Source organism: Micromonospora lupini, from assembly GCF_026342015.1.
Lineage (GTDB): Bacteria > Actinomycetota > Actinomycetes > Mycobacteriales > Micromonosporaceae > Micromonospora > Micromonospora lupini_B.
This window is the reverse complement of sequence record NZ_JAPENL010000003.1, coordinates 850,645-906,182: the sequence shown is the minus strand read 5'-3', so window position 1 is coordinate 906,182 and position 55,538 is coordinate 850,645. Positions and strand designations below refer to the sequence as shown.

54 protein-coding genes (1 of these 54 running past the window's edge) are annotated in these 55,538 nt (G+C 72.9%); 31 read left to right on the top strand and 23 right to left on the bottom strand.

Annotated features, from left to right (window positions below; all coding sequences use genetic code 11):
- Window positions 1-18: 18 nt before the first annotated feature.
- Window positions 19-1,365: a trypsin-like peptidase domain-containing protein gene (locus tag OOJ91_RS32175; RefSeq protein ID WP_439117148.1), complete on the top strand. Its 1,347-nt coding sequence runs from the start codon at window positions 19-21 to the stop codon at window positions 1,363-1,365.
- A 232-nt stretch (window positions 1,366-1,597) separates the two neighbouring features.
- The gene (locus OOJ91_RS32170; RefSeq protein WP_266251566.1) at window positions 1,598-2,545 is read left to right on the top strand and encodes a hypothetical protein; all 948 of its coding nucleotides are present in this window, start codon (window positions 1,598-1,600) and stop codon (window positions 2,543-2,545) included.
- 208 nt (window positions 2,546-2,753) lie between these two features.
- Here the strand turns inward: OOJ91_RS32170 and OOJ91_RS32165 are convergent, their stop codons facing one another.
- Complete coding sequence (locus tag OOJ91_RS32165; RefSeq protein WP_266250991.1) at window positions 2,754-3,326, bottom strand: DUF3000 domain-containing protein; 573 nt, start codon at window positions 3,324-3,326, stop codon at window positions 2,754-2,756.
- Between the two features lie 149 nt (window positions 3,327-3,475).
- Between OOJ91_RS32165 and hemE the strand changes: the two genes are divergently transcribed.
- The 3 genes from hemE to hemQ are packed head-to-tail and all read left to right on the top strand — an operon-like array spanning window position 3,476 to window position 6,688.
- Complete coding sequence (gene hemE, locus OOJ91_RS32160) at window positions 3,476-4,573, top strand: uroporphyrinogen decarboxylase (protein ID WP_266250989.1); 1,098 nt, start codon at window positions 3,476-3,478, stop codon at window positions 4,571-4,573.
- Between the two features lie 7 nt (window positions 4,574-4,580).
- Window positions 4,581-5,990 carry a protoporphyrinogen oxidase gene (gene hemG / locus OOJ91_RS32155; protein ID WP_266250988.1) on the top strand — a complete coding sequence of 470 codons (1,410 nt, stop codon included), beginning with the start codon at window positions 4,581-4,583 and terminating at the stop codon, window positions 5,988-5,990.
- Window positions 5,987-6,688: a hydrogen peroxide-dependent heme synthase gene (hemQ, locus tag OOJ91_RS32150; protein ID WP_266250986.1), complete on the top strand. Its 702-nt coding sequence runs from the start codon at window positions 5,987-5,989 to the stop codon at window positions 6,686-6,688. Before hemG ends, hemQ begins: the two co-directional genes overlap by 4 nt.
- A gap of 51 nt (window positions 6,689-6,739) precedes the next feature.
- On the opposite strand, the gene OOJ91_RS32145 is transcribed toward hemQ, so the two are convergent.
- From OOJ91_RS32145 to OOJ91_RS32135, 3 genes are all read right to left on the bottom strand, one after another.
- On the bottom strand, window positions 6,740-7,873 hold the full coding sequence (locus tag OOJ91_RS32145) for a lytic polysaccharide monooxygenase auxiliary activity family 9 protein (protein ID WP_266250985.1): 1,134 nt from the start codon (window positions 7,871-7,873) through the stop codon (window positions 6,740-6,742).
- Between the two features lie 118 nt (window positions 7,874-7,991).
- The gene (locus tag OOJ91_RS32140; protein ID WP_266250984.1) at window positions 7,992-8,471 is read right to left on the bottom strand and encodes a GNAT family N-acetyltransferase; all 480 of its coding nucleotides are present in this window, start codon (window positions 8,469-8,471) and stop codon (window positions 7,992-7,994) included.
- A 103-nt stretch (window positions 8,472-8,574) separates the two neighbouring features.
- Window positions 8,575-8,835: a hypothetical protein gene (locus OOJ91_RS32135; protein WP_007456992.1), complete on the bottom strand. Its 261-nt coding sequence runs from the start codon at window positions 8,833-8,835 to the stop codon at window positions 8,575-8,577.
- 155 nt (window positions 8,836-8,990) lie between these two features.
- On the opposite strand from OOJ91_RS32135, the gene OOJ91_RS32130 reads away from it, so the two are divergent.
- From OOJ91_RS32130 to OOJ91_RS32120, 3 genes are all read left to right on the top strand, one after another.
- On the top strand, window positions 8,991-9,266 hold the full coding sequence (locus OOJ91_RS32130; protein ID WP_266250983.1) for an isoamylase early set domain-containing protein: 276 nt from the start codon (window positions 8,991-8,993) through the stop codon (window positions 9,264-9,266).
- A gap of 109 nt (window positions 9,267-9,375) precedes the next feature.
- The gene (locus OOJ91_RS32125) at window positions 9,376-10,128 is read left to right on the top strand and encodes a lytic polysaccharide monooxygenase (RefSeq protein WP_266250980.1); all 753 of its coding nucleotides are present in this window, start codon (window positions 9,376-9,378) and stop codon (window positions 10,126-10,128) included.
- Between the two features lie 63 nt (window positions 10,129-10,191).
- Window positions 10,192-10,803, top strand: a complete 612-nt coding sequence (locus tag OOJ91_RS32120) for a DUF305 domain-containing protein (RefSeq protein ID WP_266250978.1) — start codon at window positions 10,192-10,194, stop codon at window positions 10,801-10,803.
- Here OOJ91_RS32120 and msrB read toward each other — a convergent pair.
- Complete coding sequence (msrB, locus tag OOJ91_RS32115) at window positions 10,769-11,173, bottom strand: peptide-methionine (R)-S-oxide reductase MsrB (protein WP_234588985.1); 405 nt, start codon at window positions 11,171-11,173, stop codon at window positions 10,769-10,771. The two genes, OOJ91_RS32120 and msrB, sit on opposite strands and share 35 nt — an antisense overlap.
- A 47-nt stretch (window positions 11,174-11,220) precedes the next feature.
- Between msrB and ligD the strand changes: the two genes are divergently transcribed.
- Window positions 11,221-12,258 carry a non-homologous end-joining DNA ligase gene (gene ligD / locus OOJ91_RS32110; RefSeq protein ID WP_266250977.1) on the top strand — a complete coding sequence of 346 codons (1,038 nt, stop codon included), beginning with the start codon at window positions 11,221-11,223 and terminating at the stop codon, window positions 12,256-12,258.
- 9 nt (window positions 12,259-12,267) lie between these two features.
- Here ligD and OOJ91_RS32105 read toward each other — a convergent pair whose 3' ends face one another.
- Window positions 12,268-12,615, bottom strand: coding sequence for a hypothetical protein (locus OOJ91_RS32105; protein WP_266250976.1), 348 nt, complete (start codon window positions 12,613-12,615; stop codon window positions 12,268-12,270).
- 294 nt (window positions 12,616-12,909) lie between these two features.
- On the opposite strand from OOJ91_RS32105, the gene OOJ91_RS32100 reads away from it, so the two are divergent.
- The 10 genes from OOJ91_RS32100 to OOJ91_RS32060 all read left to right on the top strand — a co-directional run bounded on the left by OOJ91_RS32100 (window position 12,910) and on the right by OOJ91_RS32060 (window position 24,330).
- Window positions 12,910-14,160, top strand: coding sequence for an HNH endonuclease signature motif containing protein (locus OOJ91_RS32100; RefSeq protein ID WP_266250975.1), 1,251 nt, complete (start codon window positions 12,910-12,912; stop codon window positions 14,158-14,160).
- A 45-nt stretch (window positions 14,161-14,205) separates the two neighbouring features.
- Window positions 14,206-14,427, top strand: a complete 222-nt coding sequence (locus OOJ91_RS34650; protein ID WP_439117160.1) for a DUF7677 family protein — start codon at window positions 14,206-14,208, stop codon at window positions 14,425-14,427.
- 89 nt (window positions 14,428-14,516) lie between these two features.
- On the top strand, window positions 14,517-15,503 hold the full coding sequence (locus OOJ91_RS32095; RefSeq protein ID WP_266250974.1) for a hypothetical protein: 987 nt from the start codon (window positions 14,517-14,519) through the stop codon (window positions 15,501-15,503).
- A 233-nt stretch (window positions 15,504-15,736) separates the two neighbouring features.
- Window positions 15,737-16,216, top strand: a complete 480-nt coding sequence (locus OOJ91_RS32090) for a DUF2975 domain-containing protein (protein ID WP_266250973.1) — start codon at window positions 15,737-15,739, stop codon at window positions 16,214-16,216.
- On the top strand, window positions 16,216-16,431 hold the full coding sequence (locus tag OOJ91_RS32085) for a helix-turn-helix domain-containing protein (protein WP_007457017.1): 216 nt from the start codon (window positions 16,216-16,218) through the stop codon (window positions 16,429-16,431). Before OOJ91_RS32090 ends, OOJ91_RS32085 begins: the two co-directional genes overlap by 1 nt.
- Entirely contained in the window at window positions 16,428-16,583 is a 156-nt protein-coding gene (locus OOJ91_RS32080; protein ID WP_266250972.1) for a hypothetical protein, read from the top strand. The genes OOJ91_RS32085 and OOJ91_RS32080 overlap by 4 nt, the downstream gene beginning before the upstream one ends.
- Window positions 16,584-16,693: 110 nt before the next feature.
- Window positions 16,694-19,894, top strand: a complete 3,201-nt coding sequence (locus tag OOJ91_RS32075) for an FtsX-like permease family protein (RefSeq protein WP_266250971.1) — start codon at window positions 16,694-16,696, stop codon at window positions 19,892-19,894.
- Window positions 19,891-22,596, top strand: a complete 2,706-nt coding sequence (locus tag OOJ91_RS32070; RefSeq protein WP_266250970.1) for an FtsX-like permease family protein — start codon at window positions 19,891-19,893, stop codon at window positions 22,594-22,596. The genes OOJ91_RS32075 and OOJ91_RS32070 overlap by 4 nt, the downstream gene beginning before the upstream one ends.
- A 1-nt stretch (window position 22,597) precedes the next feature.
- Complete coding sequence (locus OOJ91_RS32065; RefSeq protein WP_266250969.1) at window positions 22,598-23,593, top strand: ABC transporter ATP-binding protein; 996 nt, start codon at window positions 22,598-22,600, stop codon at window positions 23,591-23,593.
- An 11-nt stretch (window positions 23,594-23,604) separates the two neighbouring features.
- Window positions 23,605-24,330 (top strand): ABC transporter ATP-binding protein, encoded by a 726-nt coding sequence (locus tag OOJ91_RS32060; protein WP_266251537.1) that lies wholly within the window; start codon window positions 23,605-23,607, stop codon window positions 24,328-24,330.
- A 576-nt stretch (window positions 24,331-24,906) separates the two neighbouring features.
- Here OOJ91_RS32060 and OOJ91_RS32055 read toward each other — a convergent pair.
- From OOJ91_RS32055 to OOJ91_RS32045, 3 genes are read right to left on the bottom strand one after another with little or no spacing between them, the layout of a single operon-like run.
- On the bottom strand, window positions 24,907-25,359 hold the full coding sequence (locus OOJ91_RS32055) for a GNAT family N-acetyltransferase (protein ID WP_266250968.1): 453 nt from the start codon (window positions 25,357-25,359) through the stop codon (window positions 24,907-24,909).
- Window positions 25,360-25,381: 22 nt separating this feature from the next.
- Window positions 25,382-26,953, bottom strand: coding sequence for an alpha/beta hydrolase (locus OOJ91_RS32050; RefSeq protein ID WP_266251535.1), 1,572 nt, complete (start codon window positions 26,951-26,953; stop codon window positions 25,382-25,384).
- Window positions 26,954-27,011: 58 nt separating this feature from the next.
- Window positions 27,012-28,127, bottom strand: coding sequence for an ATP-dependent DNA ligase (locus OOJ91_RS32045; RefSeq protein ID WP_266250967.1), 1,116 nt, complete (start codon window positions 28,125-28,127; stop codon window positions 27,012-27,014).
- A 135-nt stretch (window positions 28,128-28,262) separates the two neighbouring features.
- On the opposite strand from OOJ91_RS32045, the gene OOJ91_RS32040 reads away from it, so the two are divergent.
- Both OOJ91_RS32040 and OOJ91_RS32035 read left to right on the top strand, forming a co-directional pair.
- Window positions 28,263-28,475 (top strand): hypothetical protein, encoded by a 213-nt coding sequence (locus OOJ91_RS32040; protein ID WP_039905709.1) that lies wholly within the window; start codon window positions 28,263-28,265, stop codon window positions 28,473-28,475.
- A gap of 142 nt (window positions 28,476-28,617) precedes the next feature.
- Window positions 28,618-29,040, top strand: a complete 423-nt coding sequence (locus OOJ91_RS32035) for an SRPBCC family protein (RefSeq protein ID WP_266251532.1) — start codon at window positions 28,618-28,620, stop codon at window positions 29,038-29,040.
- On the opposite strand, the gene OOJ91_RS32030 is transcribed toward OOJ91_RS32035, so the two are convergent.
- On the bottom strand, window positions 29,015-29,509 hold the full coding sequence (locus OOJ91_RS32030) for a GNAT family N-acetyltransferase (RefSeq protein ID WP_266250966.1): 495 nt from the start codon (window positions 29,507-29,509) through the stop codon (window positions 29,015-29,017). The genes OOJ91_RS32035 and OOJ91_RS32030 overlap by 26 nt on opposite strands.
- A 96-nt stretch (window positions 29,510-29,605) precedes the next feature.
- Between OOJ91_RS32030 and OOJ91_RS32025 the strand changes: the two genes are divergently transcribed.
- The gene (locus tag OOJ91_RS32025) at window positions 29,606-30,109 is read left to right on the top strand and encodes a DUF1990 family protein (RefSeq protein ID WP_266250965.1); all 504 of its coding nucleotides are present in this window, start codon (window positions 29,606-29,608) and stop codon (window positions 30,107-30,109) included.
- 13 nt (window positions 30,110-30,122) lie between these two features.
- On the opposite strand, the gene OOJ91_RS32020 is transcribed toward OOJ91_RS32025, so the two are convergent.
- The 10 genes from OOJ91_RS32020 to OOJ91_RS31975 form a co-directional block, all read right to left on the bottom strand.
- On the bottom strand, window positions 30,123-31,043 hold the full coding sequence (locus OOJ91_RS32020) for a DNA-3-methyladenine glycosylase family protein (RefSeq protein WP_266250964.1): 921 nt from the start codon (window positions 31,041-31,043) through the stop codon (window positions 30,123-30,125).
- Window positions 31,044-31,159: 116 nt separating this feature from the next.
- Window positions 31,160-31,810 carry a COG4315 family predicted lipoprotein gene (locus OOJ91_RS32015; protein ID WP_266250963.1) on the bottom strand — a complete coding sequence of 217 codons (651 nt, stop codon included), beginning with the start codon at window positions 31,808-31,810 and terminating at the stop codon, window positions 31,160-31,162.
- A 204-nt stretch (window positions 31,811-32,014) separates the two neighbouring features.
- Window positions 32,015-32,797 carry an anti-sigma factor family protein gene (locus tag OOJ91_RS32010; protein WP_266250962.1) on the bottom strand — a complete coding sequence of 261 codons (783 nt, stop codon included), beginning with the start codon at window positions 32,795-32,797 and terminating at the stop codon, window positions 32,015-32,017.
- The gene (locus OOJ91_RS32005; RefSeq protein ID WP_266250961.1) at window positions 32,794-33,486 is read right to left on the bottom strand and encodes a sigma-70 family RNA polymerase sigma factor; all 693 of its coding nucleotides are present in this window, start codon (window positions 33,484-33,486) and stop codon (window positions 32,794-32,796) included. The genes OOJ91_RS32010 and OOJ91_RS32005 overlap by 4 nt, the downstream gene beginning before the upstream one ends.
- Window positions 33,487-33,646: 160 nt before the next feature.
- Window positions 33,647-34,504 (bottom strand): spermidine synthase, encoded by an 858-nt coding sequence (locus tag OOJ91_RS32000; RefSeq protein ID WP_266250960.1) that lies wholly within the window; start codon window positions 34,502-34,504, stop codon window positions 33,647-33,649.
- A gap of 16 nt (window positions 34,505-34,520) precedes the next feature.
- On the bottom strand, window positions 34,521-35,480 hold the full coding sequence (locus tag OOJ91_RS31995; protein ID WP_266250958.1) for a hypothetical protein: 960 nt from the start codon (window positions 35,478-35,480) through the stop codon (window positions 34,521-34,523).
- 55 nt (window positions 35,481-35,535) lie between these two features.
- Window positions 35,536-38,010 (bottom strand): AAA family ATPase, encoded by a 2,475-nt coding sequence (locus OOJ91_RS31990; protein ID WP_266250957.1) that lies wholly within the window; start codon window positions 38,008-38,010, stop codon window positions 35,536-35,538.
- Entirely contained in the window at window positions 38,010-39,158 is a 1,149-nt protein-coding gene (locus tag OOJ91_RS31985) for an exonuclease SbcCD subunit D (RefSeq protein ID WP_266250955.1), read from the bottom strand. Before OOJ91_RS31985 ends, OOJ91_RS31990 begins: the two co-directional genes overlap by 1 nt.
- A gap of 14 nt (window positions 39,159-39,172) precedes the next feature.
- Window positions 39,173-40,933: an ATP-binding protein gene (locus tag OOJ91_RS31980; protein ID WP_007457045.1), complete on the bottom strand. Its 1,761-nt coding sequence runs from the start codon at window positions 40,931-40,933 to the stop codon at window positions 39,173-39,175.
- Between the two features lie 148 nt (window positions 40,934-41,081).
- Window positions 41,082-41,828: a pyrimidine reductase family protein gene (locus OOJ91_RS31975; protein WP_266250953.1), complete on the bottom strand. Its 747-nt coding sequence runs from the start codon at window positions 41,826-41,828 to the stop codon at window positions 41,082-41,084.
- Window positions 41,829-41,978: 150 nt separating this feature from the next.
- On the opposite strand from OOJ91_RS31975, the gene OOJ91_RS31970 reads away from it, so the two are divergent.
- The 6 genes from OOJ91_RS31970 to OOJ91_RS31945 all read left to right on the top strand — a co-directional run bounded on the left by OOJ91_RS31970 (window position 41,979) and on the right by OOJ91_RS31945 (window position 48,675).
- Window positions 41,979-42,524, top strand: coding sequence for a plasmid pRiA4b ORF-3 family protein (locus tag OOJ91_RS31970; RefSeq protein WP_266250951.1), 546 nt, complete (start codon window positions 41,979-41,981; stop codon window positions 42,522-42,524).
- A 266-nt stretch (window positions 42,525-42,790) separates the two neighbouring features.
- The gene (locus tag OOJ91_RS31965) at window positions 42,791-44,101 is read left to right on the top strand and encodes an ABC transporter substrate-binding protein (protein ID WP_266250949.1); all 1,311 of its coding nucleotides are present in this window, start codon (window positions 42,791-42,793) and stop codon (window positions 44,099-44,101) included.
- A gap of 112 nt (window positions 44,102-44,213) precedes the next feature.
- Window positions 44,214-45,200 (top strand): carbohydrate ABC transporter permease, encoded by a 987-nt coding sequence (locus tag OOJ91_RS31960; RefSeq protein WP_266250947.1) that lies wholly within the window; start codon window positions 44,214-44,216, stop codon window positions 45,198-45,200.
- A gap of 13 nt (window positions 45,201-45,213) precedes the next feature.
- Window positions 45,214-46,116 carry a carbohydrate ABC transporter permease gene (locus OOJ91_RS31955; protein ID WP_435818544.1) on the top strand — a complete coding sequence of 301 codons (903 nt, stop codon included), beginning with the start codon at window positions 45,214-45,216 and terminating at the stop codon, window positions 46,114-46,116.
- A complete protein-coding gene (locus OOJ91_RS31950; protein WP_266250945.1) occupies window positions 46,113-47,546 on the top strand; it encodes a GH1 family beta-glucosidase in 1,434 nt (477 codons plus the stop codon). The genes OOJ91_RS31955 and OOJ91_RS31950 overlap by 4 nt, the downstream gene beginning before the upstream one ends.
- Window positions 47,547-47,628: 82 nt before the next feature.
- On the top strand, window positions 47,629-48,675 hold the full coding sequence (locus tag OOJ91_RS31945; protein WP_266250943.1) for a LacI family DNA-binding transcriptional regulator: 1,047 nt from the start codon (window positions 47,629-47,631) through the stop codon (window positions 48,673-48,675).
- Window positions 48,676-48,713: 38 nt separating this feature from the next.
- On the opposite strand, the gene OOJ91_RS31940 is transcribed toward OOJ91_RS31945, so the two are convergent.
- Both OOJ91_RS31940 and OOJ91_RS31935 read right to left on the bottom strand, forming a co-directional pair.
- Complete coding sequence (locus OOJ91_RS31940; RefSeq protein WP_266250940.1) at window positions 48,714-49,922, bottom strand: acyl-CoA dehydrogenase family protein; 1,209 nt, start codon at window positions 49,920-49,922, stop codon at window positions 48,714-48,716.
- Window positions 49,922-51,001 (bottom strand): phosphotransferase family protein, encoded by a 1,080-nt coding sequence (locus OOJ91_RS31935; protein ID WP_266250939.1) that lies wholly within the window; start codon window positions 50,999-51,001, stop codon window positions 49,922-49,924. The genes OOJ91_RS31940 and OOJ91_RS31935 overlap by 1 nt, the downstream gene beginning before the upstream one ends.
- A 150-nt stretch (window positions 51,002-51,151) precedes the next feature.
- On the opposite strand from OOJ91_RS31935, the gene OOJ91_RS31930 reads away from it, so the two are divergent.
- A complete protein-coding gene (locus OOJ91_RS31930) occupies window positions 51,152-51,853 on the top strand; it encodes an amino acid-binding protein (protein ID WP_266250937.1) in 702 nt (233 codons plus the stop codon).
- A gap of 97 nt (window positions 51,854-51,950) precedes the next feature.
- Window positions 51,951-53,006 carry a GNAT family N-acetyltransferase gene (locus OOJ91_RS31925; protein WP_266250935.1) on the top strand — a complete coding sequence of 352 codons (1,056 nt, stop codon included), beginning with the start codon at window positions 51,951-51,953 and terminating at the stop codon, window positions 53,004-53,006.
- 80 nt (window positions 53,007-53,086) lie between these two features.
- Here the strand turns inward: OOJ91_RS31925 and OOJ91_RS31920 are convergent, their stop codons facing one another.
- Window positions 53,087-54,652 (bottom strand): aldehyde dehydrogenase family protein, encoded by a 1,566-nt coding sequence (locus OOJ91_RS31920; protein ID WP_266250933.1) that lies wholly within the window; start codon window positions 54,650-54,652, stop codon window positions 53,087-53,089.
- Between the two features lie 437 nt (window positions 54,653-55,089).
- Between OOJ91_RS31920 and OOJ91_RS31915 the strand changes: the two genes are divergently transcribed.
- Window positions 55,090-55,538, top strand: partial view of a glycoside hydrolase family 9 protein gene (locus OOJ91_RS31915; RefSeq protein ID WP_266250932.1) — the start only. It continues 2,446 nt past the right edge of the window; only the first 449 of its 2,895 coding nucleotides appear in the window; it begins with the start codon at window positions 55,090-55,092; the stop codon falls past the right edge of the window.

Sequence of the window (55,538 nt, the reverse complement as noted above, 5' to 3'; positions counted from 1 at the left end):
ACCACGGGGAAAGGCAAGATGATCATGACGGCTGGCTTCGGTGCGGGCGACGCACGGCCAACGGGCGCCGAGCCTGACGACGGGAGCGGGCGGGCCGCCGAACGACCGGGCCCTCTGCCACCGCGCATCGAACCGCACCCGGAGGTCGGCGCCACCTGGCCCGGCGCACCGAGCCCCGGCGTCGAGCCCACCGCAGCAGTCCCGGCACCCCGTACCGGCTGGGTGGCCCCGCCGAACGCCGGGCAGTGGGGCGCGGCGCCCCAGGGGTCCGTGCCCACCGGCCCGCAGGGCACGGCCGCCGCGCCGGGAATGGCCGCCGCACACGGCACCACCGCGGAACCGGGCATGGCCGCCGCGTACGGCACCACCGCCGCGCACGGCACGGCCGCGCCGTACGCGCCGGGTCCGGCGCCGTACGGCGCCGGACCGTACAACCCGGGCACTCCCACGGCCTACGGCGCCGGCGGCTACCCGCCGGCCGGTGACCTGGCCAGCGCGCCGCCGTTCGCCACCGCGGGTCACCCCGGCCAGCCGGGTCACCCCGGCCAGCCCGGCTGGCCGGGTGTCACCCCACCCGCGCGAACCGCCCGACGCCGGTGGCCGAGGGCGCTCGCCACGCTGCTCGTCGTCGCTCTTGCCGCCGTTGCCGGACTGCAGGCGTACCAGATCAACCGGCTCGGCGACCGGCTCGCCGCCACCGACCGTCGGCTGGCCCAGGCCCAGGACAGCGACGGCAAACGCCTCGACGGCCTCGAACAGCGCACCGACGCGCTGGAGAAGCAGGCCGGGGCCGCGTTCAACCCCGAGGCGGTGGCCAGCGCCGTGCTGCCAAGCGTCTTCCGCGTGCGGGCCGGTCAGTTCACCGGCACCGCGTTCGCGGTGGGCAAGCCGGCGGCCGGTGGCGGCACCAACCTGTTCACCAACTTCCACGTGGTCGAGTCGGTCTGGGAGAGCGGCGGCCGGCAGGTCTTCCTGGAGCGCACGGACCAGCGCTTCCCCGCCACCATCGTCAAGGTCGACAAGGCCAACGACGTGGCGCACCTGCGGGCGACAGGCAAGTTCACAGGCCTGGTCACCGCGCCCACCGCCGTGAAGTCCGGGCAGCAGATCATCGTCGTCGGTGCTCCGCTCGGCCTGGAGGACAGCGTCACGACGGGTGTGGTGAGCGCGTTGCGCGCCGCACAGGGCGGCTCCGGACCGGCCATCCAGTTCGACGCCCCGATCAACCCCGGCAACTCCGGCGGCCCGGTGATCAACGGCAGCAAGCAGGTGGTCGGCATCGCCACCGCCAAGGCTCGTGACGCCGAGGGCATCGGGCTCGCCATCCCGATCAAGGTCGCCTGCGACGGCTTCAAGATCTGCTGACCCACGGCCTTCCCGGCCGCTCGCGCCACCCACGGCCTTCCCGGCCGTCCTCGCGCCACCGACGGCCTTCCCGGCCGCTCGCGCCACCGACGGCCGCCCCGGCCGCTCGCGCCACCGACGGCCGCCCCGGCCGTCCCCGACCCGTCCGGGTCCTCGGCCCCGGACGACCCCCGCCGCTGCATCCGGTCCGTCGCGCCTACCGGCGGAGGACCTGCTCACCTGGAGGAAGAACATGTCCCAGCCACCGACCGGGCCGGAGGGTCTCCCGCCCGCCACCCCGACGCCGCCGGCCGGCTCGCCCGACCCCGACGCGACGGTGCAGCACGCGGCCGGCGCCGACCCGACCGTGCAGCACGCGGCCGGCGCCGACCCGACCGTGCAGAACGCCGCCGGCGCCGACCCGACCGTGCGGTACCCGGCCGGGCAGCCCGCGCCGCAGCAGTACGTTCCGGGCCAGCCCACGCCGCAGCAGCAGTACGCGCCGGGCCACGCCGCGCCGCAGTACGGCGCCGCCGCGCCCGCGCAGCAGCAGTACGGCGCCCCGCAGACGCAGAGCTACCCGGCCAGCGCCCCGCCGTACGCCGGGCAGCCGATGTCCGCGCCGCCGGTCTCCGGTCCGGCGTACGGGCAACCGATGTCCGCGCCGCCGGTGTCCGGTCCGGCGTACGGGCAGCCGATGTCCGCGCCGCCGGTGTCCGGTCCGGCGTACGGGCAGCCCATGTCGGGCCCGCCCGGGATGGCGCCGTACGGTGCTGCCCCGGCTCCGCGACGGGGTCGCGCGGTGCTGGTGCTGGCCCTGGTGGCCGCGCTGCTCTTCGTGGTCAGCGGGGTGATGACCGGGCTGTTCGTGACCAAGAACAACGAGCTGAACCGGACCGAGAAGCGCCTCACCAGTCAGGTCAGCCAGCGTGACGGGACGATCGCGGCCAACACCACCGAGATCGCGAAGCTCAAGACCGATATGCAGGCCATGCAGGACAAGCTCGACAACACCGAGCAGGACCTGACCGGCACCCGCAACGACCGCGACGAGCAGGCTCGGCAGAAGAAGGTCATCGCGAGCTGCCTGGACAAGCTGACCACCGCGTTGGGTGCGGCGGCGGCCGGGAACAGGAGCGCGTACAACGCGGCGATGAAGGGCCTCGACAAGGTGTGCGACGAGGCGGAGAACTACCTCTGATCCGCTGTACGGATAGGTCCTGACTCACGACGGGGCTGGGGTTGCGGCGAGGGGCGCTGGCCATCGCCTTGGCTGCCCGCCGTGTCGATGTGCTGGTGAGCGGTATACCTCAGAGGTATGAATATGACTCTGAGGTATACCGCTCACCGCCGCATCCGCCCCACCGAGGTGACCGACGGTTACCGGTTGCGCCTGTGCCGGCCGCCGTTCAGGCGGTGGCGGCCGGACGGCGGTCGGCCAGGGCGGTGACCCCGGGTGGGGGCAGGCCGGCCGTCGAGGCGAGCAGGGCGCACCAGCCGAGCAGGTGGGGGGCGAGGTCGTCGTCGACTGGTGTCCAGGAGGCGCGGATCTCGATGTCGCCGGCCGTCGGTGGACCGGCCAGGTCACCGAACCGGGTCGACATGGTCTGGGTGACCGTTCCGCCGATCGCCCGGTGACCCGCGTCCTGGGTGTCCAGGGCGTCGGTCAGCCACGTCCAGCCGACGCCGGGGAGCAGTGGGTCGGCGGCGAGGTCGACCTCCAGCTCGGCCGTCACGTAGGTGACCAGTCGCAGCGTGCCCTGCCAGGCTTCGTGCCCGGCCGGGTCGTGCAGCAGGATCAGCCGGCCGGTGGCCACCTCGTCGCCGTCGCGCAGCACCGTCGCGGAGAGCGCGAACGTGAACGGCGCGAGCCGCTGGGGAGCGCCGACCTCCTCGAGGGTGATCTCCGGTCGGGGCGCCGGCGACCGCAACCCGGCGACCGCGCGGGCGAAGGTCTCCGGGAGCGCGATCGGGGGGGCCATGTCGGCAGCCTATGCCGCCGTCGGCCCACAGGCTTCGACGGCGCGCCGACACGTACCCCGACCGCCCCGCCGCGCGACGGACGTCAGGTGCGTCCCCTTCCGTTCACCCCCGACGGCCTGGGGTCGGGCGGCGTGGCACGATTGCGGCGATGACCACGGACACCACGGGCACTGCCGCCCGAGACGGACACCCGCGCCCCGGCGGCCCTGCCGACTCGCCCTTCATCCGGGCCTGTCGGCGTCGGCCCGGCCCGCACACCCCGGTCTGGTTCATGCGCCAGGCCGGCCGCTCGCTGCCGGAGTACCGGGAGATCAGGGCCAGCGTGCCGATGCTGGAGTCCTGTCGTCGCCCGGAGCTGGTAACCGAGATCACCCTCCAGCCGGTGCGTCGGCACGGGGTCGACGCGGCCATTCTGTTCAGCGACATCGTGGTGCCGGTCGCCGCGGCCGGGATCGACCTGGACATCGTGCCGGGCACCGGCCCGGTCGTGGCCGAGCCGATCCGCGCCGCCGCCGACGTCGAGCGGATCCGCCTGATCGGCCGCGACGACGTCTCGTACGTGGACGAGGCCGTCCGCCAGCTGGTGGTCGAGCTGGGCGACACCCCGTTGATCGGCTTCGCCGGCGCACCGTTCACCCTGGCCAGCTACCTGGTCGAGGGGGGCCCGTCGCGGACCCACGCGAAGACCAAGGCGCTGATGTACGGCGATCCCGAGCTGTGGCACGCGCTCTGCGGCCGGCTGGCCGAGGTGACGCTTGCCTTCCTCCGGGTGCAGATCGAGGCCGGCGTGTCCGCCGTGCAGCTGTTCGACTCGTGGGCCGGCGCGCTCTCCGAGGCCGACTACCGCCGCTACGTGCTGCCGCACTCGACTGCAGTGCTCAGCGGGTTGGCTGACGCCGGCGTGCCGCGCATCCACTTCGGGGTGGGCACCGCCGAGCTGCTCGGCGCGATGGGCGAGGCCGGCGCGGACGTGGTCGGCGTCGACTGGCGTACGCCGCTGGACGTGGCCACGCACCGGATCGGCCCGGACAAGGCGGTGCAGGGCAACCTGGACCCGACAGTGCTGCTCGCGCCGTGGCCGGTGGTGGAGGCCGAGGTGCGCCGGATCCTGGCCCAGGGGCGGGCGGCTCCCGGGCACGTGTTCAACCTCGGCCACGGTGTGCTGCCGGAGACCGACCCGGACGTGCTGACCCGGGTGGTCGCGCTCGTGCACGAGGTCTCCAGCCGCCGGGCCGACCAGGGCTGACACGGCGATGCGGCAGCCCTGGCGGGTGGCGGTGGTCGGCGGCGGGATCGCCGGGCTGGCCGCCGCGGTCCGGCTGCGCGACCGCGCGCCGGAGGGCACCCAGATCACGGTGTACGAGCAGTCCGGCGCGGTCGGCGGCAAGCTGCGTACCGGGACGTTGGCCGGTGCGCCCGTGGAGTTCGGCGCCGAGTCGTTCCTGATGCGTGACCCGGCCGGGGCGCAGAGCGCGGCGGTGGCGTTGGCGCACCGGCTCGGGCTTGCCGACCGGATCGTGCACCCCAGCGTCGGGCAGGCCGCGCTTGTCGTCGACGGGGGGCTGCGCCCCATCCCGGGCGGGACCCTGGTGGGCGTACCCGGGGATCTGGAGCGGGTGGCCGCTGTCGCGCGCCCGGCCGCGGGCGCCGACACCGACGGCGGTCGGCCGCTGGTCGGGCCGGACGCGGACGTCTCGGTGGGCGCGCTGGTCCGGTCCCGTTTCGGGGACGAGGTGGTCGACCGGCTGGTCGACCCCATGCTGGGCGGCGTGTACGCGGGCCGCGCCGACGACCTGTCCCTGGTCACCACGATGCCGGCGCTGGCCCGCACGGCCCGCGTGGAGCACACCCTCATCGGCGCGGTCCGGGCGGCGCAGGCCGCCGCGCCGCGCGCGCCTGGCGCCCCGGTCTTCGGCACTCTGGCCGGCGGGTTGAGCACCCTGGTCGAGGCGGCGGTGACGGCCAGCGGCGCGACGGTACGACGGGACGCCGCCGTGCGCGAGTTGACCCCGACCGGCACCGGTTGGCGGCTCACCGTCGGCCCCACGCGTAATCCCGAGCTCGTCGACGTGGACGCCGTGGTGCTTGCGGTGCCGGCCCGGCCGGCGGCCCGGCTGCTCGCCGGCCCGGCCCCGGTGGCCGCCGCGGCCGTGGGCGAGCTTGACTACGCGAGCGTCGCGCTTGTCACCCTGGCGTTGCCGCAGCCGCCGCTGCCCGAGCTGTCCGGCTTCCTGGTGCCGAGCACCGAGGGGCTGCTGATCAAGGCGGCCACGTTCTTCACCACCAAGTGGGGGCACCTGCGTCGGCCGGACGGGCTGGCGTTGGTGCGCGCCTCGGTGGGCCGCTACGGCGAGGAGGCGCACCTCCAGCGCCCGGACGCGGACCTGGCCGCGACCGTGCACCGGGAGTTGTCGGCGGTGCTCGGCGCCCCGCTGCCCGCCCCGGTCGACGGGCACGTGCAGCGGTGGGGCGGCGCGCTGCCCCAGTACGCCCCGGGGCACGCCGACCGGGTGAGTGGCGCGCGCACGGCGCTGCGGGCGGCGCATCCCACACTGGTCCTGGCCGGCGCCGGCTACGACGGTGTCGGCATACCGGTCTGCGTCCGCTCCGGCGAGACGGCGGCCGACGAGATCATCACAGCACTGGGAGGATCGGCGAGATGACCGAGCAGACCAACGCGGCCCGGTTGCGGGAGCTGAACGACAGCATCCGCTACACGATGTGGTCGGTGTTCCGGGCCAGCGCCCCGCTGCCCTCGCTGCGGGACAACGTCACGGGCGAGGTCGAGTCCCTCTTCGAGGAGCTGGCCGGCAAGGACGTGGTGATCCGGGGCGTGTACGACGTCTCCGGGCTGCGCGCCGACGCGGACGTGATGATCTGGTGGCACTCCGCGTCGAGCGACGCGCTGCAGGACGCGTACCTGCGGTTCCGCCGCACCACGCTGGGTCGGGCGCTCACCCCGGTCTGGTCGCAGATGGCGCTGCACCGGCCGGCGGAGTTCAACAAGAGCCACATCCCGGCGTTCCTGGCCGGCGAGGAGGCCCGCCCCTATCTGTGCGTCTACCCGTTCGTGCGCTCCTACGAGTGGTACCTGCTGCCCGACGCCGAGCGGCGCGAGATGCTTGCCGAGCACGGCAAGATGGCCCGCGGCTACCCCGACGTACGGGCCAACACCGTCGCTTCGTTCGCGCTTGGCGACTACGAGTGGATGCTCGCGTTCGAGGCCGACGAGCTGCACCGGATCGTCGACCTGATGCGGGACCTGCGCGCCTCCGGCGCCCGGCGGCACGTCCGCGAGGAGGTCCCGTTCTACACGGGCCGCCGCCGCTCGGTCGGCGAGATCGTCAACTGCCTGGTCTGATCCCCGCCGGCCGGCGCCGCGCCCCCGCCCGGGTGCGGCGCCGGACGGGGATCAACTGGTCTTCGTACAGGAGACCAGGGGAACGGGGTTGCTTCCGGTCCACGAGCCGAGGAAGCCGAACGTGGTGCTCGCTCCGCCGGCCAGGGCGCCGTTGTAGTTCACGTTGCGCGCGGTGACAAGCGTGCCGTTGGTGGTGAGGTTGGCGCTCCACGCGGACGCGACCTGTTGACCGTTGTTGTAGTTCCAACTCACCGACCAGCTCTGGGTCGGCGAGTTGGCTCCCGCGGTCACCTTCACCTCGGCCTGGAAGCCACCGGCCCACTGGCCGGTGATCTGGTACGTCGCGTAGCAGGCGCCGGCCGGCACGGGAGTGCTCGGCGGAGGCGTGCTCGGCGGCGGGGTCGTGGGCGGGGGAGTGGTGGGGGGCGGAGTCGTCGGCGGCGGGGTCGTCGGCGGCGGCGTGGTGGGCGACGGGGTGCTCGTGCCACCGGAGAAGTCCACGTCACTGCACAGGTAGTACGACTGGTCCAGGTGGCTTGCCTGCCACACGGTGTAGACGATGTGCCGCCCGGTGCGACCCGGGGCGCTGACCGGGATCTGGATGGAGACCCCGCCGGTGTCCGGGTTCCACTGCGACGCCGGGGTGTTGCCGATCTGGCCAGCCAGCTCCAGGTCGTCCCAGCCGAGCGCCTCGGTCGACGAGTTGAAGCCCTGCTTGGTCACGTACACCCGGATGTAGTCGGCGCCGTGGCTGGCCTGGTCGAAGAAGCGCAGCCGGAAGTTGTTCGAGACCGGGGTGGCCTTCCACGCGCCGATGGTGTCCAGCGCGTTGTAGCGACCGTTCTGGGTGTGCCCGCCGCTGCACAGCTGGCCGTTGGGGACGGCGGCCTGGTGGTTACCGGCCACACCCTCGCGGAACAGGCCGTTCCAGTTCCACATGGCCTGCGGGTCGGCCTGCCAGGCCTGCCAGCACATCGGGTCCTCGGTGGCCATCCGGGGATTCTGGAACTCACTGCCCCAGCGTTGCCAGCAGCTGTAGTTGCGCGAGGCCGGGTCGACGACCGAGCCGTGCGCGGAGGCGGGCTGGACCAGCGCGACGCTCAGCGCGGTGGTCAGCAGGAGCGTGGCGGCCGCCGCGATGGCGAGTGGCCGGAGCACGCGTGGTGATCGGGCGAGAGTGGACATGGAGCCCCCGGGGGGATGAGGTCGGACGACGACACCCGGACGGCCGGGAGTTGCCCGCTCCCGTGCCTACTGCGTTGCTCTCGCGCTGGCTCCACCCGGCACGATGCCAGCCCGATCGTCAGACGTCAATGGTTGGCGTCGTCGGTGCGGGCCCCGCGGTGCGGCGCATCGGGGTGTGCGGGATGCCGTCCTCCACGTACTCCGGGCCGCTCACCGCGAAGCCGTGCCGGGTGTAGAAACCGACCAGGTGTGACTGGGCCTCCAGGACGCAGGGCCGGTCGCCGACCAGGTCCAAGGCCGCCGTCATCAGCCGGCCCGCCTGCCCGCCGCCGCGCGCCGCCGGAGCCACCACCACCCGACCGATCCGGGCGACGCCGTCGGGGTCGGCAAGGATCCGCAGGTACGCCAGCGGCGCTCCGCCGTCGGTCAACCAGAGGTGGCGGGTGCCCGGCTCCACGTCCCGCCCGTCGAGTTCCGGGTAGGGGCAGTGCTGCTCCACCACGAACACGTCGATGCGCAGCTTGAGCAGGTCGTGGAAGGTGCGGGCGTCCAGGTCGGCGAAGGGGGCCGAAAGGACCTCGGTGGTCTGCTGGGGCACGCACCGATCGTAGGCCGGAGGGCTCACGTCCCGGCGGCCGCGAGCAGGCCCAGCAGCGGGGCCGGCGCGGCAGTCGTGGGTTCGCCGGTGGCCCGGTGGTCGCTCAGGCGGGGCGCGCGCCCACGGCGTCGCGGATCTCGGCGCCCTCGGCGCCCTCGACCGCCCGGGCGCAGTGCCCGCAGCAGAAGAACCGGCCGTTGACCTCCACACCGTGTCCGACGATCTTGATCTGACAGTGCTCGCAGATGGGTGCCATGCGGTGGATCGCGCACTCGAAGGAGTCGAAGGTGTGCACGTCACCACTGACGGTGTGCACCTCGAACGCCATCCAGTAGTCGTTGCCGCAGACCTCGCAGGTTGCCACGGAAAACCCCCCGTATCAGGACATGTGCCACCAGGGTGCCCGAAGTTGGGGCGATGGCGGGCGAATTACCGCCAGTCGGCCGCCCATGGCGGCGTGTCGGCTCCGGCGTGTCGTCCGTTAGGCCGGATGAACCGCCGTGACCCCGGAGGATCGCCATGATCAAACGCAACAAGCTCTTCGGTAGTCAGACCCGGGTGACCTTCTGCCTCCCCCGGGACGCGCCGCCCGGCCCGGTGAGCGTGGTGGGCTCCTTCAACGACTGGGAGCCCGGCCGGCACGAGCTGGTCTCCCGCCGCGACGGCACCCGGACGGTGACCGTGAAGCTCGGCCCGGGGGAGTATCGGTTCCGCTATCTCGCCAGCGGCGGGGTCTGGCTCGACGACGAGACGGCCGACGAGGTCGACGACCGCGGCAGCCTGCTGCGACTCTGAGGAGTGAAGTCGTCACCATCGATGGATTTATCGATGACGCTCTTTACTGTTAATAAAGTTTAAATTACCTTGGGGGCACCTCACCGCACCTGGAGAAGGAGCTGCCCCCATGCGTCGAAGAATCACCGTCCCGCTGGTGGCGGCGGGCGCTGTCGCCGCCACCCTCACCGTCGCCGCGCCCGCCCAGGCGCACGGCTACGTCTCCGCCCCACCGAGCCGGCAGGCGCTCTGCGCGCAGGGCCGGGTGCCCGATTGCGGGCAGATCAGGTACGAGCCGCAGAGCGTGGAGGGGCCCAAGGGCCTCAAGAGCTGCAACGCCGGGATCGCCCAGTTCGCCGTCCTCAACGACGACAGTCGGGGCTGGCCGGCCACGTCGGTCGGCAGCTCGCTGACCTTCACCTGGGTGAACACCGCCCGGCACGCCACAAGCAACTGGGAGTACTGGATCGGCAACACCCGCGTCGGCGTGGTCAACGGCAACGGGCAGCAGCCGGGCGCGACGGTCTCGCACACAGTCAACCTGGGCGGCTTCTCCGGCCGGCAGAAGATCCTCGCGGTGTGGAACATCTCCGACACCGCGAACGCCTTCTACTCCTGCATCGACGTGCAGATCGGCGGCGGCGGGTCGACGCCCACCCCCACCCCCACCCCGACCACCTCACCCACGCCCCGACCCACCACCAGCCCGACCACCGCGCCGACGACGCCACCCGCCACGGGCGGCAGTTGGACGAGCGGACGGGCGTACCAGGTCGGCGACCAGGTCACCTACGGCGGACTGACGTACCGCTGCCGGCAGGCCCACACGGCGATCCCCGGCTGGGAGCCGCCGAACGTGCCGGCGCTCTGGCAGCAGGTCTGACCGCACGGGTGCGGCCCCGGCCGCACCCGTGTCGCCGTCCCCTCGGATGATCGGAGCCTCGGCATGCCCCGCGTACACCTGCTGTCGTGGCTGGTCACGGCGTCGCTGCTCGCCGCCTGCGCCGGGCCGTCCCCGCACCCGGCGGCTCCCGCGTCCCCGGCCGGGTCCGCTGCGGCGGGGTCCTCGGCCGCCGGGGCCGAGCTGAGCGGCATCGACGTGGTGTTCCTGAGCACGATGGTCGGGCACAGCGAACGCACGCTGCAGATCGTCCGGCTGGCCCGGGACCGGCTGCGCGACGACGCGCTGCGTACCCTGGCCGCCGCGGTCGAGGCGACCGAGGCCGACGAGCTGTCGGCCATGCGCGGCTGGCTGCCCACCGCCGGGCCGGGCACCGGCGCGGCCGGGCACGACCACGCCGGGCACGGTGACGACACCGCGCTCGACCGGCTGCGGGCCGCGTCGGACGCCGACGTCGACCGGGTGCTACGCGAGGTCCTCGCCGAGCACCAGCGGGCCGCCGCCGACCTGGCCCGGGCCCAGGTCGACGTCGGCCGCGACGAGCGGGTCCGCGACCTGGCCCGGCGGATCGAGCGGTCCCGGACCGCCGAGGTCGAGCTGCTCCAGGGGTACGCGGCTCAGATCAGCGCGGTTCCAGGCGGACGGAGATCGAGTTGACGCAGTGCCGGGTGTCCTTCGGAGTGAAACCCTCGCCGTGGAACACGTGCCCGAGGTGACTGTCGCAGCGGGCGCAGCGGATCTCCGTACGGGCCATGCCGAGGCTGCGGTCCTCGATCTCCTTGACCCGGCCCGGGATGGCGTCGTCGAAGCTCGGCCACCCGCAGTGCGAGTCGAACTTGGTGTCGCTGGAGAAGAGTTCCAGGCCGCAGGCGCGACAGTGGTAGACCCCCTGGGTCTTGGTGTCCACGTACTCGCCGACCCACGGACGCTCGGTGCCGGCCTCCCGCAGGACGTGGAACTCCTCCGGGCTCAGGCGGACACGCCACTCGTCCTCGGTCTTGGGCAGGTTGTTGTCGTCAAGACTCACCCGTCAACGGTACGTCGAACGTCGGGGGCGTGGCATAAGGTCGCGGGATGGGTGGCACCAAGGCAGCAGTCGCCGAGGTCGAGGTGGCCGGGCACACCGTACGGCTGAGCAGTCCGGACCGGGTGATCTTCCCGCAGCGGGGGTTCACCAAGGCGGACGTCTTCCACTACTACCTCGCGGTCGGCGACGGCATCATGCGCGCCCTGCGGGACCGGCCCACCACGCTGCAACGCTTCCCCGAGGGCGTCGAGGGTGAGGCGTTCTTCCAGAAGCGCGTGCCCACCCGTGGCGTGCCGCCGTGGGTGACCACCGCCCAGATCACCTTCCCGAGCGGTCGCAGCGCCGCGGAGCTGTGCCCGGCCGACCTGGCGCACGTGGCCTGGGCGGCCCAGATGGGCACGATCGTGTTCCACCCGTGGCCGGTGCGCGCCGCCGACGTGGACCGCCCCGACGAGCTGCGCATCGACCTCGACCCGCAGCCCGGCACCGACTTCGCCGACGCGGCGCGGGCCGCCGGGGAGGTCCGCGCGCTCCTCGACGAGCTGGGCGCGACCGGCTGGCCGAAGACCTCCGGCGGTCGCGGTGTGCACGTCTACCTGCGTATCCAACCCCGCTGGACGTTCACCGAGGTGCGCCGGGCCACCATCGCGCTGGCCCGGGAGGTGGAGCGCCGCAACCCCGACCTGGTGACCACCGCCTGGTGGAAGGAGGAGCGCGGAACCCGGGTCTTCGTCGACTACAACCAGATGGCCCGCGACCGCACGATCGCCTGCGCGTACTCGCTGCGGGCCAACGCCCGGGCCACCGTCTCCACCCCGGTCACCTGGGACGAGCTGCCCGACGTCGACCCGGACGACTTCGACCTGCGCAGCGTCCCGACCCGGCTCGCCGAGCAGGGCGATCCGCACGCCGGCATCGACGACGCACCGTGGGACATCACGCCGCTGCTGGAGTGGGCCGACCGCGACGCCTCCGCCGGCCAGGGCGACCTGTCGTACCCGCCGGACCATCCGAAGATGCCCGGCGAGCCCAAGCGGGTGCAGCCCAGCCGCGCCAAGCGCACCCCCGACGACGAGAGCGCCTGACTCTCGCCGCTAGTTGCCGGGCGCCTCGCGGGTGTCCGGCAGGTCGAGGTACGCCAGCAGCCGCAGGAGCCCGTTGACGTGCTCGATGTCGTGCCACAGCGACAGGACGCCCTCCCGACCCCGCTGCACGATGCCGGCCAGCTCTGCGAGATCGTCGCTGCTCTGCCCACAGTCGATCGCCAGTTCCGGCTGCGGAACCATCTCGAATGCGGCCCGAAGATCGATGTTCCAGTAGTGGTCGACGCTGAGCGGGGACAGCGGGATGTCCGGGCCGAACCGGCTCTCCGCCGCGTCCAGCAGCATCGAACAGGCGCGGCGCAGATCCGCGATTCTCAACGTCGCAGCGGCATCGCTCACGCCTCATGATCCCTCGGGACGCCGCTCACGGGCCATCGGGTTTGATCGCGCTGTCTGCCTGTCTGCCTGTCTGCCTGTCTGCCTGTCTGCCTGTCTGCCTGTCTGCCTGTCTGCCTGTCTGCCTGTCTGCCTGTCTGCCTGTCTGCCTGTCTGCCTGTCTGCCTGTCTGCCTGTCTGCCTGTCTGCCTGTCTGCCTGGCGGTCCGGCTGCCTGGCGGTCCGGCTGCCTGGCGGTCCGTCTTTCGTCACTGCGGCGACAGCCTGAAGTGTCGTACACCTGTTCTAAAATTGGTGAGTGATCGATGAGTTGGCGCGGGCGGAGAGTGCGGTGGCGGCATGCGCCGACGCTGCCGCCTGGGCCCTCTCCGAGAATGACCTGATCGCGACGATCGATGCCACTCACCGGCTGCAACAACGTTTGGCCGCGGTGCAGGTGGCGGCCGTTCGCGAGCTGGACGGCCGGGGCGTCGCGGTCGCGCAGGGCGCGTCCTCGACGGCGGTGTGGCTGCGCCACCGCCTGCGCCTCGACGTCGCCGCCGCCCGTCGACTGGTCGGGCTCGCCGCCTCGCTCGACGTGGCACCGCCTGGTGTGCGGGCCGCCCTGGCGGATGGGGCGGTCAGCGTGGAGCAGGCCCGGGTCATCGCCGAGACGGCCGCCACGGTGACGGCCTCGGCGGGCGCCAAGGTCGCCGACAGGGCCGTCGGCGTGCTGGTCGAGTGGGCCGAGCAGTTCGATCCCACCCTGCTGCGCCGGATGGGCGCCCGGATCCTCGACCACGTCGCCCCCGACCTCGCCGACGCCGCCGCCGCGGCGGCCCTCGCCGCCGAGGATGCGCGCGCAACCCGTGACCGGCACGTCACCGTCTCCGAGCAGACCGGTGGGCGGCTACGGCTCGCCGGCACCCTGGACGCGGAGGCCGCCGCGCTGCTACGCGCCGTCATCGACCCCCTCAGCGCGCCCGCCGGCCCCGACGACACCCGCTGCGCCGGGCAGCGTCGCCACGACGCCCTCGCGGACGTGTGCCGGCTGGCGCTGCGCACCGGTGAGCTGCCCGAGACCGGCGGCGATCCGGCCCAGATCGTCGTCACCACCGGCTACGACGGGCTGACCCGACAGCTGGGGTCCGGTGCCCTCGACGTCGGCCTGCGACTCACCCCCGACGCGGTGCGCCGGCTCGCCTGCGACGCGGCGATTCTGCCCGCCGTGCTCGGCGGCGCCGGCCAGGTCCTCGACGTGGGGCGGCAACGCCGCCTCGTCAGCGGTCCGCTGCGTCGGGCACTCGTGCTGCGCGACGGCGGCTGCGCCTTTCCGGGCTGCGACCGGCCGCCGCGCTGGTGCGCCGCCCACCACATGCGGCATTGGGTCGACGGCGGCCCGACAAGCCTCGACAACGCCGTCCTGCTCTGCGGCCACCACCACCGGCACGTCCACCGGAGCGACTGGGCGGTCCGTCTCGGCGGAGACGGCCACCCGGAGTTCGTACCGCCGGCCTGGCTGGACCCGGAGCAACTGCCGCGCCGCAACCTCTACCACCGACGAACATGAGCAGTCGTGCCCGAGTTGCAGGTGCGGCACTGCGCCAACCGGTAGATCGCCGTCCGGTGTGACCGTCAGGTTGCGCGCACGTCTTTCCACCTGAGCCGGGGTGCATCGGGAGCGATCCGTCGCTTCGCCGGATGGGTCGCGCGTGGCTCGGTCGGCCACCTCATGCTGGAGGGAATCAACTACTGCTCTACCTGTACCGCACTGGGAAGCTTCCTCCCGGAGAACCGGACCTCGCTTCTTGGGAGGTCTAGCTCCACTGACCGATGAGGGCGCACCAGCAGCCATCATTGGTGCCCCGACAACGGTGGTGGCGGCAGGGTTGGCTGGCGAGGACGCGCGCTGGTGAGCGGCTGGGCGTGGTGGACGACCTCCCTTACTGTTCCCGCGTGCCGGACGATGCGAATTTCCTGCGCCTTCGCTGGGCGATCCTGGGGCCGCCCCTTGCGACGGTCCTCATGCTTGGTGTCCTCGTTGTGGTCAGCGCGGTGAGGGGCAGTGACCCGGACCTGTGGATGCGTCCGGCGGTGCTGGCTCCGGGCGGCCCGCTGCTGCTGTGCTGGTGGCAGGTGGTGGTCCGTCCACGGCATCGCTGGTGGGCGCTTGGCGTCGCTCTGGCGGTGACGATCGTCGCGTACCTGCTGCTGTACCGGCTGGTCTTGGCAGAACTGCCATTCCCGTGGGCCGGCGTGGTCAGCTTCGCGGTCGCCGGCTGGCTGGGAGCCTTCGCCTACGTCGCGGTCACTCAGCGACCGACGATGCCGTTCTCTCGCGGTAAGGCCGCCGAGGGCAGCACGATCGCGCCGGGCGAGGTGTACGAGGAGCGGTTCGGTTTCACCGGCCGCGACCTGCTGCTAATGCCTACCAGCGTGGTCTTCGTCGCCGTAGGCGTCGCACTTCTCCGCGACGAACCACTCCCCGGCTTGGTTGTCACCGTGTTCGGTGGCGTGTTCCTGCTGCTGCGGCTCGTCAGCGTGCTGAGCTGTCGTGTGGCGCTGCGCGTCGACGCGGCCGGGGTCACCCTGGGGCAGGCGCCGCCCTGGCCGTCCTCACACACCGCGGTGGTGCCGTGGTCCGACATCGAGGCTGTCGTGCTGTGGACGCAGCAGATCGGCCTGCATTCGGTCCCGTACGTCGGCCTGCAGCGGCGCCCGGGTTTGCCGCCGCTGCCGGGCTCGGCGCGCTCGCGCGGCCTGCGGCGGATGAACCAGGCGCTCGTCCCGCACGTGACAAGGGCCGTGATCGCCGACAGCCGGCCGGCGACCTTCTGGCGGTTGCACCGCCCGAGTCTCGAGGCGGCGGTCCGCCACTTCGCACCCGCCGTGGAAATCGTCGACGCGGGCTGAGGGGTATGCCCGGCCGCCGCGCCGGATCGCGCTGATTCACGGCGACTGGCGAAGCATGTCCCATCCGCGCCTCAGCCAGGGCTCCGTACCCTGCCGAAGCACCTCCGCGCAGTGCTCGGCCGTGGTCTGCGCAGGCGTCGCGTCGTCCGACGTTCCAGCCGTGCCGGCACGTCGGTGTCGGCACACGACTGCAACCGATTGACTTTCGATAGGTAACGAGCGAAACTCGATGCATGTTTGTTGAACGTCGAGCGGTAGCCGCTCTCCGCGTCTTTCTCGTGGTGCTGTTCGTGGTCCTGGTCGGGTTCCAGAGCTTCTCGCTGCCGGGGCAGTTCGCGCACATGGCCCAGGAGTCACCCGAGCACGCCTACCTCCGGTGGCCGCTGACCGCCGTGACGGTCTTCTGGGTGCTGTGCGTCCAGGTGGTGATCGTGTCCACCTGGAAGTTGCTCAGCCTGGTCAAGGACGACCGCATCTTCACCGAGGCGTCCCTGAGGTGGGTCGACCTGATCGTCTGGGCCGTCGGCGCGGGGTGGGTGGTGCTGGTGGGCGTCTTCCTCTACGTCGGCTTCAACGCGGACGACCCGGGCGGCCCGATCCTGCTGTTCCTGTTGACGATGGGCGTCACGGTGCTCGGGCTCCTCATGGTGGTGATGCGGGCGCTGCTGCGGCAGGCCACCACGCTGCGGACCGACATGGAGGCGGTGATCTGATGCCCATCATCGTCCGCATCGACGTCGAGTTGGCCAAGCGCAAGATGAGCGTCGGCGAGTTCGCCGAGCGCGTCGGCCTCACCCCGGCGAACGTGGCGGTGCTGAAGAACGGCCGCGCCAAGGCCGTCCGCTTCAGCACCCTGGAAGCGATGTGCCGGGTGCTCGACTGCCAGCCCGGAGACCTGCTCGAGTGGGTCGAGGAGGAAACCCCGTGAGGTACGTCGCCGCCACCCTCGTCGTCGCCCTCGGCGTCGCCGCCGTCGGATACGGAGGAGCCGACGACTCGCCGGGCCTCCAGCTCATCGGCGTCCTGCTCGTCGTGGGCGCCGTGGTGTTCGCGGTACGGACGGCCCGCCGCGGAACGTGACCGCACCAGCTGCCGTGCTCGTAATAACGATCATGTAACGGGCGCGAACCTTTCCCGTAGGTGACCTGTCTTGAAGGTCGTCGGCCCGCCAGGGCCAGGGGAGGCGTCGGATGAAGCTGGTGTGGAGGCGGGCCCGCGAGGCGCGGGGTCTGCTGGTTGCCGCGGTGATCGCCGCCCTGGTGGCCGTAGCGTTGGTCACCGGTCTGTCCGACTACAACCGCCGGGCGGTGGACGCCGGGCAGCGGGCGCTTGTCGCCGCCTCGCCGGCCGAGGAACGCGGCCTGCTGATCAGCGGCGCCGGCGGCCGCGACGCCGCCGAACTCGCCACCCGCGACCAGGCGGTACGGGCCCAGTTCGCCGACGGGCTCGCCGGGGTCCCGGTCACCGTCGCCGGGGCCCGGTACGGCACCGGTCGGGAGCTGACAGGCGACCTCGGCTCGGTGCCCCGCACGGGCGACGAGCCGATCTTCGCGAACCTGGCCACCCTCGACGACCTGGCCGCGCACGCCGAGCTGACGAACGGAGCGTGGCCGCGTCCCGGAGCGAAACCCGTCCAGGTGAGTCTGCCGGAACGGGTCGCGACGACACTCGGCCTGACCACAGGTGACCGGATTCCGCTGCGGGACCGCTCCACCGAGAAGGCAGGCGAGGTGGTGCTCGCCGGCACCTGGCGACCCCGCGACCCGACCGAGGCGTACTGGCTGCTGGCCCCCGGTGTGGGTACGGGCAGCGCCGGTTCGGCCACCTCGTACGGACCGTTCGCGCTGGACCCGGCCGACTTCGCGACCGCCTTCCCGGGCTCGGTGACGGCGTCCTGGCTCGCCGAACCGGGCCTCGGGGGCGTCGACGCCGGTGACCTCGCCGCGGTGCGGGCCGCCGTGAACGCGGCCTCGACGGCGGTGCCCGAGGCCGCCCAACTGGGCAGCTCCGCCCAGACGCTGACGAAGATGGACCAACTGCTCGACCGGATCGCCCGCGCCGACCTGGTGGGACGCTCCGCGCTGGCCACCCCGCTGCTGCTCATCCTGGTGCTCGGCGGGTACGCGCTGGTGCTTGTCGCCGCCCTGCTGCACGAGGACCGTCGTCCACAGACCGCGCTGCTGCGCGCACGGGGTGCTGCCCGGCGCCAACTCGCGGGCCTGGCCGCCCGGGAGGCGACCCTCGTGGTGGCGCCGGCCGCCCTGCTCGGGCCGGTGATCGCCGGGGAGGCGCTGCGGTTCGTCCGGCCCGGAGGTGCGGCGGAACTGTCCACCGCCGGCGGGAACACCACACTGGTCTGGGCGGCTGCCGCGGCCACCGCCGCAGGATGCCTGGTGGCCATGGTCGCGCCGACGCTCCGGGGGGCCGGCACGTACGTGGCCGACATGGCCGCCCGGTCCCGGCCGAACCGGTCGGCGAGTGTCCAGCGGGCAAGCGTCGACCTGGTGCTCGTCGCGCTCGCCGTGCTCGCCTGGGTGCAACTGCGCCGGTACGCCTCACCGCTTGCCGGCTCGAACGGCCGTCTCGGACTTGACCCGCTGCTGGTGGCCGCGCCGACCCTCGGTGTGCTGGCCGGGGCCGTACTGGCGCTGCGGGTGCTCCCGCCGCTGACCCGGTTCGCCGAGCGGTTCGTCGACCGGCGACCGTGGACGGCCACCATGTTCGGCATGTGGCAGGCCGGCCGGCGTCCGCACGCCGGGCCGGTGCTGCTGCTCGCCCTCGCCGTCGGCGGAAGCACCCTGGCCTGGTCGCTTGTCAGCACAGGTGAGCGGTCCCAGGTCGAACAGGCCGGCCACACGGTCGGCGCCGACCTGCGGGTGAGCGAGCGGGCCGGTTCCGCCCCGCCCGGCCGGGCGGGCCAACTCGCCGCGCTACCGGGCGTGCGCCGGGCGCTGCCGGCATGGCGCGACGAGGTACGTGTCGGCCGAGCGGACCTGCCCGTGACCGTGATCGGGCTCGACCCGGCCAGCGCCGCAGGCGTCGTCCGACTCGCCGACCGGCTCAGCGACGAGCCGGTGTCGACGCAGTACCAGCGGATGGCCGCCGCCCGGGGCGCCCCCGCCGGCGTCGAACTGCCCGCAGGCACCCGCGCGATCACCGGCACGGCTCGCACCCCCGTCGGCGAGGCCGACCGGCCACTGAGGATCGCGGTGGCGCTGCTGGTCACCAGCTCCGACGGGCTGTCCTTCCGGCTGCCGGCGGTCAGCGCGACCAGCGACGGACGGGCCGCGCCGTTCACCGTGCAACTGCCGGACGTGGGTGGGGCGCGGCTGCGGCTGGCCGGCTTCGAGGCCGACGGCGGAGCGGCGGCCGGGAACTCGTACCGGCTCCAGGTGGACGGCCTGACGCTCGTCGGCGCGGACGGTGCCACGCGGCCCGCCGAACTGACCGGGGACTGGGTCACGGCGACGGGCCGTCAGGCGACGGGCGGCCAGGCACCGCCCAGGGCGCAGTCCACCGCGACGGGCGTCGCCGCGAGCTTCCCGGTAGAGGTGATCCCCGGCGGGCAGTTCGCCTACCAACCGCCCACCCGGTTCGCCATCGTGCCCGCCGGGCAGATCGCACCCGTTCCGGTGCTGATGACCGCCGCGGTACGTGACGCGTTGAGCCTGCACACCGGCGACACCTTCAACCTGATCCTCTCCGGCGCGTCCGTGCCGGCCCGACTGCTCGGTGAACTGGAGTCGGTGCCGACCACCACCGGCGCGGGCGTGCTGCTCGACCTGCCCACGGCTGTCGACGCGCTGATCCGTGCCGGCGGGACCATCCGGCCGGTGCCCGAGTGGTGGATAGGCGCCGACGACCCGGCCGCCGCGGCCAGCGCCACCGCCGAACTGCCGGGCGTCACAGTCCTCGACAGGCGTGCCGTGATCGACGCCGCCGCCGCCGACCCGTACTGGCGTGGCTCGCGTACCGGCATGCTCGCCGCCGCGCTCGGTGCGGTGCTGCTCGCCCTTGTCGGTCTCATGGTCGACGTGTGGGCCACCGCCAGGCGTCGAGTGGGCGAGTTCGCGGTGCTGCACACCCTCGGCGCGACACCTCGGCTGCTGGCCCGGGCGTTGCTAGCCGAGCAGAGCTTCCTGGCCGGCATCGGCGTCGGGGTCGGGCTGCTGCTCGGCGCCACGGTCGGGGCCACCATGGCTCCGCTTGTCATCCTCACCACGGCCGCCGGCCGGCCGGTGCCCCCGGCGGCATTCGTGCTGCCCTGGGTGCCCATCGGCCTGACCGCGGTCGGCCTGCTGCTGGCGGCGCTCGCCTTCAGCGCGTTCATCGCCGCCGGCATCCGTCAGCGGGTGGCGGCGGTGCAGCTGCGAATCGGGGGAGAACGATGAGCGTCGGCGCGGCCGCCCGCCGGGTTCGGGCGTACGGCGGGCAGTTCCTGCTCCTGGCGGTGCTGACCCTGGTGGTCACCCTGCTGGTCAGCGGAGTGCCCCGACTCGTCAACAGGCTCGCGGAACAGGGGCTGCGGGCACAGCTCACCAGCGAGCCTCCCGTCCGCCGGGACCTTTCGTACACGTCGAACTCCGTCGTTCCCACGACGAAGACGGTCATGGCCGAAGCGCAGGAGCGAGCCGACGGCCTGGCCGCGGGGATGCCGCCGCAGGTGCGTTCGGCAATCACCGAACGGTGGCACCGGGTGGACATGCCGCCGACCCGCGTGCTCGGGGCGGATCTCGCGGCCCGCAACCTGCTTGTCGACCTGGGCCTGCGGGCCATGCCCGGCGTTCAGGACGCCGGCACCCTCGTCGAGGGCGCCTGGCCCAGTGAGACGTACGTTCCGGACCGGCCGATCGAGGTGGCGCTCGACGTCGACGTGGCCCGCAAGCTCAACCTGCGCGCCGGCAGCCGACTGCGCATCGGCACCGTCGATCTCGCGGGCACCTTCAAAGACGCCAAACCAGTGGTGGTGTCCGGGTTGTTCCGGCCCATCGACCGCACGGACGGGATGTGGGACGGACTGCCGCAGCTGCTCCGGATCATCGAACCGGAAGGCGACGGCGACCCGTTCACCATCACCGGCGTGATCGCCCAGTCCACGATGAACAAGCGGGCCGCGGAGGGCTGGCCGACCCAGTCCGAGTGGCGCTACCGACTGGGCGTGGACCGGATCGACGCGCGCCGCCTCAACCAGCTGATCGGCGGCCTGCAGGTGCTGCAGCGCACCCTTCCGCCGGGCTTCACACTGACCATCGGCGTCGACGTACCGCTGCGCGCGTTCGCCGACCAGGTGAACGCCGCCCGTACCCTCCTCGCGGTCATCGGCGCCGGTGTGCTGGCCACCCTGGCCGGACTGATCGTGCTCGCGGCGACCCTGGCCACCCGCAGGCGCCGCTCGGAGTTCGCGTTGATCCGTGCCCGTGGCGGCGCGGCCACCGCCGGCGCCCGGCGAAGTCTGGCCGAGTCACTGCTTGTGGTGCCCGTCGCCGCGCTGCTCGGCTGGCTGCTCGGCACCCTGTTCCCCGGCGCCCCGGATCCGACCGCCCCGTACGCCGCGGCGGCGACGGTCCTGGTCACCCTGGCATTGCCGCTGGCGACGCTTGCCGTGCCGGCCGGCGGGGCGGCCCGCCGTGACCTGGTGCGGATGCGCCCGTCGGCGCGCCGGCTCACCGTCGAGTTCTCCCTGCTACTGCTGGCAGGGCTCGCCGCGGTGCTGCTGCGCCGACGCGGACTCACCCTCGGCGAGGTGGACCCGCTGCTGGTGTCCGTGCCGGTGCTGCTCGCGGTCGCCGCGGCGGTGCTCGCGCTGCGCGCGTACCCCTGGCCCCTGCGGTTGGTCAGCCGGCTTGCCGCGCGGACCCGCGGCACCGTGACGTTCCTCGGCACCGCGCGGGCCGGGCGGTCCGCCGTCGCCGCGCCGCTCGTCGTCGTGGTGCTGGCGATCGGCACCGCGGCGTTCTGCGCGGTAGTCGCGGCCGGCGTCGCCGCGAGCCGCGACCGGGCCGTCGAGCGGACAGTTCCCGCCGACGCGCTGATCCGGGGGGAACGTTTCGCCCCGGACACGGTCGACGCGCTGGCCGGCCTGCCCGGCGTCCAGGCCGTCACGCCGGTGCTGATCGAGCCGGACCAGCGGCTGGCAACCGACGAGATCGGCACCGACGCACGGGTCGGGCAGACCACTGTGCTACTTGTCGACGGCCCCGGACTGGCCCGGGTGACAGGCGACTCCGAGGTCGACGTGACGGTGCCGGACGCGTTGCGCGCGGCCCGCGCCGAATCGGGGCCGCTGCCCGCGATCGTGTCCCCGGCCGTCGCCGCCGACCTGTCGCGGACGGGCCTGGAACGTTCGGCGTTCGTCTTGGTGCAGGGGCAGCGGTACGAGTTCCGGGTCGCCGGCGCGCAGGACAGCTTTCCCCTGTTGGAGGCGAGTACCAGCCGGTTCGTCATCCTGCCCTGGCAGGCGCTGCCGCAGCGGAGTACCACGCCGGTGCCGACCAGCCTGCTCGTCGCCGGAGACCGGCTCGACGTTCAGGCGCTGCGGCAGGCAGGTGACCAGGGTCAGTCGCGGTACCAGCAGCAGGGGGCGGTGACCGGCCGGGAACGGCCGCTCGGGGTCACCGTCGACACCCGAGCGGGCGTACGACGGGACCTCGGTGACGGTGGCGCGAACGGCGTGCTGGCCTTCGGGTTCCTGGCCGGCGCCATCGGCGGCACCGTCCTCGGGCTGCTGGCCATCGCGTTCACCGTGCTGGCCGGCGCGCGGGCCAGGGGGCAGGTGCTCTCCCGGCTACGCACCCTCGGCCTGTCCCGCCGGCAGTGGCGGGGGCTGCTGCTGGTCGAGCTTGCCCCGCTGGTCGGGGTGTCGGTGCTGACCGGCGCGCTTGTCGGCGCGGTGCTCCCGCTGGTGCTCAATCCGGTGCTCGGCCTGTCCGCGTTCACCGGCGGAATGCCGGTCCGGGTGGCGTTCGAACCCGGCCTGGTCGTCGCGGTGGTCGCGCTCGGGGCGGTCGCCCTCGGCTTCGCGGTCGCCGTCGAGGCCCTGAACAACCGCCGGTTGCGCCTCGGTGAGGTGCTTCGGCTCGGAGAGGAGAGCTGAGATGACCGTTACCGCACAGACTCCACTGGTGCCCGACCTGGCCGCCCTGCACCAGAGAGCCGCGCAGCGCGCCGCCGAGCGGGCCGGCGGGCAGGACCGACTTCGCGGGCACATCGTCTGCGACGGTCTGGTGCGCATCTTCAAGACCGAGGGAGTGGAGGTCGTCGCCCTGCAGGGTCTGGATCTGGTCATCGACAGGGGTGAGCTGGTGGCGATCGTCGGCGCGTCCGGCTCGGGCAAGTCGACCCTGCTCAACATCCTCTCCGGTCTGGACACGCCGACCGCCGGCATCGCCCGGGTGGCCGACTACGACCTCCTCTCGCTGTCGGCCAAGCGGCGGCTGAGCTACCGGCGCGAGCTGGTCGGGTTCGTCTGGCAGCAGACCGGCCGCAACCTGCTGCCGTACCTGACCGCGTTGGAGAACGTCGAGTTGCCGATGCAGTTGGCCGGCAAGCGCGGCGGCAAGGCCCGCCGGGAGCGGGCCCGGGAGTTGCTCGACATGGTCGGCGTGGGCTACTGCGCGGATCGCCGGCCGGGTCAGCTCAGCGGCGGCGAGCAGCAGCGGGTCGCGGTGGCGGTGGCGGTGGCCAACGACCCGGAGGTGCTCTTCGCCGACGAGCCGACAGGCGAACTGGACGAGGCCACCGGCGCGGAGGTCTTCGCGGCGCTGCGCACCATCAACGCCGAACTGGGCGTGACCATCGTGGTCGTCACCCACGACCACGCGGTGGCCACCCAGGTCCGCCGGACCGTCGCGATCCGCGACGGCCGAACCGCCTCCGAGGTACGCCGGACCGCGCGCGTCGACGCGGACGGCAACACCGAACTGGTCAGCGAGGAGTACGCGGTGCTGGACCGCAACGGCCGGATGCAGCTGCCGGCAGCGTTCGTCGACGCGCTGTCGCTGAAGGAGCGGGTCCGGCTCGATCTGGAGCCCGACCACGTGCAGGTACGGCCCGGTGACCGGGCCACGGACGAGCGGGAGGCACGGGCGTGAGCGCTCAGGACATGGTGGTGGCCGGAGCGGCCGGGTTCGGCGGCGGCTCCGCGACGCCTGCGGACGAGGTGGTGCGGGTCAGCGGCGTGAGCCGGACCTTCGGGCGCGGCGAGCACGCCGTGCAGGCGGTACGGGATGTCTCGTTCAGCGCCAACCGTGGTGAACTCGTCGCCATCCGGGGTCGCTCCGGGGCCGGCAAGACCACCTTGCTGAACCTCATCGGCGGCCTGGACCGGCCGGACAGCGGCCAGGTAGTGGTGGCCGGGCACGAGGTGACCTCGGCCGGGGAGGCCGAGCTGCTGCGGCTGCGCCGGGGCACCGTCGGGTTCGTGTTCCAGACCTTCGGGTTGGTGCCGATCCTCTCCGCCGCCGAGAACGTCGGCGTGCCGTTGCGACTGGCGCAGGTGCCGGCCGCGGAGCGGGAACAGCGCGTAGCGGTGCTGCTGGAGCTGGTGGGGCTGGGCGGGCACGCGGCGCAGCGCCCGTACGAGCTGTCCGGCGGGCAGCAGCAGCGAGTGGCGGTCGCCCGCGCGCTCGCCAACGAGCCGGACCTGCTCATCGCCGACGAACCCACCGGCCAGCTCGACTCGGAGACCGGCCGCTCCATCATGGACCTGCTGCGCGCGGTGGTGCACGCCCGTGGCATGACGGCCCTGGTGGCCACGCACGACCCGGCCCTGATCGACCTCGCCGACCGGGTGCTCGTCCTGCGCGACGGCCGTCTGGTCGACGACTGACCGAGCCCTTCGGCCGTGGTCGGTGGTCGGTGCTGCGCGGGCCACCCGGCCGCGGCGGGGCGCAGCCGTCGGCCGCGTGGTCCTGGCCGTGGCGCACTCCCGCGCCTGCCGCGCCTGTCGCGCCTGCCGCGCCTGTCGCGCCTGCCGTGTCTGCCGCGCCTGTCGCGTCTGCCGCGGCCTGTCGCGGCCTGTCGCGCGTCTGTCGCGGCCTGTCGCGCGTCTGCCGCGGCCTGTCGCGCGCCTGTCGCGCCTGTCGCGTCTGTCGCGCGCCTGTCGCGTCTGTCGTGTCTGTCGCGCGTCTGTCGCGTCTGCCGCGGCCTGTCGCGGCCTGTCGCGCGTCTGCCGCGGCCTGTAGCGCGTCTGTCGTGTCTGTGCGTGTCCGATGGGTGGCGAGGTGGTGGTGCGTTCTCGCTTTGGAGTTGATGTCGCAGACGAATCGCCGCCCCCGATTCGTTGACGGCATCAGCTCCAAAGCGTCCGAGGAGTGGTGGGTGGGCTTGCCCAAGTCCCGACCGAACCGAACCGAACCGAACCGAACCCGGCCAGGTCGGTCACGCCCGGTCAGGTCAGGTCAGGTCAGAGGGGGAGCTTCATGCCCTCGTGGCTGGCCACGAAGCCGAGGCTCAGGTAGAAGCGGTGCGCGTCGGCGCGGGTCTTGTCGGTGGTGAGCTGCACCAGGGCGCAGCCACGCTCGCGGGCCTGGTCGACGGCCCAGGTCATCAGCTCCCGACCCAGCCCCTGACCGCGTCGGTCCGAGCGGACCCGCACCGCCTCGATCAGGGACCGCTCGGCGCCGTGCCGGCCGAGGCCCGGAATGTAGGTGATCTGAAGGCACCCGACCAGCTCGCCGCCCTGCTCGGCGACGATCAGCAGGTTTCGCGGGTCGGCGCTGATGTCGGCGAACGCCCGCTCATACGCCTCGTCCACCTCGGTGAAGTCGCGGGCCTTGCCCAGGACGTCGTCGGCGAGCAGGGCGATGACGGCGGGCAGGTCGGCGCGTACCGCCTCCCGAAAGATCACGTCGGTCATGCCGGTCAGCCTGGCACAGCTGTCACTTGGCCGGGCAGCGCAGGCCCTCCCGGGGCACGGTCAGGTCGACCAGGTAGGCGTCGACAGCGTCGGTGATGCAGGAGGTCTGCGGGTACGCGGTGTGCCCCTCACCCTCCCAGGTGAGCACCCGGCCCACTCCCAACATCGAGGCGAGGCGGCCGGTCTGCTCGTACGGCGTCGCGGGGTCACCTGTCGTGCCGACCACCACGACCGGCGGCGCGCCGTCGGCCCGGCCGGTCGGGTACGGGTCCCGATCACCCGGCCACTCGACGCAGCTCAACATGCCGACCGCGAGCGCCGGACCGAACAGCGGATACTTCGTGCGCCACTGCGACTGCAACTGGCGGATCTGCTCCCGGCTCGGCTTCTCGGTCTCGTCGGCGCAGTTGATGGCGAGGTTGGCGTCGAACAGGTTCGAGTAGTGCCCGTCGCCTTCCCGGCCGGCGTACGAGTCGGCGAGGCGGAACACGTCCTTCGGGTCGCCCTCGGCCAGCCGGTCGATGGCGCGGGCCAGCTCCTGCCAGCCGGCCTCCGTGTAGAGCGAGGAGATGACCGCGTAGAAGACCCAGCCTGCCGTGGCCTCCCGCCCGTCGTCGCCGCGCACCGGGGAGACCTTGGCCTTGTCGATGGCAGAGGTCACTGCCGCTCGGGCGTCCGGGGCGATCGGGCAGCGCGCGGCGTTGGCGGCGCACCAGCGGGTGAAGTTGTCGAAGGCCCGTTCGAACCCGCGGGCCTGGCTCTCCGACCCGGCGACCAGCCGCTGCTGCGGGTCGACGGCGCCGTCGAGCACCAGCGCGCGCACCCGCTGCGGGTAGAGCTGGGCGTAGATCGCGCCGAGCAGCGTGCCGTACGAGTAACCCAGGTAGGTGAGCTTGTCGTCGCCGACCGCGGCGCGGACCGCGTCCATGTCCCGGGCGGCCTGCTCGCTGCCGTACAGCGGCAACTGGTCGCCGTAGCGGTCCCCGCAGCCGCGCCCGATGCGCTGGCTCAACCCGGCGAAACCGTCGAACGCCGCCTGGCTCGCCGGATCCGGGTCGTAGCCGAAGCTGGCGTCCAGGTCGGCGTCGGAGATGCACTTCACCGGACTGGACCGGGAGACTCCGCGCGGGTCGAAGCCGACGATGTCGAAACGTTCGGTGACCGAGCTGGGCAGCCCGCCGAACTGAGGGCCGAAGGACAGGTAGACGGCGGTGTCCACACCGGAGCCGCCCGGGCCGCCGGGATTGACCACGAGCGAGCCGATCCGGTCCCGCTGCTTGGTGGACCGGGCCCGCAGCAGGGCGATCTCGAAGGTCTGCCCGGCGCCCGGCCCGGCGGTCGCCCCGCCGCCGGTGCCCCAGTCCCGGGGAACCGTGATCCGGGCGCACTCGTAGCGCATGTCCGGCGCGCCCCGTCCGACCAGGTCCTCGGCCGCCTCCGGGCAGGCCCGCCAGGACGGCGAGGAGCCGGCCGGCGCCGCCGCGCCCTCCACATCGGTGCGCGGCGCGAACGCGGGCAGCGTGCAGCCGGCGGTGAGCAGCGCCGCCACGGCGAAGGCGACGAGGCTGCGACGGACCCGGCGACTGGTCGCCATCCGAGGCTTGTCGGCGGTGCGGCTCACGTGATCCTCCGGTGTCGGGTCGACGGCCAGGCTACGCCGGACCGGTGGCGGCCCGATCGAGGGTGACCGCCGGATCGCCGCGCAGCACCTGGTCCACGTCGAAGCGGATCGGGCGGTCGAGCTGGTCGTAGCGGCAGGAGCGGGGATCGCGGTCCGGCCGCCACCTGACGAACTGGGCGGTGTGCCGGAACCGCTCACCCTCCATCGCGTCGTAACCCACCTCGACCACCAGCTCCGGGCGCAGCGGCTCCCACTCAAGGTTCTTGGTGCCGGTCCACCGGCTCACCCCACCCGGAATGCGCTGGCCGCGCTCGTGGTCGCCGTGCACCCACGGGTGCTCGCCGGCGGTGTCGCGGTAGGGGGCAAGCTCGTCGAGCAACTCGGCGCGGCGGGCCATGCTGAACGACGCGCTCACCCCGACGTGGTGCAGGACGCCCGCGTCGTCGTAGAGGCCGAGCAGCAGCGAGCCCACCACCGGGCCGGACTTGTGCCAGCGGAAGCCGGCCACCACCGCGTCGGCCGTACGGGCGTGCTTGACCTTGAACATCAACCGCTTGCCCGGCTCGTACGGCAGGTCGGCCGGCTTGACGATCAGCCCGTCCAGCCCGGCGCCCTCGAAGACGTCGAACCAGCGGCGTGCCGTCTCCGGGTCGGTCGTGACCTGGGTGACGTGCACCGGTGGGCGTACCCCGGCCAGCGCCTGGACCAACCGCTCCCGCCGGCGCGGATACGGCTGGTCGAGCAGCGCCTCGTCACCGATCGCCAACAGGTCGAAGGCGACGAAGTCGGCGGGGGTGGTCTCGGCGAGCAGCTTCACCCGCGACGCCGCGGGGTGGATGCGCTGGGCCAGCAGCTCGAAATCCAGCCGGGGCTTGCCGGACGGCCCGTCCCGGCGGATCACGATCAGCTCGCCGTCGACCGCGCACCGCTCGGGCAGCTGACGGCGGGCCTGGTCGACCACCTCGGGGAAGTAGCGGGTCATCGACTTGCCGCCCCGGCTGGCCAGCTCGACCTCGTCGCCGTCACGGAAGACGATGCACCGGAACCCGTCCCACTTGGGTTCGTAGGTCACCCCGGCGGTGGTGGGCAGCTTCGGGACGCTCTTGGCCAGCATCGGCTCGACGGGCGGGTTGATCGGCAGGTCCACGGCGACCAGTCAATCAGACGGGGCCGACAGTCGTGAGGCAGATCACCGTGGGTGCGGCGGTGGCGTGTCCGCCCGCGCGACGCCCGTCCCGGGTGGGCGAATCGGATAACCGCAGGTCAGAGCTAGTTTCGCGGGGTGTCCGAGTGGGTCTGTGACTGCTGCGGGCGGTGGCGGGTGAGCGTGGAGCTGATCCGGGGCCGCTACCGCTACCGGCTGACCCGCCGCTACCCGCAGCGGTTCGGCGGTGGCCGCAACGTGCTCGGCGAGGTCGGCTCCGTGGCGGAGCTGGAGGAGCTGCTGCGTCGGCGTACCCCGTTGAGCCTTGCGGACCTGCGCGAGGCCGCCTGACCCCGCGCGGCCTGCCGACCCGCGGCCCGCCGATCGGACTGGCCGACGATCGGACCGGCCGGTGGATGCCGCCGTCACGATCCACCGGGCAGCGTCGTCGGCAGGGCGTGGCGCCGGTCGGCGCCGCCGGGGAGGGGACGTGATGCGGTTCGAAGCGGGTACGGAGATCGCCGCCGATGCCGAGCGGGTCTGGGCGGTGCTTGTCGACGTGGAGCGGTGGCCAGAGTGGACGGCCTCGGTGAGTCGGGTCGAGCGGGGTGAGTCGGGGCCCCTCGCGGTCGGCGCGACGGCCCACCTCACCCAGCCGAAACTGCGGCCGGCGGTGTGGCGGGTCACCGAGCTGACCGAGGGGCGGGAATTCACCTGGGCCTCCGACGCCCCGGGGGTGCGCACGCGCGGCGAGCACCTGTTGGTGCCGCTGCCCGACGGGCGTACCCGGGTCGAGCTGGCCATCGACCAGGCCGGGCCGCTCGCCGGGCTGATCGGCCTGCTGTACGGCGGTCTGCTGCGCCGCTACCTGCGCCTGGAGGCCGACGGGCTCACGGCCCGAGCCGAGCGGAGCTGACGACAGGCTTCTCGAGCACGGCAAGCGAGATGCCGTCGCGGCCCGGCCGGTGCGTCACGACCCGGTAGCCCCGCCGCTGATAGAGGCGCAGGTTGCCGGTGCTGTCCGCGCCCGTGAACAGGGTGAACAGGTCCACCTCGGCCGGGCAGGCCGCCTCGATCGCGGCGAGCAGCCGCCCGCCGATGCCGCGCCCCTGCTGGTCGGGGGCGACCGCCAGTCGCCCGATGTGCGCGGTTCGCCCGTCCAGGTGGGCCCGCACGGAGCCGACCAGCCGGTGTCCCAGCCGGGCGGCGAGGACTGTGGTCGGGCCGGTCAGCACCGCCCGGACCTCGTCCAGCGTCTCGCTAAGCGGCGGCAGGAACGGATCGGTGTACTGCTGTGCCTCGGTCAGGTACGCGGCGCGCTGCACGGTGAGGATCTCACCGGCGTCCGCGACACCGGCCGGGCCGATGCGGGGCTCGACGCTCATCCGTGCAGCACACCACAGCCACCCGCCTCGTCCACCGGCGGCCCGACCGCCCCGGCCGTACCCTGGCCCGTGTCCGGACGACGGGGAGGGGGAGGGGTGGCCGAGCTGACGTACCCGGAGGTGGGACGGACCTGGCACGGCGCGCTGCCCGACGGATACCACCACCTGCGCCACCGGACCCCACTGCCGGCAGGCTGCTTCGAGGCCGCGGCCGAGGCGGTGCTGACGTGGCGGCTGCACCGCGCCGCCGGGGTCCGGATGCGCACCGACGCGACGCGGGCAACCGAGGGCGCGCTGGTCACGGCCGGTCTCGGTGTCGGGTCGGCCCGTCTCTGGGGGCCCTGCCGGGTCGTCTGGAGCGAGTCGTCGCCCACGCTCGCCGGCTTCGGCTACGGCACCCTCCCCGGCCATCCCGAACGGGGTGAGGAGGCGTTCGTGGTCGGCCGCGACGACGCCGGCACGGTCTGGTTCGAGGTACGCGCGTTCAGCCTCCCGGACCGCTGGTTCACCCGCGCGGCCGGCCCGACCGTCCGGGCGGCGCAGCACACGTACGCCTGGTGGCTCGGCCGTACCCTGCGTCGGCTCTGCGCCGGCCGCTGACCGCCGCCCGGCCTCAGAACCGGGCGAACGAGCGGATCGGGGCGCGCGGGCCGTACTTCGGTGCCTGGATGCCGGCGGCCGCAAGCAGCAGACAGACTCGGCCCCGGTGGCCCCGGAACGGCTCCAGCAGGGCGAGCATCCGAGCGTCGTCACCCCTCGGTTCGTCGGCGAGCGCCCAGGCCACCGTGTTCGGGATGTGGTAGTCGCCGACGCTCACCGCGTCCGGGTCGCCGTAGGCGACGCGGACCACCTCGGCGGCGGTCCACGGGCCGATGCCCGCGATGGCGGTCAACCGGCGGGTGGCCTCGGTGGCGTCCACGCAGCGCTCCAGCCGGTCCGCGAGCGCGGCGGCGCGGCGCAGCGTGTCGGCCCGGCGCTGCTCCACGCCGAACGGGTGGAACACCCAGTACGGGGTGGCGGCCACCGCGCCGGCCTCCGGCGGCAGCAGCAGCGGTTGCAGCGGGCCGGGCGCGGGCTCCCGGAAGTGCCGCACGGTCGCCGCGTACGCCCGGTACGCCTCCTTGCCGGTGACCTTCTGCTCGAAGACCGCCCGCAGCAGCCGGGGGAAGACCTGCCCGGTGGTGGGCATCCGCAGCCCCCGGTGCTCCCGGGCCAGCCGGGCGACGAGGGGGTGCGTCGCCGCCAGTTCGGCGAAGCCGGCCAGGTCGTCGTGCAGCCCGGCGATCGCGTCGGCGCGACCCACCACGTGCTCGGCGCCCGGCCCGTACCCCTCGGCGAGCAGCTCACCGCCGGCCGGCCGCAGAGCGAGGGTGGCCGGCCCGTCCGGGGTGCGGGTCGCCCACCAGAAGGTGCCGGCGGCGATGCGCGCACACGGGTCGTACGGGCTGAAGGTCAGGGCGCGGACCGACGCGGCCAGCCGGTACCCGACCGGCGGGTGCAGCACCCGGGTCGCGGCGGGCTCGGTGTCGGTCATCCCGCCACTCTTCCAGGTCGGGGCGCGACCACCGGCACCGCAGGCCCCGGACACGACGGTGGCCGGCCGCGCCCTCCCCGGCTGCGACCGGCCACCGTTCCGTGGCGTTGTCGGGATCAGTACGAGTAGCCCGAACCGCCGGAATCGCTCGTCCCGCTGTTCGCCGGCGGCGCGACGGCCTTCGGCGTGGAGGTGGGCAGGCAGGTGAGGTTCTTCTTGCCGTTCTGGTCGACCACGAACCAGGTGCCGCCGACGGCCTGACCCTTCCACTGGCCTGGCTTCTTGTCGCCGATGTAGCGGTACACGGGCCAGCCCCCGATGGTGAGCTGCCGGGTGCCGTCCTGTCGGGTGACGCTGCCGACCTTGTCGTCGGAGAGGCCGGTGAGCTGCGGGTTACCGTCGGTCAACGCCGGCGGCCACACCTGCGCGCACTTGTCGACGCAGTTCGACGCGGGCGGGTCGGCGGAGTCCTTGTCGAAGCGGTACAGGACCCAGCCGTCCTGGTCGGTCACGACGTTGCCCATCCGGGCGATCTTCTTGCCGATCAACTGCTCGGTCAGATCGACGTCCGCGGGCGGCGGCGCGTCGGCGACAGGCGCCTCCGCGGATGCCGACGCCTCGGGTTCCGCCGACGCGGTGGGCTCGGCCGCGGCGACGGCGACCGGCTCGGCCGCGCTCGAGTTCGCCCCGTCGTAACCCGCGGGAGCGCAGGCCGTTAGTGCGACCATCGCGCTCGCGACGATGACGGTCCGCTTCATCTGTGCCACGTGCCCTCCTCATTCTTGGCAGTTCACCCATAGGTACGGCGGGCGGGCTGTCAAGGTTGAAGCAGTAACAGTGGTCAATTTCACTCGACCTGATTGAACCAAAATGGGTGGCCATCCGTACGGCTCCGCGCGGGACCTCCGACGACACAGAAAAATCGGCGCCGGCCATTGGGAAATGACCGGCGCCGAGGATGGTACGCGACCCTACATGGGCACCGTGACCAGCGGACTGGCCACACCGTTGCCGTCGACCGACTGCACCTGGAGCTGCTTGATGTCACTCGTCAACGCCGACGTCGACGCACTCAGCTCAAGGCCCTGCGGACGACTGTTCGTGCCGTACCCGCCGTCGGGCACCGACCACGTCGAAATAACCTCGGTGGTGGCGTTCTTGCGCACCACCACCAGTCGGCAGATTCGTGGGCCGGGCAATTTCCGCAGGCTGAAATTGATGCGGGTGCCGTACTCCCGCTCGACCAGGAACATCGTCGTCTGCACGCCGGTCGTCGGATCGGTGGCGTCGACCTGGTCGCCCTCCTCCTCGGTGCCGCCGACGCCCGGCCCGCTCGGCCGCGCGGTCGGCGCGCTCGTCGGCGGGTCGTTGGCCGCCGCGCTCGTCGTCGGATCCGCCAGAACCCCGGGGTTCTCGTCACCTGCCACATTCACGAAGCCGTAGCCCGTCAGACCGCCGAAGACCACCACCGCCGCGGCGGTCGCGAGCAACTGACGAAACCGGGTGCGCCGCCGGTCGGCCCGGACCGCGACCAACGTCCGGTCCAGCAGCGCCGGATCGGTGGCGGTCTGCTCCAGCGCCATCATCGTCTCGCCGTCGATGCCGGAGAGCAGCCCGACCACAGGCACCATCGTCTCCAGCTCGGCCGCACACGCCCAGCACGCGGCGAGGTGCTCCTCGAACCGCTCGGTGTCCTGCTCGTCGAGCACGCCGAGCGCGTACGCGGCGACATCCATGTGGTCCGGCCGGCTCATTCTGTCACCCCCCGCTCCTGCAGAGCCGTGCGCAGCGCGCGCAGCGCGTAGTAGACCCGCGACTTGGCGGTGCCCAGCGGAAGCCCCAACTCCTCGGCAGCCTCCGGCACCGTCCGCCCCCGGAAGTACGTCGCGATCAGGATCTCCCGATGCGACTGACTCAGCGTACGCAGCGCGTCCGCCACCGTCATCGTGCGCAGCACCCGGTCGGTGCTGTCCGCCTCGGCGAACGCGGTCAGGTCCCGGTCGTACGTCTCCGGCGGCCGGGCCTCCTGGCTGCGGTGCTCGTCGATGGCGATCCGACGGGCCACGGTGACCAGCCACGGCCGCAGCGAACCCTGCCCCTGCGCGCCGAGGCGGTGCGCGTTACGCCAGGCCCGCAGCAGCGTCTCCTGCACGATGTCCTCCGCGCGCTGCCGGTCCCCCCCGGTGAGTCGCATGACGAACATCAGCAACGGGCCGGCGTGCTCCGCGTAGAGCAGCCGGATCAACTGGTCGGAGTGGTTCGCCTCGGTTGTCGTCGCCTGGTGGCGCCCGGGCGCCGGTCGGGGCGTCACCGGACCATTTTGGCGAGACGTGGCTCGGGCGTCGACCCCCCGGGCAGACGAGGTCGACCGCGACGACGACCGCGCGGACAACCAGTCTGCGCGAACCGCGTCGCCATGCCAACCGGCCGCCACCGCATGCATGCAGACCTCCGGGATGTCCGTGACCAACGCCGCCCCCACAAGGCGGGCCGCCCGGTGGTACGCAGCGCCGCCCCGAGCGGATCAACAAACCGCGAAAAAAAGTTCGACGGCGTGGTCGGCGGGCGCGGACCAGGCCGGCCGGGAGACTCCGGTGGGTCGGTCAGCGGCGGACGGAGAACAGCCCCGGCGGCGGCGGATCCGAGCCGGTGGCATCCGCGTCGCGCACCACCGCCGCGCCACCGACGAAACGGTCCAGCTCGTCACCTGCCACCACCCGGCCGGGGAACCAGTCCCCGGCCGCCCGCCGGGTCAACGCCTGCACCGGAGGCGTCGTCCGCCCGGCGACGAGCACCAGGTTGCCGTACCGGCGACCGCGCAGCACCGCCGCGTCACCGACCAGGCACGCCTGGGGCAGCACCGAGCGGACCGTGGCGACCTGACCACGGGCGTACCGCAGCGGCGGACCGTCGGCCAGGTTCGCCAGCAGCCAGCCCGCCGGGCGGAGCACCCGGGCCACCTCGGCGGCGTACTCCACCGACGTGAGGTGCGCCGGGGTGCGGGCGCCGGCGAAGACGTCGGCGACCACCACGTCGTAGCTGGCGTCCCGGGTCGAGGCCAGCACCGCCCGCGCGTCCTGGACGCGGACCCGCAGCCGGGCGTCCGCCGGCCACGGCAGCGCGCGGCGCACCAGCTCCACCAGCGCACCGTCCACCTCGGACACCCGCTGCGTGGACCCGGGCCGGGTGGCCGACACGTAGCGGGGCAGGGTCAGCGCGCCACCGCCGAGGTGCAGCACCCGCAGCGGCTCGCCGGGCGGCGCGACCAGGTCCAGTGCGGCGCCCAGCCGCCGGACGTACTCGAACTCCAGATGCGTGGGGTCGGTCAGGTCGACGTGCGACTGCGGCGCCCCGTCCAGCAGCAGCGTCCACGAACCGGCCCGGTCCGGCGACGGCACCAACTCGGCCCGCCCGGTGTCCACAGGCTCGACCACCCGGTCGTCCGCTCGTTTGCGCCCCACCGCTACCCGTCCCCGCTCAGCGACCGACGCGCGCCGCGGTGCTCAACGCGCGGTGCAGCAGACGGGAATCGCCGAGCAGCGCCCGCAGGCGGCGCTCCAGACCGGCGATCGGGACGAGGTTCTGCGGCGCCCGCGGATCCTTGTACGGAGTCGACGCGAACCGGGGCAGCGTGACAAGCGACAGGTCGGCCAGGTCGATAGCCGCCTCGACGGGCAGGTCGGCGGAGCACTCCACACGGACGATCCCGGCCCACGGCGCACCCGCGGCCACCGGCAGCCGCAAATACCACGACCAGCCACCCCAGGCCGTGCCGAGCCGGAACACGGGCGACCGCTCCTTGGACGCCAGACCGGTCACCACCGCCGTCAGCCGGGCATCCAGATATTGACTGTGCTGGGTCTTGATGTAGCCGAGCGTGCGCGGCAACTGGCGGCGACTGCGCAACGGGCCGTCCACCACCAACAGGTCACCGTCGACCCGGGCCGCGTCGGACACCGCCACCTCCAGCGCCGTCAACGGGCCCTGCACGGCCGCCGGCAGCTTCGCCAGCTCGCCGGTGCCGCCCACCCGGTGCACCGGGTAGCGGATCGAACCCGCCACCACGTCCTGCGCCGACGGGCTCGCCGTGAACAGACCCCGGCCCACCCGCGTACCCGCCAACTGGGCCGCGCCCCGACCGAGGTCGCAGCGGACCACCCCGGCCGCGTACGAGGCCGCCACACCGGGAAACGACCCGCCGTCCGCCTCGGCCGTCCAGATGCTCGCGTCGATCCGGCGAACGCCGTCGACGAGCAGCACCACGTCCGGGGCCCGCACGTCCGCGCGGACCTCTATCGCCCGCCAGTCGACTGCCGGCAGCTCCACGTCGGCGTCGACCTGCGCGCTGCTCGGCGCCGCAGGCCCGGACGCGGACGCCTCGAACGACGCCCCGTACGCCGGATCCCACGAGTCGACGAAGAACGCGGCGTCGCTCACCCGGCCGACCTCTCGCTCGCGCCCGCGGGGCTCCGCCGCGCTGCACTGCTCGCGCTCACCGGCCGGTCCGTTCGACGCGCGCCGAGCGGGCATCCTTGCGCACCTCGAAGCGGACCGGGATCCGCTCGGCCAGCGCCGAGACGTGGGTGACCACGCCGACCATCCGGTCACCCCGGGCCGCCAGGTTTTCCAGGGTCGCGGCCACCGTGTCCAGTGTGGCCGCGTCAAGCGTGCCGAAACCCTCGTCCAGGACTATCGACTCCAGACTCGCCGCGGTCGTCGACATGCCGGCGAGCTGCTCGGAGAGCGCCAGCGCGAGAGCCAGCGACGCCTGGAACGTCTCACCGCCGGAGAGCGTGCGCACACCCCGGCGCAGCCCGGCGTCGTGGTGGTCGACCACGAAGAACTCACCCTTGTCGTGCACCAGCTCGTACTGGCCCGAGGACAGCTCCCGCAGGATGCCCGACGCGCCCTCGACGAGCAGGTCCAACGCCTCGGCCAGCAGCCACCGCTCGAAGTTGTTGGCCCGCAGGTGCCCCGCGAGGGCCCGCGCCACCTGCGCCTCGCGCTCGTGCCCCGCCCGCTGCTCGCGTAACGTACCCGCCTGCTCGCGGCGCTCGGCCAGCCGGCGTCGGTCGGCCTCGGCCCGCTCCACGGCCACTGTCGCGGCGTGCACCGGGTCGTCGCCGACCGGCACGTCGGCGGCGGCGAAGATGTCCGCGATGGCCCGTTGCACCGCGTCGGCCGCCTCCTCCGCCTCGGCGACGACGCTCGCCCGGCCGGCCCGGTCGGCGCGGCGGCGCTCGGCCTCGGCCGTCGCCCAGTCGGTGAGCGCCGTCCACGAGGCCGCCACGTCGTCGCGGTCGGCCGCCGGCGGACCGAACCGCGCCAGCCCGTCGCGCGCGGTGTCGAAGCCCCGCCAGGCCGCCCGCAACCGCTCCTCGGCCGCGTCCACACCCGCGCGCGCCTGACGGGCGCTGTCCCGGCCGGCCCGCACGGCGGTCGCGGCCTCCTCCAGGGCGCGTCGCAGCCGGGCATGCTCGGCCAGCTCCCGACGCAGCACCGCCGGCTCGGCCGCGCCCGCGAGCTGCCCGCCCAGCTCGGCCAGCCGGGCGTCCACCTGCTCCTGCCGGGCGCGGGCCTGCACCAGCAGCCGCTCCAGGTCACGCGCCGCGGCATCCCGCTGCTGCACCGCCGCCTGCGCGGCCTTGGTGGCGGCCCTCGCCGCCTTGCCGGCGGCCGTCGCGGTGGCCACCGCCGAATCCGCAGGCACCGCAGGCACCTCGGCCACCGGGTGCTCGCACACCGGGCACGGCACGCCGGGGTGCAGGTGCACCCGCAGGCTGACCGCCAGGTCGGTGGCCTTCGCCTCCTCGTGCGCCCGGAAGGCCGCCTCCAACTCGGCGTCGGCCCGCTCGGCGTCCACCCGGGCGGCGGCCAACGCCGCCACCGCCGTCACGTGCTCCTCGTCCGCCGCGCGCACGGCCGCGCGGACCGTGTCCGCCTCGCCGGTCAGTCGATCCCTGTCGTCGTACGCCCGCAGCAGCAACCGCAGCGCGCTCTCGTCACCGGCGCCGGCCAGCTCACCGCGCAGCTTCTCCTCCCGCTCCTCGGCCAGCGACACAGTCGTGGCCGCGGCGTCGGCCTCGGCCCGCGCCGCCGTCACCGCGCGGGCCACCTCGGCCACCCCGCGCGGGGCACGCACCCCGGACAGCACGCCCAGCTCGTCGTCCAGGGCGGTCAGCGCAGCCGCCGCCTCCCGCGCGCGTGCCCGGGCCGCTGCCAGCTCCGGCACGGCCCCGGTCACCGCTTCGGCAAGCTCGGTCATCCGGCCCACCCGGGCGTCGGCCTCGGCCAACGCCTCGTCGTCCACCCCCGTCAGACCGGCGAGCACCTGGTCGACCGCGTCCAGCCGGGCCTCCGCCTGCGCGGCGCGCGCCGTCGCCTTCTTCTGCACGTCCTCGTAGACACCGAGGCCGAGCAGGTTGACCAGGATCTGCTGCCGGGTCGCCGGCTTGGCGTGCAGGAAGTCGGCGAACTGCCCCTGCGGCAGCACCACGCAGCTGGTGAACTGCTCGTACGGCAGCCCGACCGCCTCCAGCACCGCCTGTTCCATCTCGGCGGGCGTCCCGGCGATCACCTCGCCGAGGTCGTCCGGGCTCAACCCGGTGTCGAGCTTGGTCACGTCGAAGCCGGCAGGCATCACCTGCAGCCCGGCGTTCGCGGTCTTCACGTTGCCCCGGCCGTCGCGGCGCACCACCCGGGTCGCCACGTACCGGGCGCCGCCGGACTCGAAGACCAGCCGGACCCGGGCCTCGGTCGCCGACGGCGCGAGCGCGTTGGCAAGCCCCCGGGCGCCGCCCCAGCGGGGCACCGTGCCGTAGAGGGCGAAACAGATGGCGTCCAGCACGGTGGACTTGCCCGAGCCGGTGGGGCCGATCAGCGCGAAGAAGTCGGCGTCGGTGAAGTCGACTGTCGTCTCGTCCCGGAAGACCGTGAAACCGGCCATGTCCAACCGCATCGGCCGCATCAGTGCTCGACCTCCTCGAAGAGCTCGTCGAAGAGTTCCCGTACGCCCTCGTCGGCGTGGCCCCGGCTGTCCAGGTAGTCACCGAACAGCTCGCGGGGCGAACGCCCCGACCGCTGCGCGATGCGCGCGCCGCTGCCCGGCGCGGCGAGCAGCTCCGGGTCGATCCGGATCTCCAACGCCCGGGGGAGCAGCTCCTGGATCTCCTCGCGCAGGCCGGCGCGGGGCTGCTCCCGGACGAACACCCGCAGCCAGGCGTCCGGCGCCTCGATCTCGGCGAGCTGGGCCAGGGTGCCGCGCACCGTCCGCAGCGCGCTCGCGGCGGTCACCGGCACCTCCCGCACCCGGGCGGCCGTGCTCGCGGTCACCTCGACCACCGTCACCGAGGGCACGTTCTCCTGTTCGCCGAAGTCGACGGCGAGCGGACTGCCGCTGTAGCGCACCGGGCACGGGCCGTTCACCTGCTGCGCCCGGTGCAGGTGGCCCAGCGCGACGTAGTGGGCGTTCGCGGGGAAGACGGTGGCCGGCACGGCGTAGCCGAGCACCGTGTGTGCGTCCCGCTCACCGCCGCCGGCCGCCGCGCCGGTCACCGTCAGGTGCGCGGTGACCAGGTGCACCCGGTCCGGCTCGGCGAAGCCCTCGGTGAGGCGGCCCAGCACGCGGCCCAGGTGGTCGGCGTACGTCTGGTTGGCCTCCGCGGCGGTCAGCTCGTACATCTCCAGCGCGCGGATCGCGTACCGCTGGGACAGGAACGGCAGCGCGGCCAGCTGCCACCGCTCCCCGCCGGCCGTGACGCCGTCGATCACGTGCTCGGCCGGGTTTTCCCGGACGCCGCCGCGCAGCGTGATGCCGGCGGCCTCGGCCCACGGCCGCAGCGCGTCAAGCGCCGGGCCGTTGTCGTGGTTGCCGCCGATCGCGACCACGTCCGCGCCTGTGCGACGCAGCGCGGTCAACGCCCTGGTGACCAGCCGGGTCGCCTCCGAGGTCGGCGCGGCCGTGTCGTACAGGTCGCCGGCGACGATCACCAGATCCGGCTGTTCGGCACGGGCGATGTCGATCACGCCGGCCAGTACGGCCTTGTGCTCCTCGGCCCGGGACTGTCCCTTGAGCACCTTGCCCACGTGCCAGTCCGAGGTGTGCAGGATCTTCATGCTGTGCCGGCCCCCTAGAACGGGATGTCGTCGTCGGTGCCGCCGCCGGAGCCCACCACGGCGAACGGGTCGGCGGACTGGGTGATCGAGCGCAGCGTCTCCGAGGGGGCGCGACCCGCCTCGGAGACCCGGGTGGCCCACGCCGGGAACGGGAACTCCAGGCAGAGCGGCACCGGGATGTCCGGCTGGTTGACGAACATGGTGCCCGGCTTGGCGAGCAGCGCCCGCTGCCGCTGCGCCGGTGGCAGGAAACCGTACTCCGGGCGGGACGCCTCGGCCGGGTCGAGCCGACCGACCACCCGGATCGCCGAGTTGGTGACGATGCGCCGCTCCACCTCGCTCGCCGTCTGCTGGGCGCCGATCAGGATGACCCCGAGCGACCGCCCGCGCTCGGCGATGTCGAGCAGCACCTCCTTGATCGGGGAGGAGCCCTCCCGGGGCGCGTACTTGTTGAGCTCGTCGAGGACGACGAACAGCAGCGGCTTGGCCGTGCCGGACTTCTCCTTGCGCTCGAACTCGCTCTTGAGCGTCACGCCGACCACGAACCGTTGGGCCCGGTCCGGAAGGTTGTGCAGGTCGACCACAGTCACCTGGGCCGACTCGCTCGTGTTGATCGAGTGCGGGCGACGGGTCGCCAGGTCGCCACGGATCAGCCGGGCCAGGTCCTTCTTGCTGCCGATCAGCCGGCGGGCGAACGCGTTGACGGTGCCCAGGCCGACCGCGCTGCCCGCCCAGTCGGAGCGGGTCTCGTCGTCGTTGAGCGCATCGACGATGTGGTCGACCAGGTCGCCGTAGGAGCCCAGCCGGACCCCGTCGATGCTCACCCCGCCGTCGGCGGGCTGGGCGTGGCGGGCCAGGTGCGCGGTGACCGAGTGCACGACCATCGTGTACTGCTGGCGCTCGTCGTCGGCGTCGGCGAAGACGTACGGCAGCAGGCGGTCGGCGCAGAACTCGCTGAGCGTCCAGTAGAAGGCGTCCACGCCGGTGAGCCGGCTGCTCACGTCGGGCGTGCCGGCCGCGTCGCCGACCCGGGGCGGGGCGTACACCCGGACGTCGGGGAAGGCGCCGGCGCTCAGGCCCAGCTTCGCGTACGCCGCTCGGGTCGGCTCGTCGAGGCGCAGGTTGGGGTGGTCGAGGAACAGCAGGTCCTCGCCCTTGACGTTGAAGATCAGCGCCTTGGCGTTGACCGCGTCGCCGCCCAGGACGCCGGAGCGGAAGACCGAGTAGAGCAGGAACGTGGCGAAGCTCGTCTTGGTGGCCACACCGGAGATGCCGGAGATGGAGACGTGCGCGCCCCGGCTGCCGTCGAGGAAGTCGGCGTTCAGGTAGACCGGCACCCCGTCGCGGCCCATGCCCATCGGGATGCGCCGTTCCATCCGGTCGAAGTGCAGCGCGCGGGCCCGCGCGTCGCCCTCGGCCCGGTGCACCACCGCCCCCGGCGTCGGCGGCACGTAGAACTCCGGGTCGACACGTGTGGTGGTCACCTCGGCCGCCTCCTGCACCTGCGCGGGCAGCGTGCCGTCGGCGATGGCGAACACGTCGGAGTCGAACTGGGCGCCCTCGTGCCGGGCGCGGACCTGGGTGACCACCCCGGCGATCGTCACCGGCTCCCGGTCGGGCAGCTCGCGGCGGGTGACCACCACGTCGTCGAGCTGGAGATAGCTGCCGGGCGCCACGGCCGTCCAGAACTGCAACGGGGTGGCGTCGGCGGTGCCGAGCACGCGCCCGACCGGCTGGCCCGGGCCGTCCAGGCCGTCGTGGTCGACGTCGGTCATCGGGCGGGATGGGTCGGTCGGGCAACGCGGTCGGGGCACATGCCCTGCATCCTGCCCGAGGAGTACGACAGGTCGCCACGCGACGCGGCGGAGGACACGATGCCCGGTCACACTCGCGACGCTGGGTGTGCGACCGGGCGACGGTTCGTCACCCGCGGGCGTGGCGGAGCATGAGGACGCCGTCGTCGGCGGCGAGCACGTGCCGCAGTGGCAGGCGCCGGGGTGCGCTGGCGTCGCCGGCGGTGATCCGGCCCGCGCCGGAACCGGCGAGCAGCGGCGCGACGGTGAGGCACAGCTCGTCCACCAGGTCGGCGGCGGTGAGCGCGCCGAGCAGGTGCGGGCCGCCCTCGCAGAGCAGTTGGGTCAGCCCGCGCCCGTGCAGGTCGGCGAGGCCGGCGGCGAGGTCGACCCGGTCGGTTCCGCAGCGCAGCAGGTCGGCGACGTCGGTCAGGCCGGGCGGCGGGTCCGCGTCGGCGCGCGTGAGCACGATCGGCCGGACCGGGGCTTCGGCGAAGGCGGCCTGCGCCGGGTCCAGGTCGAGGGAGCCGGAGACGACAACAAGCGTCGGGTACGCGGCCAGCCCGTTCGCCCGACGCCATTCCCGCCGAGCCTCGTCGAGCCGGACCGCCCGGTACCCCTCGTGCCGGAGCGTGCCGGCGGCCACCACCAGGGCGTCGCAGAGCATCCGCAGCAGGCTGAAGACCCGCTTGTCCGGCTCGCCGGACAGGCCGGCGGAGTAGCCGTCCACACTTACCGCGCCGTCCAGGCTGGCGACGAAGTTGACCCGCAGCCGGGGCGTGTCGGCGCGGCGGTAGAGCGCGGTGAGCGTGGCGTCGTCGAGCGGCTGGGTGGACGGCTCGGGCCAGAGCCGCCGGATCGGGATTCCGACCGTCATTCGCCGGCCGGACCGGTGACCGGAGGGGTCGGTTCGGCGGTACGGTGCTGGCAGTCGCACCAGTTCCGGCCCGGGCAGTCGTCGTGCCGCCGGGCCCGGCACGCTCGGCAGATCATGCTCGCAGCCTAAGCCGCCGGAGGACAGGACAGCATGCCGCGTCAGATCTTCCAGTTGAAGATGTCCCTCGCCGGCGTACGTCCGCAGGTGTGGCGCCGGGTGCTCGTCCCGGCCGGCTACACGCTGGACCGGCTGCACCGGGTCGCCCAGCACGCGATGGGCTGGCGGGACTGCCACCTGCACTCGTTCGAGATCGAAGCGGTGGCGTACGGCGAGCCGGACCCGGACGGCGGCCTGGCGCTGCACGACGAGCTGGACGTCCGGCTGGACGCGGTGCTCGGCAAGGGCGGCAGGTTCTCCTACACGTACGACTTCGGTGACTGGTGGGAGCACGACCTGGTCGTCGAGGACGCGCTGACCGCCGACCACGACGAGCGGTACCCGATCTGCCTGGACGGCCGGCGGGCCTGCCCTCCGGAGGGCATCGGTGGGCCGCCCGGCTACCAGGCGCTGCTCGCGGCGCTTGCCGATCCGACCGATCCGGAGCGGGCCGTGCTGCGGGGCTGGGTCGGCGACGGCTTCGACCCGACGTTCTTCGATTCCGCAGTCGCCACCACCCTGCTGCGCCGCTTCTGCTGAGCCGGCCTGGGCGTACGGGCCGACGCCGTCACCCCAGGTGCCGGTCCGAAACAGGGCGGTAACGATCTGGGAACGCTCCCAATGGTCTATTGACACCCTGGTAGCGCCCCGGCAATCTCATGGGAGCGCTCCCGGGGGAGTGGCCGAAGTCTCCTTCACAGTTCTCCCCAGATCGCCCACGACCACCGGTCCGGCGACGGCAGGGGCGCTGCAGCACCCCCCACCACGCACGACACACCAAGCCTCACCACTTGAGAGGGGTCAGGATGAGCGTCACCTCACGTCGTCGCTTTGCGGCGATCGCGCTCGCGTCCGTCGCCGTACTCGCCTCGGCGACCGCCTGCGGCGGCGACGACTCGTCGTCCGACAAGGACGGCGGCAAGGTCACTCTGGTCGTCGACGTCTTCGGCGACCAGGGCTTCGGATACGAAGATCTTTACAAGCAGTACCAGACTGAGCACCCGAACGTCACCATCCAGGAGCGCGGCAAGGGCCTCGGCCTGGGTGACTACAACACCCGGCTGACGCAGCAGATCACCGCCGGCGCGGGCGCCGGCGACGTCGTCGCCCTCGAAGAGGGCACGATCGTGCAGTTCTTCGCGCAGGCCGACAAGTTCGTCAACCTGGCCGACCACGGCGCCAACGACCTCAAGGGCAACTTCCTGCCCTGGAAGTGGGAAGGTGGCGTCACCCCGGACGGCAAGGTGCTCGGTCTCGGCACCGACGTCGGCGGCATGGCCGTCTGCTACCGCAGCGACCTCTTCAAGTCGGCCGGCCTGCCGACCGACCGCGAGCAGGTCGGCGCCCTCTGGCCGACGTGGGACGCCTTCATCGAGCAGGGCAAGAAGTTCGCCGCCGCCGACAAGAAGCACAAGTTCGTCGACTCGGCCACCAACTTCTACAACATCGTGCTGATGCAGACGGCGGGCGCCGGCAGCGGCTACACGTACTTCGACAAGAGCAACAAGCTCGCCGTCGGCGAGAACCCGGACGTGCAGTCCGCGTTCCAGCAGACCACCAAGATGATCAGCGCGGGTCTGTCGAACAACCTGCGCAGCTTCTCCAACGAGTGGAACGCCGGCTTCAAGAACGGCAGCTTCGCCACCATCGGCTGCCCGGCGTGGATGACCGGTGTCATCAAGGGGCAGGCCGGTGACGCGGCGGCCGGCAAGTGGGACGTCGCCAAGGCGCCGGGCGGCGCCGGCAACTGGGGCGGTTCCTGGCTGGCCGTGCCGAAGGCCAGCAAGCACCAGAAGGAAGCCGCCGAGCTGGCCAAGTTCCTGACCAGCGCCAAGGGCCAGACCGAGGCGTTCAAGAAGGTCGGGAACCTGCCCTCGTCGCCGCAGGCCCTCAACGACCCGGCCGTGCTCGCCGCCACCAACGAGTACTTCAGCGGCGCGCCGATCGGCAAGATCTTCGCCGCTGGCGCGACCGAGCTGAAGCCGGTCTACCTCGGCCCGAAGAACCAGGCGGTCCGGGACGCGGTCGAGAACGCGCTGCGCAGCATCGAGCAGGGCAAGGCCGCCGACGCCGCTTGGCAGGACGCGGTGAAGAACGGCCAGGCCGCAGGCAAGTAACGGCTGTGACGCGCTCACGGGTGGTGCCGGACTCCGGCACCACCCGTGAACCCGCGTCGGAACGCCCTGCCGCGGCGCCCACAACGGCGTCGCCGAGTGTGAAGGACCGCTCATGAGCTCCCTGAAGACCCCCGCGCCACCGGGTGCGTCGGACCGCCGGTCGCGTCCCGCTCCGCGGCACTCACCGGCGCGCCGCCGGCAGCTGAACCGGCTGGACCTGCGCTTCACCCCGTACGTCTTCGTCCTGCCGTTCTTCGTGCTCTTCGCGATCTTCGGCGTCTACCCGATCGTCTACACGTTCTGGATCGCGATGACCGACAGGTCACCGATGAACGCGACGATCAGCTTCGTCGGTCTGGACAACTTCGTCGAGTTGTTCACGAACGATCCGCAGTTCTGGAACGCGGTGGTGAACACCTTCGGGATGTTCGCGCTCTCCACCATCCCGCAGCTGATCATCGCTCTGCTGCTGGCCAACGCCCTGAACCGGCGCATCCGCGGTCAGATGTTCTTCCGGCTGGCCATCGCGATGCCCATCATCACCTCGACCGCGGTGGTGGCGCTCATCTTCTCGATGATCTACGCCCGCGAGTTCGGCCTGATGAACTGGCTGCTCGACCTGGTCGGCGTCGGCCCGATCGACTGGCGGGCCAACCGCTTCGCCTCCTGGTTCGCCATCGCGACGATGGTCGACTGGCGGTGGGTGGGTTACAACGCCCTGATCTACCTCGCGGCCATGCAGTCGATCAACAAGGACGTGTACGAGGCCGCCGCCCTGGACGGCGCCTCCCAGCGCCGGCAGTTCTGGTCGATCACCATCCCCCAGCTGCGTCCCACAATCATCTTCACGCTGATCATCTCGACCATCGGCGGTCTGCAGCTCTTCACCGAGCCGCTCATGTTCACAAGCGGCTCGGGCGCACTCTCCGGTGGCACGGAGGGGCAGTTCCAGACGATCACGATGTACCTGCTGGACGTGATGAACCAGCGGTTCCGGTGGGGATACGCGGGCGCCGTCGCGCTGGTGCTCTTCCTGCTGATCGCGTCCGTCTCGTTTATCAACTACCTGCTGGCCCGCCGAATCAGCTCCGACAAGTGAGGGTGGCCCACCCATGACCAGTACCACTCTGCGACCGCCGGCGGTCCAGCCGCCGGCCAGTCGCCCCGGCATTCGCCACCGGGCGGAGAAGCTCTGGACGGCCAGTCCGCTGACCTGGTTCGGCCTCGTCCTGGGCGTGATCCTGTCGCTCTTCCCGTTCTACTGGATGATCGTCATCGCCTCGCGGACCAGCGACGCCGCGAACTCCTGGCCGCCGCCCTTCCTGCCGGGCGGCAAGCTGGGCGAGAACATCCAGCGGGTGCTCGACAACGGCGACGCGAACATCGTCAAGGGCCTGCTGAACTCGTTCCTGGTCTCGGGCACGATCACGGTGGCTACCGTGTTCTTCGGCTCGCTCGCCGGGTTCGCGTTCGCGAAACTGCGTTTCCGCGGCAAGAACGCGCTGTTGCTGATCATCCTGGCCTCGATGATGATTCCCATTCAGCTCGGCGTGCTGCCGCTGTACATCCTGATGGCGAAGCTGGAATGGCTGAACACCATGCCGTCGGTGACCGTGCCGTTCCTGATCGGCGGGTTCGGCATCTTCATGATGCGGCAGTACGCCGAACAGGCCGTGCCCAACGAGCTCATCGAGGCGGCCCGCGTCGACGGCTGCTCCACCTGGCGCGTCTACTGGCACGTGGTCGTGCCGGCGCTGCGACCCGCGGCGGCCGTGCTCGGGCTGCTCACCTTCATGGAGCAGTGGAACCAGTTCTTCTGGCCATTCGTGGTGCTCGCCGACCCGGCCAATCCGACCGTGCAGATCTCACTGCGCAGTCTGAACACCGCGTACTTCGCGGACAATTCTCAGATCTTCGCGGGTACGCTCATCGCGACCCTTCCGTTGTTCATCGTGTTCGTTCTGTTCGGCCGCCAGATCATTGGCGGGATCATGGAAGGTGCCGTCAAGTCGTGAGCAACCCCGCCAGCCCACCCGCCGTCGACGTCCTCGACGAGCGCCCCGGGCTGACCTTCCCACCCGCCTTCCTGTGGGGCGCCGCGACCGCGGCCTACCAGATCGAGGGGGGCGCGGCCGAGGGCGGTCGCACCCCGTCGATCTGGGACACCTTCAGCCACACCGAGGGCCGGGTGGTCAACGGACACACCGGTGACGTGGCCTGCGACCACTACCACCGGCTCCGTGACGACGTCGCGTTGATGGCCGAGCTGGGCCTGAAGTCGTACCGTTTCTCGGTGTCCTGGCCCCGGGTGCAGCCCGGCGGCTCGGGCGCGGCCAACCCGCAGGGTCTGGACTTCTACAGTCGGCTGGTCGACGAGCTGCTGGCCCACGACATCGAGCCGTGGCTCACCCTCTACCACTGGGACCTCCCGCAGGAGCTGGAGGACGCCGGCGGTTGGCCGTCGCGGGACACCGCGACGCGCTTCGCCGACTACACCACGCTCGTCGCCGACGCGCTCGGCGACCGGGTCCGCTACTGGACGACGCTGAACGAGCCCTGGTGCTCGGCGTTCCTCGGGTACGGGTCCGGCGTGCACGCCCCGGGCCGGTCGAACGGAGCGGACGCGGTCCGCGCCGGACACCACCTGATGCTCGGGCACGGCCTCGCCGTGCAGGCGTTGCGGGCCGCCCGACCCACCGCCGAGGTGGGCGTGACGGTCAACCTGTACCCGGTCGACCCGGCCAGCGACGCTCCCGCCGACATCGACGCCGCCCGGCGGATCGACGGGCTGGCCAACCGCTTCTTCCTCGACCCGCTGCTGCGTGGGTCGTACCCGGCGGACCTGGTGGCCGACCTGCGCACGGTGACCGACTTCGACCACGTACGCGACGGCGATCTGGCGACCATCGCCACGCCGCTGGACCTGGTCGGGATCAACTACTACAGCCGGCACGTGGTCGCCGCGCCGGTCGAGGGCGCCGAGCCCGAGCCGGACTGGCGGGAGCCGTCCTGCTGGCCGGGCAGCGAGGACGTCCGCTTCGTCAGCCGGGGCTTCCCGGTCACCGACATGGACTGGGAGATCGACGCCCCGGGCCTGGTCGAGACGCTGCGGCGGGTGCACGAGGAGTACACCGACCTGCCCCTGTACGTCACCGAGAACGGCTCCGCGTTCGTCGACACGGTCGTCGACGGGCAGGTCGACGACGCCGACCGGCTGGCCTACTTCGACGCCCACCTGCGCGCCTGCCACGAGGCGATCAACGCGGGCGTGCCCCTGCGGGGATACTTCGCCTGGTCACTGATGGATAATTTCGAGTGGGCCTGGGGTTACACCAAGCGCTTCGGCATGATCCACGTCGACTACGACAGCCAGCTTCGCATCCCCAAGTCCAGCGCCAGGTGGTACGCCTCGGTGATCCGACGCAACGGTCTGGCCGCACAATAGGCTCGGGCCAGCCATCAGGGCGGTCCTGGTGTCCACCTTCCTCAGGTGGCGCCAGGCCCGCCCGCCGTCGGAGGAGCAGACGATGACAACGCAGCGCACCCGGTCGCTCGGGCGCCCGACCCTCGACGCGGTCGCGGCGCGCGCCGGCGTGGGTCGAGGCACGGTCTCCCGCGTGGTCAACGGCTCGCCCCAGGTCAGCCCGGAGGCCCGGGCCGCGGTCCAGCAGGCCATCGCCGAGCTGGGGTACGTGCCGAACCGCGCCGCCCGTGCGCTCGTCACCCAGCGGACCGACTCCGTCGCCCTGGTGGTTTCCGAATCCGGTGAACGGGTCTTCACCGAGCCGTTCTTCGCCGCGATCGTGCGGGGGATCAGCTCCGGTCTGCTGGAGACGCCCATGCAGCTCTGGCTGGCGATGGCCCAGTCGCCTGTCGAGCGGGAGCGCGTCGAGCACCACCTCACCAACCAGCACGTCGACGGCGTACTCCTGCTGTCGTTGCACGACTCCGATCCGCTGCCCACCCTGCTGGAGGAGCGCGGTCTGCCCGCGGTGCTCGGCGGCCGGCCGGCCCGGATGCTGCAACCCGGTGCCCAGCCGGCCTGGTTCGTCGACGTGGACAACGTTGGCGGCGCCCGGCAGGCGGTGGAGTACCTGACCGGCCAGGGGCGGCGGCGGATCGCCACCATCGCCGGCCCGCAGGACATGGGCGCGGGCCTGGCCCGACTGGCCGGCTACACCGAGGCCGTCAAGGCCACCGGCGCGGGCGTCAACCCGGACCTGATCGCGTACGGGGACTTCAGCGAGGGCAGCGGGGCGACCGCCATGCGCCGACTGCTGGAGGCATGCCCGGACCTGGACGCCGTCTTCGTCGCGTCCGACCTGATGGCGTTCGGTGCGCTGCGGACCCTGCGCGACGCCGGCCGGCGTGTCCCCGAGGACGTCGCCGTGATCGGCTTCGACGACGCGCCTGTCGCCCGGCAGGCGGATCCGCCGCTGACCACCGTGTTCCAGCCGGTGGAGGAGATGGGCCGGCAGATGGCCCGACTGCTTGTCGCCCGCATCCGCGGTGACGACCTCCCCGCCCCGCACATCCTCCTGGACACCCAACTGGTCCACCGCGCCTCCGCCTAGGGCCCGTGTCAAAGTCCTCGGTCGAGCCGAGGCGGGGTTCAGGCCCAGCGGCGGAGTTCGCGTTTGGCGAGGGAGTTGCGGTGCACCTCGTCGGGGCCGTCGGCGAGGCGCAGGGTGCGGGTCTGCGCCCACAGGGCGGCCAGTGGGGTGTCCTGGCTGACGCCGGCGCCGCCGTACCCCTGGATGGCCTTGTCGATCACCCACTCCGTCATCGCCGGCGTGCCGATCTTGATGGCCTGGATCTCGGTGTGCGCGCCCTTGTTGCCGACGGTGTCCATCAGCCAGGCCGTCTTGAGCACCAGCAGGCGGGCCTGCTCGATGCGCACCCGCGACTCGGCGATCCACTCCCGGACGACGCCCTGCTCGGCGAGGGGCCGGCCGAACGCGACACGCTCCAGCGCCCGCTTGCAGAGCAGCTCCAAGGCCCGCTCAGCCATTCCGACAAGTCGCATGCAGTGGTGGATCCGGCCGGGGCCCAGCCGCGCCTGGGCGATGGCGAAGCCGGTGCCCTCGGCGCCGATCAGGTTCTCCGCCGGAACCCGGACGTCAGTGAAGTCGATCTCGGCGTGCCCACCGTGTGAGCCGTCGGTGTAGCCGAAGACGGTCATGCCCCGGCGGACGTGCACCCCTGGGGTGTCCCGGGGGACCAGCACCATGCTCTGCTGGCGGTGCCTGTCGGCGTCCGGGTCGGTCTTGCCCATCACGATGAAGATCTCGCAGCGCGGGTCCATCGCGCCGGACGACCACCACTTGCGGCCGTTGATGACGTACTCGTCGCCGTCGCGGACGATCCGGGTGGCGATGTTCGTGGCGTCGGAGGACGCCACGTCCGGCTCGGTCATGCAGAACGCGGAGCGGATCTCGCCCTCCAGCAGCGGCATCAGCCAGCGCTGCTGCTGCGCCGGGGAGCCGAACTCGGCAAGCAGCTCCATGTTGCCGGTGTCCGGCGCCGCGCAGTTGACCGCCTCGGGCGCCAGGTGCGGGCTGCGCCCGGTCAGCTCGGCGAGCGGCGCGTACTGGAGGTTGGTCAGGCCGGCGCCGTAGCGCGGGTCGGGCAGGAACAGGTTCCACAGGCCGCGCTTGCGGGCCTCGGCCTTCAGCTCGGCCAGCACGGGGGTACGCGACCACGGGTCACCCGCGGTGACCTGCTCGGCGTGCACCGCCTCGGCCGGGTAGACGTGGTCGGTCAGGAACCGGGTCAGCTCGTCGCGCAGCTCCTCGGTCCGGGCGTCGTACGAGAAGTCCATCACCGCTCCCTGGCGGCGGTCAGCCCGTGCGCGACCAGCGGTGCCACCATCTCGCCGATCCGGTCGAAGCCCTCGCCGAGCGTCTGCCCGAGCGTGTGGCGGTAGTGGATGCCCTCGCAGATCACCGCGAGCTTGAAACAGCCGAGCGCCACGTGCCAGTGCAGCGGCCCGACGTCCACGTCGCTGCGCCCGGCGTACCGCTCGATCAGCTCGGCGCCGGTGGGGAAGCCGGCGCGCGGTCCGAGCCCGTCGGCGACCGGGTTGCCCTCGGCCGAGTCGCTGCCGCCGAGGACATCCCAGTACGTCAGGAGCAGCCCCAGGTCGGCGAGAGGGTCGCCGAGGGTGGCCATCTCCCAGTCGAGGACGGCGTGCACGGCCACCGGGTCGGCCGAGGCGAGAAGATTGTCCAGCCGGTAGTCGCCGTGCACGATCCGGCCGGCGTTCGCGCCCTCCGGGGCGGTCGCGGCCAGCAGGTCACGCAGCTCGTCGATCCCGGGCAGGTCGCGGCTGCGCGAGCGGTCGAGTTGCCCGGCCCAGCGGCGGACCTGCCGGGCCAGGTATCCCTCGGGGCGGCCGAAGTCGCCGAGCCCGACGTCCGCCGGGTCGACTGTGTGCAGCGCGGCGAGCGTGTCCATCATCGCCATGGCGAGCGCCAGTCGTCGCTCGTCGCCGAGCGGGTCGGTCTGCGCACGGGTGCGGAACACCTCGCCGGGCATCCGCTCCATCAGGTAGAACGGCGCACCGATCACCCCGGGGTCGGTGCAGAGCAGCAGCGCGCCCGGCACCGGCACCTCGGTCGGGGCCAGCGCCGAGATGACCCGGAACTCGCGGGCCATGTCGTGTGCGGTCGCCAGCACGTGCCCCAGCGGCGGCCGGCGCAGCACGACCTCCCGGTCGCCGAGCCGCAGCAGGTAGGTGAGGTTGGACTTGCCGCCCGCGATCAGGTGGGCCCGCACCGGCCCCACGGCCAGCTCGGGCCGGTGCCGCGCCAGATGGCCGGCGAGCCGATCGAGGTCGAGCCCGGCGGGGGAGGCCGGAACCGCGCCCGGCCGGAGCGCGCTGACGGCCGGATCGGTCATCCGACTAGTTGATGGCAGCTTGCTCACGTTGTCAAGGTCAGATTTTCCCCTCGGGACATGCCTCGGCAACAGGGACGAAATGGTCAACAGGCAGGCTGTGACGCAGCCTGCCGGTCGCTTGTCGCCGGCCCGCCGAGCGGAGGGACAGACATGTTGCTGCGAGTTCGGGTCACCCTGCCGGACCGTCCGGGCACCCTCGGCCAGGTCGCCCGCACGCTGGGTGTCTCCGGCGCGGACATCGTCCAGGTCGTGGTCCTCGAGCGTCTCGGCGGGCGCGCGGTGGACGACTTCACTGTGGTGTGGCCCGGCGCGGCTCGGGTCGAGCGGCTGCTGGCGGGCCTCGCGGCGATTCCGGGCGTCCGGGTGGACGGTGTGTGGCGGGCGATCGGCGCGCCCACCACCACCGGCCAGGACGCGGAGCTGCTGGCGCAGGTCGCGGCCAACCCGGCCGACGGGCTGGCGACCCTTGTCGACGCCGTGCCGGGGCTGCTGGCGGCCGACTGGGCGGTCGCCGCGGTGGTCCCGGTGGACTGGGCGTCACGCACCGGGGGCGGTGGCGCCACGGTGGGCCACGCGAGCTGGCGTGCTCCCGTACCGCTGCGGTTGCCCGAGGTGACCCCGTTGCGCGGCCGGTCGATGACCACGCCCGACGGCACCCACCACGCGATCGCCCCGTTCGGCCGGGCCGGCCTGGTGTTGGTGGTGGCCCGCGAGCACAACGAGACCCTCTGCGCCGCGAATTTCCACAGCACCGAGGTCGACCGGCTCACCCAGCTCGTCCGGGCCAGCGCGGTGATCCTCGGCGACCGGCTCGACCTGGTCGGCACGCCGCCTGTCGTCGCCGGCCCCTGAGCACGTAGCGGCCCGAGGAGTTCCCGGGCCGACACCGCCGGGCAACCGGGCGGCAACAGCCGGGGGCGAGGCTCTGAGGTGGGGAAGGGAGCCAACCATGACATTGTGGCGGATTCGGGCCACCGTGGACGACCGGCCGGGTTACCTGTCGGTTCTCACGGCGAGCCTCGCGCTGCGTGGGGTCAACATCCTCACCGTGCAGGTGCAGCCCACCGAGCAGGGCGCGGTGGACGATTTCCTTGTCGACGCGCCGGACGCGCTCGACGCGGCCGAGTTGATCGCGGCCGTCGAGCGGGGTCGTGGCCGGGACTGCTGGGTGGCGCGCAGCGAGGCGCGCGGCCTGGCCGACCAGCCGACCCGGGTCCTCGGGCTGGCCAACCGGCTGGTGCGTGACCCGGACGCGGCGGGTGCGGCGCTGCGGACCCTGCTGGGCGCCGACTCGGTCAGCTGGCGGCCGGCGTCGACAGGCGACGAGCGGGGCATCACCGGCACCACGATGCTGCTTGCCGACCCGGCGGGCGGCTCGTTCGCGCTGCGCCGGGCCGCGCCCGCCTTCACCCCCGCGGAGTACGCCCGGGCGCAGGCCCTGGTCGAGCTGGCCGCGACCGTGGTGCGTCGGGCCGCCGAGCAGATCACACTTGTGCTGCCCGACGGTGCCGAGGTGGCAGTGCGGCCGGCAGGCGCGGACGACCTGTCCGCCGCGGTGGAGCTGCACGAGGCGTGCTCGCCGCGCAGCCGGCAACGGCGTTACCTGGGCGGGGCGGCCCTGCCGCGGCCGGCCCGGCTGCGCCGGCTGCTGGAGCCGAGCCGAGGGCTCACCCTGGTCGCCACGACCACTGACGGGGGCGGCGGGCTGGTCGCGATGGCGAACCTGGCCGGCGAGGGCGACGAGGCCGAGGTGGCGCTGCTGGTGCGCGACGACTGGCAGCGCCGCGGCCTGGGCTCCGCGCTGCTGCGCCGGCTGGTCCGGCACGCCGACGAGGCCGGGTACGCGGCGCTGGTGCTGCACGTGCAGACGGACAACGCGCCGATGCTGCGAACACTGCGCCGGCTGAACCGGTCCAGCTCAGCGGAGCGCGACGGCGGGCTGCTCACCCTCACCGTCCCGCTCGCCGCAGGTCGCACGGGCGCATCCCTGACGCCGGGCGCGTAGGCAGGACCCTGGTCACCGCTGTGCGGGAAGGGGCCCTCGCCTCGCGCGAGGCGTCGACGAGGGCCCTTCCGGCACGGCGCTCAGGTGGCGGGGTAGCTGGTGTAGTCGGGGAAGGTGCCGTAGAGCCTGCCGTCGCCACCCACGGTGACCGCCTGCACCAGCAGGTCGCCGCCGACGAACGCTCCCTTCCAGGACGCGCCCCGGCCCCCGAACGGCTCGTCCCGGTCGCCGCGTGAGCGCGGCCTGTTGATGCCCACCTTGAACGCCTGGAGATCCACCGCGAGCTTGCCGGCCTCGTCGGTGTCGTCGCAGGCGAGCGACGCGACGAGCGCGCCGTTGGAGGCGTTCATCGCTGCCAGCAGCTCGTCGGTGGTGTCCACCACGACTATCGTGTCGACCGGGCCGAACGGCTCGGCGTGCATCAGCCGGGACCGCCCGGGTGGGGCGAGCAGCACCGACGGCGCCACGTACGCCGAGGTGTCCTGCCCGGGCAGGAACGGCGCTCCGGTCAGCTTGCCCCGGTGCAGCGGCACCGCGCCGCCGCGTACCGCCTCGTCGACCTTGCGGCGCAGCTCGTCGGCCTTGGCGGCGCTGATCAGCGGCCCGAAGTCCAGCTCGGGCAGCGGGTCACCGGCCGTCCAGTCGTCCCCGACCGCGAGGGGGTGACCGAACCGGACCGAGCGTACGACCGGCAGGTACATGTCGAGGAACTCGTCGACCAGGTCGCGCTGCACCACGAACCGGGGGTACGCGGTGCAGCGCTGCTTGCCGTACTCGAAGCCCTTCTTGAGGTGCGCGGCGAGCAGGTCCCACTTGGAGAAGTTCCAGATCCCCCAGGCGTTGAGACCCTCCTGCTCGATGAAGTGCCGCTTGTCGCTGTCGAGCAGCGCGGCGGCCACCTTGCCGCCGTTGGAACGGCCGCCGACGAACGCCACCGCCCCGATTTCGGGCGCCCGGACGAGCACCTCGGACAGCTCCTCGCCGCCGCCGGACACGAGGGTGGCGGGCAGGCCGGCGCGGCGCAGCAGCGCGTGCGCGACGGTCAGGCAGACGGCGCCGCCCTGGGACGGAGTCTTGGCGATGACTGCGTTGCCGGCCAGCAGTTGGACCAGTTCGGCGTGCACGAGGACGCTCATCGGGTAGTTCCACGAAGCGATGTTGCTGACCGGACCGGCCAGGGGCTCGCGGCCGTCGGCGAGCATCCGGTCGATCTCGCCCGCGTACCAGCGGACGCCGTCGAGCGCCCGGTCCACGTCTGCGCAGGCCAGCCGCCACGGCTTGCCGATCTCCCAGACGAGCAGCAGCGCGAGCAGGTCACGGTGGGCGGTGAGGGCGTCCAGGGCGTCGGAGACCCGGGCCTTGCGGTCGGCCAGCGGGGTGCGCGCCCAGGCCCGGTGCGCGGCGGCCGCATGCGCGACCGCGGCGCGGGCGGTGTCGGCGTCGAGCCGGGACAGGTTGACGACGACGCTGTTGTCGACGGGGGTGCGGGCCGGCGTCGGCTGGCCGACGGCTCTCCACTCACCCTCGACCAGGTTGTGCAGCGTGACGACGCCGTCCACCTCGGCGCCGAACGCCTCAGGTGTGGCGGCGACTGCCCGGGCGAGGACGTCGGACCAGGCGGTGCCGTCGGCGAGTCGTAGTGCCATCGCGTTCTCCTCAGGGTTGACCGGGGGAGCGGCGGCGTCGACGGCACCGCTGAAGAGCCGTACTGTCTCGCGCGCGGTAGTCGGTCAGCAACAGTACGTTCGTCTGGCTGGTCGCCGAAGCGCCCGAACGGCGCGAGGATCTTTCCTGGAGCGCGTGCCGTGAACTGCTGAGACACCGAAAATAGATCGAAGTACATCGATGATGTGAGATGGTCCGCAGTGGTTACCCGCGAGTACACAAACGACCTCGCGCGCGCCGGCTCGGCGCGCAGGCTTCCCAAGTGGCGACATGCGCATTACATTGTCGCTTATCCATGGGAGCGCTTCCACGGCTGCTCATGGTCACACCGCCACCCCGCTGTCGCCGGTGGCCGTGCCGCCCCCACGCCGTCCCGCGTCGGTGCGACCGCCGGCGGCGCCTCCGACAGGAGCCCTTCATGCGCCACCTCATCCGGCCGTCCACCGGCCACCCCGGCCGGTCGCCGGTCGCCGACCAGCCCTGGCCCCGGCGACTCCTCGCCGCCGGCGTCGCCCTGGTCACCGGGCTGTCCCTCGCGGTCACCGCGCCGGCCGGGCCCGCGTCGGCCGCGCCGGCCTTCAACTACGCCGAGGCGTTGCAGAAGTCGCTGCTCTTCTACGAGGCACAGCAGTCGGGCGAGCTGCCGGACTGGAACCGGGTCTCCTGGCGCGGCGACTCCGCGCTCACCGACGGCGCCGACGCCGGACTGGACCTCACCGGCGGCTGGTACGACGCCGGCGACCACGTGAAGTTCGGCTTCCCGATGGCGTTCAGCGCCACGATGCTGGCGTGGGGCGCGGTGGAGTACCGCAGCGGCTACACGGCCTCCGGCCAACTGCCGCACCTGCTCAACAACCTGCGCTTCGT

Excerpts from the sequence above, each read along its gene's own strand:
- OOJ91_RS32175 (WP_439117148.1), top strand. The coding sequence starts at position 19 with ATGATCATGACGGCTGGCTTCGGTGCGGGCGACGCACGGCCAACGGGC.
- OOJ91_RS32170 (WP_266251566.1), top strand. The coding sequence starts at position 1,598 with ATGTCCCAGCCACCGACCGGGCCGGAGGGTCTCCCGCCCGCCACCCCG.
- OOJ91_RS32165 (WP_266250991.1), bottom strand. The coding sequence starts at position 3,326 with ATGGCCCCCCCGATCGCGCTCCCGGAGACCTTCGCCCGCGCGGTCGCC.
- hemE (WP_266250989.1), top strand. The coding sequence starts at position 3,476 with ATGACCACGGACACCACGGGCACTGCCGCCCGAGACGGACACCCGCGC.
- hemG (WP_266250988.1), top strand. The coding sequence starts at position 4,581 with ATGCGGCAGCCCTGGCGGGTGGCGGTGGTCGGCGGCGGGATCGCCGGG.
- hemQ (WP_266250986.1), top strand. The coding sequence starts at position 5,987 with ATGACCGAGCAGACCAACGCGGCCCGGTTGCGGGAGCTGAACGACAGC.
- OOJ91_RS32145 (WP_266250985.1), bottom strand. The coding sequence starts at position 7,873 with ATGTCCACTCTCGCCCGATCACCACGCGTGCTCCGGCCACTCGCCATC.
- OOJ91_RS32130 (WP_266250983.1), top strand. The coding sequence starts at position 8,991 with ATGATCAAACGCAACAAGCTCTTCGGTAGTCAGACCCGGGTGACCTTC.
- OOJ91_RS32125 (WP_266250980.1), top strand. The coding sequence starts at position 9,376 with ATGCGTCGAAGAATCACCGTCCCGCTGGTGGCGGCGGGCGCTGTCGCC.
- OOJ91_RS32120 (WP_266250978.1), top strand. The coding sequence starts at position 10,192 with ATGCCCCGCGTACACCTGCTGTCGTGGCTGGTCACGGCGTCGCTGCTC.
- ligD (WP_266250977.1), top strand. The coding sequence starts at position 11,221 with ATGGGTGGCACCAAGGCAGCAGTCGCCGAGGTCGAGGTGGCCGGGCAC.
- OOJ91_RS32090 (WP_266250973.1), top strand. The coding sequence starts at position 15,737 with ATGTTTGTTGAACGTCGAGCGGTAGCCGCTCTCCGCGTCTTTCTCGTG.
- OOJ91_RS32085 (WP_007457017.1), top strand. The coding sequence starts at position 16,216 with ATGCCCATCATCGTCCGCATCGACGTCGAGTTGGCCAAGCGCAAGATG.
- OOJ91_RS32075 (WP_266250971.1), top strand. The coding sequence starts at position 16,694 with ATGAAGCTGGTGTGGAGGCGGGCCCGCGAGGCGCGGGGTCTGCTGGTT.
- OOJ91_RS32070 (WP_266250970.1), top strand. The coding sequence starts at position 19,891 with ATGAGCGTCGGCGCGGCCGCCCGCCGGGTTCGGGCGTACGGCGGGCAG.
- OOJ91_RS32065 (WP_266250969.1), top strand. The coding sequence starts at position 22,598 with ATGACCGTTACCGCACAGACTCCACTGGTGCCCGACCTGGCCGCCCTG.
- OOJ91_RS32060 (WP_266251537.1), top strand. The coding sequence starts at position 23,605 with ATGGTGGTGGCCGGAGCGGCCGGGTTCGGCGGCGGCTCCGCGACGCCT.
- OOJ91_RS32055 (WP_266250968.1), bottom strand. The coding sequence starts at position 25,359 with ATGACCGACGTGATCTTTCGGGAGGCGGTACGCGCCGACCTGCCCGCC.
- OOJ91_RS32050 (WP_266251535.1), bottom strand. The coding sequence starts at position 26,953 with ATGGCGACCAGTCGCCGGGTCCGTCGCAGCCTCGTCGCCTTCGCCGTG.
- OOJ91_RS32035 (WP_266251532.1), top strand. The coding sequence starts at position 28,618 with ATGCGGTTCGAAGCGGGTACGGAGATCGCCGCCGATGCCGAGCGGGTC.
- OOJ91_RS32030 (WP_266250966.1), bottom strand. The coding sequence starts at position 29,509 with ATGAGCGTCGAGCCCCGCATCGGCCCGGCCGGTGTCGCGGACGCCGGT.
- OOJ91_RS32020 (WP_266250964.1), bottom strand. The coding sequence starts at position 31,043 with ATGACCGACACCGAGCCCGCCGCGACCCGGGTGCTGCACCCGCCGGTC.
- OOJ91_RS32010 (WP_266250962.1), bottom strand. The coding sequence starts at position 32,797 with ATGAGCCGGCCGGACCACATGGATGTCGCCGCGTACGCGCTCGGCGTG.
- OOJ91_RS32005 (WP_266250961.1), bottom strand. The coding sequence starts at position 33,486 with ATGCATGCGGTGGCGGCCGGTTGGCATGGCGACGCGGTTCGCGCAGAC.
- OOJ91_RS31990 (WP_266250957.1), bottom strand. The coding sequence starts at position 38,010 with ATGCGGCCGATGCGGTTGGACATGGCCGGTTTCACGGTCTTCCGGGAC.
- OOJ91_RS31985 (WP_266250955.1), bottom strand. The coding sequence starts at position 39,158 with ATGAAGATCCTGCACACCTCGGACTGGCACGTGGGCAAGGTGCTCAAG.
- OOJ91_RS31980 (WP_007457045.1), bottom strand. The coding sequence starts at position 40,933 with ATGACCGACGTCGACCACGACGGCCTGGACGGCCCGGGCCAGCCGGTC.
- OOJ91_RS31975 (WP_266250953.1), bottom strand. The coding sequence starts at position 41,828 with ATGACGGTCGGAATCCCGATCCGGCGGCTCTGGCCCGAGCCGTCCACC.
- OOJ91_RS31970 (WP_266250951.1), top strand. The coding sequence starts at position 41,979 with ATGCCGCGTCAGATCTTCCAGTTGAAGATGTCCCTCGCCGGCGTACGT.
- OOJ91_RS31965 (WP_266250949.1), top strand. The coding sequence starts at position 42,791 with ATGAGCGTCACCTCACGTCGTCGCTTTGCGGCGATCGCGCTCGCGTCC.
- OOJ91_RS31960 (WP_266250947.1), top strand. The coding sequence starts at position 44,214 with ATGAGCTCCCTGAAGACCCCCGCGCCACCGGGTGCGTCGGACCGCCGG.
- OOJ91_RS31955 (WP_435818544.1), top strand. The coding sequence starts at position 45,214 with ATGACCAGTACCACTCTGCGACCGCCGGCGGTCCAGCCGCCGGCCAGT.
- OOJ91_RS31945 (WP_266250943.1), top strand. The coding sequence starts at position 47,629 with ATGACAACGCAGCGCACCCGGTCGCTCGGGCGCCCGACCCTCGACGCG.
- OOJ91_RS31940 (WP_266250940.1), bottom strand. The coding sequence starts at position 49,922 with ATGGACTTCTCGTACGACGCCCGGACCGAGGAGCTGCGCGACGAGCTG.
- OOJ91_RS31935 (WP_266250939.1), bottom strand. The coding sequence starts at position 51,001 with ATGACCGATCCGGCCGTCAGCGCGCTCCGGCCGGGCGCGGTTCCGGCC.
- OOJ91_RS31930 (WP_266250937.1), top strand. The coding sequence starts at position 51,152 with ATGTTGCTGCGAGTTCGGGTCACCCTGCCGGACCGTCCGGGCACCCTC.
- OOJ91_RS31925 (WP_266250935.1), top strand. The coding sequence starts at position 51,951 with ATGACATTGTGGCGGATTCGGGCCACCGTGGACGACCGGCCGGGTTAC.
- OOJ91_RS31920 (WP_266250933.1), bottom strand. The coding sequence starts at position 54,652 with ATGGCACTACGACTCGCCGACGGCACCGCCTGGTCCGACGTCCTCGCC.